Consider the following 56,344-nt stretch of genomic DNA (forward strand, 5'->3'; position numbering starts at 1 on the left):
TAGCTACATCCTTTCAGCTTAAAAAGATGCGGCATCAAACCTGGGACGCTTCACTATGCCTGTCGCGCCTTTTACTTCTACGTGCCTTTCTTCGTCGTTCAGGATGACACGCAGATCGTACGGCTTGCCTAGCTCCTCGATTTGATCTGCTCCCAGTCTGGTGTAGTGGTCACGGGCGAGCTTCACGGCATATTGTTCTATCGCTGCTCGGCGTGCAGCATCCGATATATATCCCTGCCCAGAATTGGGCGGAACTGGGGTTGGCTCTTTGTGAGCCTTAGCCAAGTCTGGTGTTTGATGAGTGATGCCGAGCAGTACCGGGACGAGTGCTGCCGGAAACTTCGCCAAGTACCCCTGCTGGGCTCGTAGCTCCTTGCCCCCGTAATTTTGAAACGGTGCGTAGACGGGGCCATCTGCTCGCTTCTCGAGGTCTGCAAGGATATCCAGGATTTGCTGGCGCCTATCCTGGAGCGCGGTTCGGGTGAGTGGAGTCGCGAACTCCGTGTAGTTCTGCAGGGGAACGAGCCAGCCCGGGCCTGTGATCGGGGCCCTGCGGGCACGGCCCGCGGCACCTTTGGCCTGCCAGGTAATAGGCTTCTCTAGAAGTGGACCCACAACTTCTGACCAGCCCACCAGAGCAGGTTCACCCGCGAAGTGCTTGTGCCAATGGAAGACAACGTCACCCGGCTGAGCGTAAGAGACGAGGGTGTAAGACCAGGTCTCTTTGTTTCTGGAGTCGCGCTGCGGGGCCTTCAGGTCAGCGCCAAGGTCTTGGCGGTCGGTGATCTCCATCCAGTACCGCTCCGAGTCATCTGACTCCCACCAGTTGTTGATTGGCATGTTCGAAATCCTAGTCGCCGTCCCACCGGACGAGAGGAATATGGACCCCGGGCCTATCGGCCCCGCGGCGGCACGCCTCTCCGTTGCAGGTTGTGGTGGACGGTCTTGCGGTGGATGTTGAATTTGTCAGCGATCTGCTGGAGGGGAAGACCTGCCTGGTAGTCGCGGACAATGATGTCCACCTGCTTGCTAGTTAGCTTGGCGCGGCGTCGGGTGCGACTGGCGGCCTGCTGCGGTTCGCGGTCCAGGGCTCCGCTTGCCCTGTGCTCGAGCACCGGACCGTGGGCTTGACGAACGCGAGCTTTTGTTTCGTAATTGGTCCACGAGAGTCCCGTCATCCCAGGCTCGAACCGGGGACCAGGTGACTTCCTAGAGCACCCGCCGCCAGGTGGGGTGGCGGAGGCGGTGGTCGCGGGTGATGCCCGAGTGCTTCACCTCGGCCTGCAGCTTCGGAGTCACCCACGTGGCGTCGCCGGCGTCCTCAGGCGGGACATCATCAACCGGCGGCGTCTTACGCACCAGCTTCTCCAGCTGAGCCCGTAACTCCGTTAACTCCGCATCACTGAAACCAGTGCCCACACGCCCGGCATAAGTGAGGTTGCCGTCGTCGTCGGTGATACCCAGCAGCAATGAACCGAACGTCTTCGCGCGACCGCCCTTGCCCTGCCGCCAACCGATCACTGTCACATCAGCATGGTTCTCATGCTTGATCTTGATCCACGCATCCGAACGCTTACCGGGCCGGTACTTGCCCTCAGCGCGCTTGGCCATAATGCCCTCAAGCTTCAGCTCCTCGCTGACCTCCATCGCGTGATCCAGAATCTCACCGAGATCATCAGGCACCTGCACCTGCTTACCCGACTCCACCAGTTCCATCAGCAGCTCGCGACGCTCGGTATACGGCAGATCCGTCACATCACCGTGCTCCGGCGTATGCAGCACATCAAAGAGCATGTAATGCACCGGGATCTTTCCCGCAGCACGTTCGATCTCACGCTTCTTCGTCAGGCGTCCGCGCCGCTGCAGCAGCCCGAAGTCAGGACGGTTCGATGAATTCAGCGCCACCACCTCGCCGTCCAGCACTGTGCCCACCGGCGCCAACTGAGCCAACTCCACCAGTTCAGGAAACGTCCCGGTCAGGTCCTTCCCATTACGGCTGCGCAGCTCCACGCGCTTAGCATCGTCGCTGTCCTCATGTACCGCGGAGATGATCCGGTAGCCGTCCCATTTGGCCTCAAAGATCCAGTCATCACCGCGGATATCCTTCGGTGCCCCCATAGTCGCGAGCATGGGGGAGGGGAGCGGGGCCGGCATCGGCGCAGGCTTCTTCGGCTTCGTGGTGCTGGAACCGGCGCTGGCTTCGTCGCTCTTCGGCTTCGTGCTCTTGGCTGAGGCCGCAGATTCTGAAGCGCGCGGCTGATCCTTGGTCATACGGATCAGCCAGTCCTTGCCCTCGTCATCAGTTTGTACGAGCGCATACTTACGAGGTTTGCCGCCGAGGCCGCCGTCGGGCTTGCCGTGCAGCACAAAGACGACCTTCTTCTCCTCCCACTTCTCAATATCCACGGTCCCGGTGTCCCAAATAGTTACCTTCCCGCCGCCATACTCGCCCTTAGGGATAGTGCCCTCGAACTGCGCATACTCAATCGGGTGATCCTCGGTCATCACCGCCAGACGCTGCTGCCCGGCCTTCAACGGAGGGCCCTTCGGCACCGCCCAAGACACCAGCACACCGTTGCGTTCTAACCGAGTGTCGTAGTGCAGGCGGGTGGCGTGGTGCTCCTGCACCACGAAGATCGGGTCACCATCGCGGGCCGCCGGTGACTCCTCAGGAACCGGCTCCGGGGTCTTCGCGGCATCACGCATGGACCGGTACTTGGTCAATGCGTCCTCGATGTCCTTTGCCGGAGCAGACTTCCCCCCTGACCCCTTCTTCTTTCCGGAGTCCTTAGACGAAGACTTCGCCGTGGCGGGAACGTCGGCGTCGTCGTCGTTGTACCGCCCGAACCTCCGCATCGGGTCCAGGCCATCGGCCAGACGCTCCATCACCTCGCGGAAATCCAGCTGACGCAGATCCTTGTCATCCAGCTCATCCCACTCTCGCGGGACGGCCACCCAGGGCTGGGGCCGCCCGCGCAGCGAATACGGCGCCACCGTGGTCTTATTCGCATTATTCTGCGACCAGTCGATGAACACCTTGCCCTTGCGCGCGGTCTTCTTCATCTGGCTCACCACCTGCTTCGGGTGATCAGCCTCCAGAGCCCGCGCCAGCTCCTTGGCCACCTGCGAGACCTGGTCCGAGGTGTAAGTTCCCTCCAACTCCGCATAAAGGTGGATGCCCTTCGACCCCGAGGTCAGCGGCACGCTCGGTAACCCCATGTCATCGAGGATCTCCCGGCACCAGCGCGCCACCTGGGCACAATCGGCCAGATCAGTCCCCGGCCCCGGATCCAGGTCAAGCACCAGCCGGTCAGGGTTGCGGCGCTCCGCCACCGGAGGCTCACCGCTGTCATCTGCCGGGATAAAAGGGGCGACGTCGGCGTCGAACCTCCACTGAGGCACGTGCAGTTCCAGCGCAGCCATTTGCCCGAACCAGGCGAGCACGGCTTCATTTTCAGCCAGGGGGTAGACGTTGACATGGTCGGAGTGCTGCAGTCCCAGTCGCGGCACCCAGGCCGGTGCCGAGTCCTCCAGGTTCTTGCGGAAGAACGCGTCCTTGGGCGCATCCTCGGTACCGGGTCCGTCCGGCCAGCGCTTACGGGTGACCGCGCGGCGGCGCATGTGGGGGAGCATCGCCGGGGCCGCCGTCTGGAAGTACTCGATCACCTCGGCCTTGGTGGTCTCCGTCTCGGGATAGAGGACCTTATCGAGGCTGGTCAGCTTCAGCTTGCGGCCGGCCACGGTGACGGTCTGCTGCTTGGACGCCATGGAGGCACCATGGCGCATCGGCCTTAGTGTTGGCTGAATTCTGTGGAGATCAGACGCCAGCCCAGGCGAAAAACTCTTCGGCGGCAAAGACGGGTTTGCCGTACTCCAGGGCTTTCTTCGCCTTGCCTGACTGAGTACCGAGCTCTGCTACCACCAGCACCTCGCACTTCGTCTTGGTCACCGTCTTCACCGGTTCCAACCCCCGCTCGGCGGCTAGGTCATGCATGGCGTCTCGATCCCATTGGCAGCCCTGGGAATCCACGGCGGTGCCGGTGAAGCAGATCCGCGCTCCGGGGTGAAGGACCTCAGTGATGTAGCTGGTGCTGGAATCGTCCTCGTCTGAGACTAGCGTGACGCCTAGCATGCCACCGACGTTGCGGAGCCGGCGCGAGGCTTCCGGTGATAGTAGTGACCGCTCGGCAACCACCTGGAGCTGCTCGGCTAGTGCTTGACGGGCTGCGGAGTGCCATGAGTCCTCAGCAGCAGGAGGGGGAGAATCGGGAGAGGGAGCTTGGCCCAGCATAGCGGGGCCAAGCTCGCGGGAGACATCCAGCAGGGCACCGAGGCCGGGCAGATGCCCGAAGTCAGGAGTTCCCAGCGTGCTGTCACGGGTCAGGAGAAACCCGATCTGGCTGGTAGATCCACCAACTTCGTCGAAGGGCGTGCCATTGAGCGCACCGTGCTGACCGGAAGTAAAGCTGTTCCAGGCGCTTTGAGCTGCCTCGGTCGCCGAGGTGAAGCCTTCGATTCCTGGGCCAAGGCGTGTCTCTACGCCCATGGGGAGTGGAACCACGGTCTCTTGACGCTTCAGCTCGAAGTCAATCAGCCCCAACGCGTGGTCGATGTGCTGGCCCACCGGAGTGTATCCCGCCACCGCTGGTCCGATGAGGGACCAGGCTTCGGCCAGTGTGGGGGAGAGAAGCACGTCGTCGTTCGTAATGCCGTATAGAGTTCTGGCCTCGGCCAAATCTCGCTGCGGGTTGATCAGGCTCGAGATAGCGGTGCCATCGTCGAATACTACAGCGATTTCCACCGGCCGCGGTCTGGACATGCGACCTTCATCCCCAACGGTGAGCAGTCCGATGGCACAATAGCGGCTCCTCTGATGTGTGGGGGCCGCGGACTCCCTCAGAAAGCGCAGTACCCGGCGGTCCGTCTTCATATCCTTGGGCAGTACCGGACGTTTCAGTACGAGACCATGCAGGGAAGTCACTCGGCTGAGCGCCACGTAGAGTTGACCGAAGGCGAAGGTCCCGCCGGAGAGGTCCACAAACAGCCGGTCCAGGGTCTGCCCCTGACTCTTATGGACGGTGATGGCCCAGGCCAGTTTGAATGGCAGTTGAGTGAAGGTGCCTACCGTGCGGTGAGAGATGGAGCCGCCCTCTGACACCGGTCGTGTGATCTCTCAGGTGTGCGGGGACGCCCACACCAGGTCATTGTCCTGAAGGCGGATTGCCACACACGTCTCATCAAACCGGGTGCGGCCGATCTGCTCGACCTGCCCGAGGGTACCGTTGGCCCATTGGTCTCCAGGATGGTTCGTTAGCATCATCACTTGGGCACCGATTTTGAACTCCAGCGCCTCATCTGTGGGAGGCTCGAAGCCCTCCAACTCACCGGTGCTGTGGGCATGATGCACGTGCAACTCGGTGCTGAGCCGCTCCAGCCGCTGGCGGTTCCGGGCGGAGGCGATTCTATTAGTGGTAGTCAGCGTCAGCCAGAACTCATCCTGGAGCGGCTCAAAATTGGCGTCTACATGGGCGTTCAGATCCTGCTGCGCCGTCTCGAGCAGCAACCCTTCGCGGATCGAGTTCAGGATGGAGGTCATTTGGGTGTCTCCGAGTTGGCGGAAGACCTTGGTCAGGGAGATGGACGGGAAGAGTTCCCGGGAGTAGTTGTGGGCTGAGAAGAAGTAGGGCGTGTGGTACTCGGTCTCGAAGTAAGTCTGCTCATGCTCTGTGACCACCGGCGGCAGTTGCAGGAGATCCCCGACCAGCACCACCTGGACACCGCCAAAGGGCTGCCCGGGCTTCGGGCCGAAACGCTCCAGGGCCGCGGCGACCTGGTCAAAGAGATCTGCCCGCACCATGGAGACCTCGTCAACGATCAAGGTCTCCAGAGCTTTGAGAGTCTCAGCGAACCGAGCCGGGTAGTAGCGCCCCGACTGAACCTCGGAGAGGCTGATGCTCGGGTGCAGACCAAAGAGACGGTGCAGGGTATAACCATCCACATTCAGTGCGGCAATCCCGGTGGGAGCTGTCACGACGACGTTGCGCTCCGTGCGCGAGATAAATTCGCGAATCAGCGTGGACTTACCCGTGCCGGCCTTGCCGGTGAGGAACACATTGCTGCCCGCTTCGAGCAGATCCAGCGCTCGCCGGAACTCGTCAGTGAGATCGATACTCGCGGCCATCCGGAACCCCTCAGTTCTCTGGTGCGTGTGGTGGTACAGCGTCTCGCACTCTACCGACCGGGGGATCGCGGGACGGAGTATTACTTTTCTTGGCCGGTCAGGAAGCGCTTGAGCACCTCGCTGAAGACCTGCGGCTGCTCAGAGTGCACCCAGTGGCCGGCGTTCTTGATGGTGGTCTGGAAGACCCGGGGGAACAGGGCGCGCATGGCTGGCGCGTACTCCTCTTGTACGTAGTCGGAATTGGCCCCGGCAACCCACAGCACCGGCCCCTCATAGGGAGTGCCCTCACCCTCGGGCCATCCGCCGATGGCGGCCAGATTCTCGTGCAGCAGCGTGAGGTTGGACTTCCAGCGGAAACCTTCGGAATCTTTAGTCAGGCTCTGCAGCAGAAAACCGCGCACCATCGAGGAACGAATGGGTTCCTTCAGCTGTTCGTCGGCCGCACTACGGGACTCCAGCGACTCGAGGTCCAGTCCGCGCAGACTGCTGAGCAGGTGGTCGAACTCGCTCATGTCCTCACGCACCACCGGAGACATATCCACCACCACCAGGCTGCGGACCAGCTCCGGATGCCGCAGCGCCAGCAGCATGGCGATCTTGCCGCCCATGGAATGCCCCACCAGATGAACCGGCTGCGAGCTCGCCGCCCCGGCCCGCAGATGATCGGCCACCAGGTCGGCATGCTCCACGTAGTCGAAGCTCTCCGTCCAGTCGGAGGCACCGTGATTTGGCAGATCCATCAGCACGGAGCGGAACTCGGGCTGCAGCGACTTAGCAATCTGGGTGAAGTTCTTCCCTTGCCCGAAGAGCCCGTGGAGAAAGACCACCGGAGCGCCGTCGTCGTCGCCCACCTGCTGGGTGTTGAGCGTGAACGATTCCGCCGACATCGGGCCTCCTGCGGTTGGGGTCAAAGGTGCAGTCGTGGACACTATAGGCGCTTCACGTCCAGGTCGGGCTCGTTCAGGGTTCTCCCAAGTCAAGGATGTTTAGATGGCCGCATGCGAGCGATTTGGTCAGGCGAAGTCTCCTTCGGTCTTGTCAGTGTGCCCATCAAGCTCTACTCGGCCACCAAGAGCCATGATGTGAGCCTGCATCAGGTCCACGATGCCGACGGCGGGCGCATCCGGTACCAGCGGCGTTGCGAGGTCTGCGACAAGGTCATTGACTACAAGAACATTGACCGCGCCTACGACGACGGCGAGAAGTCGGTGATCCTGACCAAGGAGGAGCTCGAGGACCTTCCTGCGGATGAGTCCAAAGAGATCGCCGTCGAACAGTTTGTGCCCGAGGATCAGATCGACTCCATGGTGCTGGATAAGTCCTACTACCTGGAGCCCGCCGGAAAATCCGCTAAGGCGTATGTGCTGCTGCGCAAGACGCTGGAGGAGGCCGAGCGCGTGGCGATTGTGACGTTCACCCTGCGCTCCAAGACCCGGCTGGGCGTCCTACGCGTACGGGACAACGTCATCGTTCTGCAAGGACTGCGCTGGGCCGATGAGCTGCGCGAACCCGAGTTCGACATCCCCAACTCCCGGGTATCGAAGAAGGAGCAGGAGATGGCCGCTTCGCTGGTGGAGTCCTACAGCGAAGACTTTGAGCCCAAACGCTTCAACGATGAATACCAGGAACAGCTGCAGGTGCTCATCGAGGAGAAGCTGGAGCACGGTGAGGAAATCGACACCGACGCGACCTTCGGAGAGGTCGATGAGGACGACGACGGCGCCGGCAACGTGGTGGACCTCATGGAGGCCCTGAAGAAGTCGGTGGACAGTCGCCGCAAGAAGAGCGGAAGCAAGAGCGACAATAAGGGCGGCAGCGGCAAGAAGAAGGCCAGCTGACGATCCGCTCCGTCCTCGGGGAACGGGGGAGTGCACGCCCTCCGGTACCGTAGAGCCCTATGCGCGTGACCATTGAGCCTCAGACTGAAGGTGTTCTCAACAGCGATGCCGGCTCCACCGTCCGGCGCACCGTGCTCCCCTCGGGAGTTCGTGTCCTCACCGAGGAGATGCCCGGGCAGCGCTCGGTGACCATCGGCTACTGGATCGCCGTGGGCTCCCGCGACGAGGCCGAGCACCAGCACGGTTCCACCCACTTCCTGGAGCACCTGCTCTTCAAGGGCACCAAGACCCGCTCCGCGCTGGATATTGCTGCGGCATTTGACGGCGTGGGCGGGGAGTCCAACGCGCTCACCGGCAAGGAGCACACCTGCTACTACGCCCGGGTCCTGGACGCGGACCTGCCGATGGCCGTCGATGTCCTCACTGACATGGTGACCTCCGCGGTGATCGATCCCGCCGAGATGGAGACCGAGCGCGGGGTCATCCTGGAGGAGCTCGCGATGGCCGAGGATGACCCCACCGACGTGGTCCACGAGCGCTTCTCCGAGCAGGTCCTGGACGGCCACGCCCTCGGACGTCCGATCGGCGGAACCCCGGAGGAGATCCAGGCCGCCACGCGCGAGGATGTCTACGACCACTTCCAGCGCTGGTACCGGCCCGAGGAGCTCGTCATCACCGCCGCCGGCGGACTGGACCACGAGGCGCTGTGCCAGATTGTGGCCCAGGCCCTGGAGGCTTCCTCCTGGGACGTGACGGTCCCCGGAGAGCCGGCACCCCGGAGGCTCGCCGACGGCGTGGAGATTCCCGTGCAGGAAGGCACCCGGCACATCAGAAAGGCCGTGGAGCAGTCTCAAGTCATCCTCGGCGGACGCGGCCTGGCGGCTTCCGATGAGGACCGGTTTGCGCTCTCACTCATGCACGCCGTACTCGGCGGAAGCATGTCCTCACGGCTATTCCAGGAGATCCGCGAGCGCCGCGGCCTGGCCTACTCCACCTACTCCTTCTCATCGGCGTTCACCGACGCCGGCTACTTTGGCCTCTACGCCGGCTGCCTGCCGAGCAAGGTCGAGAAGGTCATTGACGTGATGAGCGCCGAACTGGAGCGCATCGCCAGCGAGCCGGTCACGCAGGAGGAACTCACCCGTGCCAAGGGCCAGCTGCGCGGTGGCACCGTGCTGGGCATGGAGGAGACCTCCTCCCGCATGTCACGACTGGGCCGTGCGGAACTAGTGCGCGGAGAGTTCGTCGACATCTCAGAGACCCTCGGACAGCTCGACGCCGTCACCGCCGCAGACATCACCCGCGTGGCGGCCCGCTTGGCCGCCTCCCCGCGGGCCATCACCGTGGTCGGGCCCTAACCGCGCCACATTCCGGGCGGCCAGACCCTGAGCGGTCTCATCGCGAGAACCTGCCTAGCCCCCGGCGAAGGGCGGGAGCACGTCCAGCTGATCCCCGGCGCGGAGCAGCGCGGAGTCAGGCTTGGCCTGAGTGCCGTTGATCAGGAAGCTGCTGCGGGAGCAGACCCGCGCGAGGTCCGGGCCGGCGTCGTCCTGCTGAGCAGTCTCTGCGCCGGAAGCTTCCCTGGCGCGCGCGGGCAGGGACTCCAGGAACTGCGCCAGCGATTGCGGATCCTGAACCAGGGAGAGCCGGAGCTCCTGAGCGCCGGCAGCCTCTGCGGCGCCGGCGTAGAAGCGCACCAGCACCGTGGCCGCCTCAGCGGCTGGCCCGGCAGTGGGGGTGGGGACGGGCGTGCTCATCATCCTCCGATCGCAGACATGGAACGCTCCGGGCGGGTGAACCCGGCGGCTTCAAAGCCGGGACGGTCGGTGCCGTGGGCCTTGGGTTTGGCCCACATGGCCGCAGCCCAGCGCTGGGCCACCGCCTCATCATCGGCCCCGGCGCGCAGCAGCTCTAGCAGGTCCGTCTCCTCGGAGGAGAACAGGCAGCTCATCACCCGGCCCTCGGCAGTGATGCGGGTGCGGGTGCAGGCAGAGCAGAATGGCTCGGTCACCGAGGCGATCACCCCCACCGTGCCCAGGTGCCGGCCAGTGCCGGGATCCAGCACGTCGAACCGTTCGGCCGGAGCGCCTCCGCGCTCCTCCTCGGTGGGGCGCAGTCGGTAGCGCGTGCCCAGCAGCTCCCGGGTCTCTGCGGCGCTCACGGTGCCCTCGCGCTTCCAGGTCTGATCCGCATCCAGGGGCATTTGCTCGATGAACCGCAGTTCATAGCCGTGCTGAAGCGACCAGGTCAGCAAGTCGGGAGCTTCGGCGTCGTTGATGCCTCGCATCAGGACGGCGTTGATCTTGAGGGGCGTCAGCCCGGCCCGGGCCGCTGCCTCGATCCCGACCAGCACCTTCTCCAGTGCGTCACGCCGGGTCAGCTGCGCAAAGGTCTCGCGGTGCACCGAGTCCAGTGAGATGTTCACACGGCTCAGGCCGGCCTCGGCCAGGGCCTGAGCTTTCTTCTCCAGGCCGATGGCATTGGTGGTCATGGCAATCGGCAGGTCCGGGTGGTCTGCCCGCAGGGAGGAGATGATCTCCGGCAGGTCTGCGCGCACCAGGGGCTCGCCTCCGGTCAGGCGCAGCTCCCTCACCCCGAAGATCTCGACCCCGATGCGCACCAGTCGGCGAATCTCGGCGGCGGTGAGCAGCTGGTTCCGGTTCAGCCAGGGGAGTCCGTTCTCCGGCATGCAGTAGGTGCAGCGCAGATTGCACTTATCGATCAGGGAGATCCGCAGGTCGGTGGCTCGGCGCCCAAACCGGTCCACCAGTCCGGCGCTGAGGTCCCTCGGCTGCTGGTGCTCCGAGTCGGCCCCGGGGGTGCCGTCAGCGCGCGTGAGCCCCGGGGGACGGCGCTGAATGGATACCCTGGTGGCCATGGGCAACGATTCTACGGGTGCAGGCCGGACGCGCGTCGAGCATCACATCGCTCGGCTGACCGAGATTCTCGCGATTGCCCTGTCAGGGCGAGGTACCGAACGGCTCTCACTCACCGGGACCGGGCCCCTCGGCGCGGGCCTTGCCGGCCGCGTGAGCGCCCACCGGATCACCGCAGATGCCCCGCTGCCGGGCTTCGACAACTCCCAGATGGACGGGTTCGCCGTGCGTTCGGCGGATCTTCCCGCAGCCGCTGTGCGCAGGAACGGGCACGACGAGGAGTTTGTGCTCCCGGTCGCCAGCGTTGCTGCCGCCGGCTCCGCGCCGCAGCGCCTTCCAGCGGGCGCCGCACTGGCCATCATGACGGGGGCGCCCATCCCTGAGGGCGCCGACCTGGTCATCCCCGTGGAGAAGAGCCGGGAGGGATTCGGCAGCGAGAGCGTCACCTTCACCGAACTCTCCGAGGCTGATACGCGTCCGGGACGGTTCATCCGCCGGGCCGGATCTGATGTGAGCACCCACGACGTCATCCTTGAGCAGCACCAGCTGCTGACCCCGGCACGACTGGGACTGCTGGCCGCCTGCGGCATTGATGAGGTGGAGGTCCTGCAGCGCCCCCGGACGGTGGTCATCTCCACGGGCGAGGAGATCCGCGCGCCGGGCCAGCCGCTGGGGCCGGGGGAGCTCTATGACGCCAATGGTGCGCTGCTGAGCGCCTCGGTGGAGGGATTCGGCCACGAGGTCTCCTCCGCGCACCTGGCCACCGATTCCCCAGAGGTCTTCGCCGAGGCCTTTGACGCGCTGCTGGCGGCGCACAGCCCGCAGCTGGTCATCACCGCCGGGGGCATCAGCGCCGGAGCTTACGAGGTGGTCCGGCAGGTCCTGAGCGCCCGGGGTATTACCTTCGGGACGGTGGCTCAGCAGCCCGGCGGGCCGCAGGGCTGGGGCATTCTTGATCCTGAGATGCCCGTGCGCCGCGCGGAGGACCCGCCGGTAGCCGTCGTCGCGCTGCCGGGTAATCCCGTCAGTACCGCGGTCAGCTTGGAGACGCTTGTGCGGCCCGCACTTGCTGCGGTGGATCCTGCCTGTCCCGCTCCGCGTCGGCTCAGCGTTCGGCTGGGACAGGATCTGGAATCCCCCCGAGGGCTTCGGCAGTTCCGGCGCGTAGAGTTGATGACCAACAACGACGGCCCGCTGACGGCAGTGCCGGTGGGCGGCCCCAGCTCACACTTGCTGGGGCACCTGGCCCGCGCCGATGCTCTGCTGGAGCTCGCCGAGACTGACGAGCTGATCTCTGCAGGCTCTGTCCGCGAGGCGATCGTGCTGCCCGGGTGGGGACCGCAACAGGGCTGGTCCGGTGCCAGTGGCAGAGGCGCCGCCGACACAGAGGCCGGAGACAGCGAGACAGGAGAGGCATGACAGACCGCGAAAAGGCCCAGGGGCTGACCCACGTGCGTGAGGACGGCAGTGCGCACATGGTGGACGTCTCCGCCAAGCCGGTTACTGCCCGGACTGCCCGGGCCCAGGCGGTGGTGCACACGACCGCCGAAGTCACCGCCCTGCTGGCCGAGGGGGGCCTGCCCAAGGGCGACGCGCTGGCTACCGCTCGCATCGCAGGCGTCATGGCCGCCAAGAAGACCCCCGAACTGGTGCCTTTGTGTCACCCCCTGCCGATCTCCAAGGTCACCGTGGACCTTGCCGTGGGCGAGCCGGCACCGGAGGCCGTGCTCATCACCGCCGAGGTGAGGACCACCTCCCAGACCGGGGTGGAGATGGAAGCCCTCACCGCCGCCTCGGTGGCCGCCCTGACCCTGTACGACATGATCAAGGCCGTGGACCGCGCCGCGGTGATCGGCGAGCAGAAGGTTCTCTACAAAGCCGGTGGGAAGACCGGAGAATGGACGCGCCGTGTCTGAGAAAGAGCTGGCTGAGAATGAGCTGTCTGAACAGGTCCACCACCACACCCGCACCTGCGACGACGGCGAGATGCGGGACCGGGTGATTGCCCCGGTGATCGTCTCCACGCGTGCCGCCACGGGCGTGACCGAGGATCTGTCGGCACCGATCATCGCTGAGTTCGCGGACCGCATCGGCTTCGGTTGCCGGCCCCCGGTGATCATTCCCGATGGGGAGGGGGTGCTGGCGGCGCTCTCGGAGCTTCTCGTCCAAGTGGCGCCGGCCGTGATCATCACTTCCGGCGGCACCGGGCTGACTCCCGATGACCTCACCCCGGAGTACACCAAGCCACTTCTGGACAAGGAGATCCCCGGGATCATGGAGGCCGTGCGCGCTCACGGCCGCGCCCACAACCCCCTGGCCGCGCTGAGCCGCGGCATGGCCGGGGTCACGGACGGCACGGTGATCGTGAACCTCCCCGGTTCGCCCAAAGCAGTCCGTGAGGGGATGGAGGTGTTGGTGGAGCTGCTGCCGCACCTGTGCGATCAAGTCGCCGACATCCGCCAGCACGATGGCTGGGGCACCGCCGCCAGTGCGGGCGACCAGCAGGAGCAGCAATGACAGTCGTCCACACCGGGATCTCTGAGACGCCCCTGGACCCGGCGCGTGCTGAGGCTGAGGCCTGGGATGAGGCGGCGGGCGCCGTCGTCGTCTTCTCCGGCATTGTGCGCAACCACGACGGCGGCCATGACGTGGACCGTCTTAGCTACACCGCCCACCCCAGCGCCGCCGAGACGCTGCAGAAGGTCGCGGAGCAGACGGCGTCGTCCCATCCGGGGGTGCGGATCTGGGCGGAGCACCGTGTGGGTCCGCTGAAAATCGGTGACCACGCGCTGGTGGCGGCCGTGGCCTCCGCCCACCGCGCCGAGGCCTTCGCCGCGTGTGCCGACCTGGTGGAGACCATCAAGGCTCAGGTGCCGATCTGGAAGGAACAGTTCTTCGCCGACGGCTCCAAGGAGTGGGTGGGCCTGCCCTAGCTCAGCAGCGCCGTGCCGAGCACAAGGTGCACGGCCAGGGCAAGCATCATGAGGCCGATCAGTACGTCCAGCACGCGCCAGGTCCGTGGGCTGTTCAGGATCCGGGACAGGGCATGGGCCCCGAAGCCCAGGCCGGCGAACCACAGGGCGGAGCCCACCACGGCTCCGGAGGCGAAGACCCAGCGGGCCTCGCCGTGCTGGTTGGCCAGACTTCCCAGCAGCACCACCGTGTCCAGATAGACGTGGGGGTTCAGGAACGTCAGGGCCGCAGCGGTCAGCAGCACCGACCCGCGGGAGCGTGGGGCCTCGGGTTCGAGAGCTGCGGGCTGCAGGGCAGAGCGGAAGGAACGCAGTGCCCACCACAGGAGGTAGAGGGCGCCCGCCCACCTCAGTGCCTCCAGGGCGCTGGGGAATGCCGCCACGAGCATGCCGATGCCGGCTGTGCCGGCGAAGATCAGTACCACGTCAGCCGTGAGGCAGAGTGCGACGACGGCGCCCACATGCTCGCGCCGGATTCCCTGACGTAGGACGAAGGCGTTCTGCGCGCCGATCGCGACGATCAGGGCCAAGCCGGTCATGAGACCGACGCTGAAGATGCTCACCATGGCTGACACGCTATGAACAGGTCCCTCTTAAGACAAATGAATGACCCTCATTCAGCATTAGCATTGCTTCATGAACCTGGAGCACTTGCGAACTCTGGCGGCTATCGTCGACGAGGGCTCGTTCGAGGGTGCCGGCTTCCAGCTGGGCGTCAGTCCTTCGGCGGTCAGCCAGCGCATCAAGGCGCTGGAGACTTCCGTGGGTCAGCTGCTGGTGCGGCGGGAGACGCCGTGCATCCCCACACCGGCCGGGGCTGCGGTGGTGCGACTGGCGCGGCAGGTGCAGCTCTTAGAGGCCGAGACCTGGCAGCAGCTCGGGCAGACTCCGGGCCGCCGGAGTCGGATTCCTGTGGCCGTCAACGCTGACTCCCTAGCCACGTGGTTCATCCCTGTCTTCACCGAGATGGCCGAGTGGGAGGACACAGTCCTGGACCTGCACGTGGAAGATCAGGACCACTCCAGCGCGCTGCTGCGCTCCGGTGACGTCATCGGAGCCATCACCTCGGACCCGCGTCCCATCCCGGGCTGCAGCATCGAAACGCTCGGCTCCATGCGGTACGTAGCTGCGGCCACGCCGGCTCTGGCGCACCGTTACACGGACTCCGAGGGCACCCCGGACTGGCGGCGGATGCCGGTGATCCGCTTCAACGATAAGGATGATCTCCAGCACGAAGTGCTGCGCTCCCACGGAGTGGATATGCCCGAGACAATCCACACCGTGCCCTCCTCCCAGGGTTTTCACGAGGCGGTGCGGGCGGGACTGGGATGGGGGATGCTGCCGGAACTGCAGATGGGTTCGGACATGCAGGTCGGCGCCGATGTGGCGCAGGGGCGTCTGCAGACCCTTCACGCTGCCGTCCGCCCTGGTTCAGCGGATGGTGGTCTGGTCGCCCAGGAACCAGTGCATCGTGACGTGGCGCTCTACTGGCAGACCTGGGGCCTGGAGTCGGCCCGGCTGCACCGGATCACTGCCGCTATCCGCAAGGCGGCGGAGGGACTGCGCTAGGAGCGTGCGCGGGAGGCCCTCTCCATGGCGATGGCCTTGGCCATAGTCTTGCGTGCCCTGGCCCGGTCTCCCGCCACGTCGTAGGCGTAGGCCAGCCGGAACCAGGAGCGCCAGTCCTCCGGCGAGGCTTCCGTCTCAGCCTTGTACCGCTCGAACTGCGCGTCGGCCTGCTCACGGTTGGGCCGGCCGCCGGGGGAGCGCTCCACCGTGTCCTCGGGCAGGGAGCCCTCGGCGTCGAGGATCCGGCCCAGCCGTTCGGTGCGCAGGCCGAAGGCGATGGCGTGATACAGGAACCAGACTCCTAGCAGCACGAGCACGAGCGTGCCCAGTCCCAGCAGGCGGGCTGTGAGATCGTCCACGCGCATGAACCGAATGGCGCTGGTGAGCGCGCCGGCCATGACGATCGCCACGAGGACGATCATCAGCCATGTCCAGAATTTGTCCTTCATCGCGGCGCCCTAGAATCCCAGGTCCAGATAGCCGTCGAGCCCGTGGGTCAGCCCCGGACGGGATCCTACGGTGCGCAGACCCAGCAGCACGCCGGGCATGAAGCTGGCGCGGTCGAAGGAGTCGTGACGGATGGTCAGCTGCTCACCGGCCGATCCCAGCAGTACCTCCTGGTGGGCGACGAGTCCGCGCAGCCGCACCGCGTGGACGTGGATGTCCTCCACGACGGCACCGCGAGCGCCCTCGATCTGCTTCTCGGTGGCATCGGGGGAGGGGGCCACACCGTGCTCCCGGCGGCTGGCGGCCATCAGCTCAGCGGTGCGCACCGCGGTGCCCGAGGGAGCGTCCACCTTGTTGGGGTGGTGCAGCTCCACAATCTCGGCGGATTCGAAGTACCGGGCGGCTGTGGCGGCAAACGCACTGGCCAGCACCGAGCCGAGGGCAAAGTTGGGAGCGATCAGCACGCCGACCTCAGGCTGCTGCGCCAGTTCCTGTTCCAGGCGCTGCAGGCGCTCGCCGTCCCAGCCGGTGGTGCCCACCACGGCGTGCAGCCCGTGCTGCACGGCAAAGCGGACGTTCTCCTCCGTGGAGTCCGGCACCGTGAGGTCCACGACGTGCGTGGCCCCAGCCTCGGTGATCCGATCCAGAGAGTCCCCGCGGCGCAGGGCCGCCACCAGCTCCATATCCTCGGCCGCCTGGACGGCCTTCACGGCCTCCGATCCCATGCGTCCGCCGGCGCCCAGCACCGCTACTCGAATCTCAGCATTGCTCATATGTTCCAGCCTACTGCGAGGTGCTGCTTCCTCGGGCGGGGAAGCCTCGCGCCACTACTGCGCGATCTTCAACCAGTGTTGCTGTTGTCGTCGGAACTTCCGGCTATTCCGACGACAACAGCAGCACTAGATGCCTGTTCCGCAGGTACAGAGCGCCGGCTCCGGGTCCCAATCACCGGCCCGGGGCCGGACCCGCCACGGCGACGCCGGCAGCATGGGTGAGGGCCTCCAAGGGACCTCGTCTGCCCAGCATGGACTTGACCAGACCCAGGACCAGGAAGCTCAGCAGGAAGATCCAGACCAGGGTGGCGGGGTCGACGTCGTGCAGGGGCGCCCCCTCGGGCCGCCAGTAGTGCAGCACCACCAAATGCCCCACATACAGCGTCAGGGGCATGGCCCCCGCGTCCGCCAAGGGGGCCAGCGGCCACTTCAGCGGGCCTTTGAGCAGCGAGGCGAGCAGCAAGCAGAACCCCAGCACCGCCACGGCAACGCTGAGGGTGTGCAGCAGGTCCAAGGTGCTGCCCTGATGCGGAGTGATCAGCAGGAACCACACCGGGTCAGTGATGAGAGGCAGATGATGCGTGCCCGTCTGCAGCTCACCGAGCACCGCCTCCTCCGTCCAGCCGGAAGTCGACATCATGTGGAAGCGGACATCCGAGAGCCACATGGTCAGGCGTCCCACGATGGAGGTGAGGACCGCCCCGATGAGTCCGAGACCCGCTAGCCGCATCGCCGTCGTGGTCCGCTTCAGATCCAGGCGGCCCAGGGCCATGCCGGCAAAGAGATAGGCGGGCCACAGCAGCAACGGGTAATAGCCGGTAAGTGCCAGATCCGTGCCGAGCAACCCCGGGGTCAGCACATCCTCCACACCGGGGGAGTGCCACAGTCGCCAGTCGGAGGGAAAGCGCTCCACAGACTCCCGCAGGGTGTTGTGCAGCCACCAGTACAGCGCCGGTGCCGCGAGGACCCAGGCGCCCGCCAGAGCGAAGAGGGCGCGCGCCCCCAGGCGCAGAAACGGCAGGGCCAGCAGAAACAGCACGCCGTAGTTGACCAGAATGACCGCCACGCCGTGGTCCAGGGCGGCTATGCCCAGGCCGATGAGAATGATGAGCACCGCTCGCACCGCGATGACCTTCCGGGACCAGACCAGGCGCGCATCAGCCCCAGCGCTCAGCAGCGCAAGCCCGACGCCGGCAAGCACGGCGAAGAGAGCCGCGGACTTTCCCGCGAAGGCCAGCCCCGCCCACGTCGCCTCGCCGGTGCTGGGATCGGTGGTGGGTAGCACGTGCACCACCATCATGCCGATCAGGGCTAGGCCGCGGGCTGCGTCAACGCCGAAGAGCCGGCGGCGGGTTGATCTGGTGATGCGGGGACTCACAAGCGATAGGCTACTCCCATGGCAAGCGACAACGAGTCCGCACGAGACGTCTCCCGGGAGTTTGACCCCTACCTCGCCGAGGGGCAGGTCAAGCACCCCGATCAGACCGACCCCTACTTCGGGCATCTCATCACCGCGATGGTCACCCCCTTCACCAAGGATGACCGCATCGACTTCAAGGCGTTTGAGGCGCTCGCTGCCAAGCTTGTCGACGAGGGCAACGATGCTCTCGTCGTCTCCGGCACCACCGGGGAGACCTCCACCCTGGAGGACTACGAGAAGGCCGACCTCGTGCGTGCCGCGAAGTCCGCCGTGGGCGACCGTGCCAAGATCATCGCCGGCACCTCCACCAACCACACCAGCCACGACCTGGAGATGGCAGCGAAGGCCGAGCGCGCCGGCGCCGATGGCCAGCTTGTGGTCACCCCCTACTACAACAAGCCCTCGCAGGACGGCGTGCTGGCGCACTACACCGCCGTGGCCGACGCCGCTGACCTGCCCCTGATGATCTACGACATCCCCGGGCGCACCGGCATTCCGATCGCCACGGAGACCATCCTTAAGCTGGCCGAGCACCCGCGGATCATGTCCCTGAAGGACGCCAAGAACGACATCACCGCCACCACCGAGGTGCTCACCAAGACCGAGCTGGAGGTCTACTCCGGTGACGATCAGAACGTGCTGGCCTGGATGGCCATGGGCGCAGCCGGCGTGGTCTCCGTGACATCCCACGTGGCAGGCCCCACCTTCCGCCGCATGATCGACGCCGTGCTGAACTATGACCTCAAAGAGGCCCGCATCGCTCACAGTGAGCTCGGCCCCGTCATCCGTGCGCTGATGACCCGCGTACAGGGAGCCGTGTCCTCCAAGCTGGTGCTGAACTGGATGGGATTCCCCGTCCGCACAGACGTTCGCCTGCCCCTGGTGCAGGCCAATGAGGCTGAGCAGGAGCTCATTCTCGCCGACCTGCGAGAGGCAGGCTGGCAGCTCTAATACCCCACCGAAAGGACAATGACACACGTGTCACCTGACAAGCTCGTCACCCCGCCCAAGCTCAAGAACGGCACCCTGAGGATTGTGCCGCTGGGCGGCCTCGGGGAGGTCGGGCGCAACATGGCCGTCTTCGAGATCGACGGCAAGCTGCTGATCGTCGACTGCGGCGTGCTCTTCCCCGAGGAAGAGCAGCCCGGCGTCGACCTGATCCTGCCTGACTTCAGCTACATCGAGGACCGTCTCGACGACGTCGTCGGCATCGTGCTCACCCACGGGCACGAGGACCACATCGGCGCCGTGCCCTACCTGCTGCGCAAGAAGCAGGACATCCCTGTCATCGGCTCCAAGCTGACCCTGGCGCTGGTCGAGGCCAAGCTCGCCGAACACCGCATCAACGCCTACACCCTCACCGTCGCGGAGGGAGAGGTGGAGAACTTCGGGCCCTTCGAATGCGAGTTCGTGGCCGTGAACCACTCCATCCCCGACGCCCTGGCGGTCTTCATCCGCACCGAGGCAGGCACCGTGCTGCACACCGGTGACTTCAAGATGGACCAGCTGCCCCTGGACGGGCGCATCACCGATCTGCGGCACTTCGCCCGGCTAGGGGAGGAGGGCGTGGACCTGTACATGTCCGACTCCACCAACGCCCACATTCCCGGGTTCACCACGCCCGAGAAGGAGATCGGCCCGGTCATCGAGCAGGTCTTCGCCCGCGCCCAGCGACGGATCATCGTGGCCAGCTTCTCCAGCCACATCCACCGCGTGCAGCAGGTGCTCGACGCCGCAGCAAAGCACGGTCGCAAAGTGGCCTTCGTGGGGCGCTCGATGGTGCGCAACATGTCGATCGCGGCCAAGTTGGGCTACCTCACCGTGCCCGAGAACATCCTGGTCGACATCAAGAAGATCGAGAACCTGCCCGACCACAAGATCGTGCTGATGTCCACGGGATCCCAGGGCGAGCCCATGGCCGCGCTGTCCCGCATGGCCAACGGTGATCACCAGGTGCAGGTGGGCGAGGGTGACACGATCATCCTGGCCTCCTCGCTCATCCCCGGCAACGAGAACTCGGTCTACCGGGTCATCAACGGACTGATGAAGCTCGGCGCCGACGTGATCCACAAGGACAACGCCAAGGTCCACGTCTCGGGGCACGCCTCGGCAGGAGAGCTGCTCTACAGCTACAACATCCTCAAGCCCAAGAACGCGATGCCCGTCCACGGCGAGACCCGTCACCTCATCGCCAACGGCAAGCTGGCCGAGGAGACCGGCGTGCCCGCAGAGAACGTGCTGCTGTGCGAAGACGGTTCCGTGGTGGACATGCGAGACGGCCGTGCCCGGATCACCGGCCAGATCGAAGCAGGCTACGTGTACGTGGACGGCTCCTCGATCGGTGAGATCACGGATAATGACCTCAAGGACCGTCGCGTCCTCGGTGAGGAGGGCTTCATCTCCGTCATCACCGTGGTCAACCGTCAGACCGGAAAGATCATCTCGGGACCGGACATCCATGCCCGCGGCGTGGCCGAGGAGGACGAGGTCTTCCGAAACATCAAGCCTAAGATCGCCGCCGCCCTGACAGAGGCGATTCAGGACAACAAGGAGCACACCACCCACCAGCTCCAGCAGATTGTGCGTCGGACCATTGGCTCCTGGGTCAACCGCAAGCTGCGTCGCAAGCCGATGATCGTGCCCGTGGTGGTCGAGACCTGAGCCTCTCGGGCCTGGCGTCTGACGCCCGGTCCTGACGTACTCGACAGAGCACGTCAGGACCGCCAAGGTGTGCCGATCCGGGCCCATGTGCTGAACTGCCGGTAAGTTAGCGCCTATGGCGACACGTACTTCCCCCTCGCGAGCCGCCGGGAGCAAGAAGTCCACTTCCTCTTCCAAGGCACGCGCGACGACGTCGAAGAAAGCAGCAGAGCCCGAACGCGGGAACCTGCTGCTCACCGCGCTGCGCGGACTCTGGATGGCTCTGGCCACTCCGGTCGCGAGCGCAGTGCGCAGCATCGGCCGGCAGGCGGTCATCCACCCGGATGATCGGCGCGACTCGGCCGGTATGGTCTTCTTCCTGCTGGCGATCATCACCGCCGTCGTCGACTGGTGGGGTGCCGCCAACTGGGACCACTGGGTGACCGCGGTGCTGCACCGCTCCACCGCTGGCACCTTCGGTTGGGCCTCGGTGATTCTGCCCCTGGTGCTGTTCATCACCGCCGTCCGCTACTTCCGCACCCCGCAGGAACATGAGGCCAACGGCCGGGTCGCCACCGGTCTGGCCATCATCCTCGCCTCCTCCTCGGGGCTGGCGCAGCTGGCCGCAGACCTGCCCACCATCAACGAGATGTTCGAGGCGGGGGAGACCGGCGGCTTCGAGTCCATGCTGACCTCGGGGGGCATCGTGGGATACCTCGTGGCTGTGCCCCTGGCCTCACTGGTGACTCCGTACCCCGTGTGGATCATCCTCTCGGCCGTGCTGATCATCGGCATCCTGGTGCTCACCGACACCCCGGTCCGCCGCATCCCGCAGCGCATTGCGGTCGCCCGCAGCTACATCATCGGCGAGGCCCCCGAGCCCCGCTACCGGGAGGATCCGCACCTGCCGGAGGGCGGTCACTCCCAGCAGCGCGATTACGACGTCAGCGGTGCCGCCGGGGACCACGACGATGCCGCTGCACCCCGCCCGAAGGCCTCCAAGCCGAAGCGGGGCCGCAAGAAAAACGACGCCGGCAGCGAGCGTCCCGGATTCTTTGCCCGGCTTTCCGAGTCCGCCGGCCTGAGCGGACGGGACCACGACGACTACGACCACGAGGCCTACGACGACGAGCAGTTCGGAGACGTCTCGGAAGGCCCCGCGCATACCCAGCCCACCCGCGCCTTCGCGCAGGAGGACAGCACCGAGGGCGCCTACGAGACCCCCGTCTTCCAGGAGGAGGAGCCCACCCCTCCGCCGGGCGTGAAGCGCCTCACCGCCCAGGAGAAGGCCATCAAGGCCGCCAAGGCCAAGGCCGGCGTCTTCGATGCCGAGGAGGCCGAGCAGCGCGCCGGTGCCCAGGCGGTGTCCAAGCCCAAGCCCACTGCGCGGCCCGAGGCCCCTGCTCCTGCCACCGATTTCCCCACCCGCAGCGAGCAGCTGGAGCTCTCCGGCGACGTCACCTACACGCTGCCGGATCAGTCGCTGTTGCCCGCGGGTCCTCCGCCCAAGGAGCACTCCGAGGCCAATAATGAGATCGTCGCTGCCCTCGACGCGACCTTCCAGCAGTTCAAGGTCGACGCCGAGGTCACCGGCTTCTCCCGCGGCCCTACGGTCACCCGCTACGAGATCGAACTGGCTCCGGGCACCAAGGTCGAGAAGGTCACCAACCTGGAGAAGAACATCGCCTACGCGGTGGCCTCCAACGAGGTGCGCATCCTCAGTCCCATCCCCGGCAAGTCGGCGATCGGCATTGAGATCCCCAACCGGGACAAGGAAGTGGTCTCTCTCGGAGACGTGCTGCGCTCCAACGCCGCGCGCAAGACCGAGCATCCTATGGTCATGGGCGTCGGCAAGGACGTCGAGGGCGGTTATGTGGTGGCCAACCTCGCCAAGATGCCGCACCTGCTCGTTGCCGGTGCCACCGGCGCTGGTAAGTCCGCGTTCATCAACTCCATGGTGACCTCGGTGCTCATGCGCTCCACCCCCGACGAGGTGCGCATGGTCATGGTGGATCCCAAGCGCGTGGAGCTGACGGCCTATGAGGGCATTCCCCACCTGATCACCCCCATCATCACCGATCCCAAGAAGGCCGCCGAGGCCCTGGAGTGGGTGGTGAAGGAGATGGACAACCGCTACGACGACCTCGCCCACTTCGGCTACAAGCACGTGGACGACTTCAACAAAGCCGTGCGCGCCGGCAAGGTGACGCTGCCGCCGGACTCCAAGCGAGTCCTGCGTCCCTACCCCTACCTGCTGGTCATCGTCGACGAGCTTGCCGACCTCATGATGGTCGCCCCTCGGGATGTCGAGGACTCCATCGTGCGCATCACCCAGCTGGCCCGTGCGGCCGGCATTCACCTGGTGCTGGCCACCCAGCGCCCCTCGGTCAACGTGGTCACCGGCCTCATCAAGGCCAACGTGCCTTCCCGCATGGCCTTCGCCACGTCCTCGGCCACCGACTCCCGCGTGGTGCTGGACTCGGTGGGCGCGGAGAAGCTGCTGGGCCAGGGCGACGCGCTCTTCCTGCCCATGGGCATGTCCAAGCCCATGCGTGTCCAGGGCGCCTGGGTCAACGAGTCCGAGGTGCACGCCGTCGTCGACCATGTGAAGTCCCAGCTGAAGGCGCAGTACCGTGATGACGTGGTGCCCAAGGAGAGCGCCAAGAAGAAGGAGATCGACGAGGACATCGGAGACGATCTCGAGCTGCTGCTGGCCGCCACCGAGCTGGTGGTCACCACCCAGTTCGGCTCGACCTCCATGCTTCAGCGCAAACTGCGTGTGGGCTTCGCCAAGGCCGGACGCCTGATGGACCTCATGGAGTCCCGCGGTGTGGTGGGTCCCTCTGAAGGCTCCAAAGCTCGCGACGTCCTCGTTCAGCCCGAGGATCTCGCCGAGGTGCTGTCCATGATCAAGGGGGAGACCCCTGGGCCCTCCGAGGATGCGCCGGAGGCCTATCAGCAGGAGGTCGTGGAGTACGAGCCCGGCCAGTCCGTGCCGCTGGCAGAGCAGCACGACGACGCCGGCGCAGGCAGCGAGGAGCCCTCCCCGCAGGATCTCATTGCGCGGGACCTCGCGGAGCGGACGGCGGCACTGCCGCAGGCCACCGAGTACTACGACGGTCATGACGATTCCACATCCAGCGAAGACGCCTGGCAGCTCACCGGACGATGAGCAGGCGGTAAGGTCACCCGTATGACAACCCAGGACCAAGCGCCGCTGCTGAACATCGCCAACGTGCTCACCATGCTGCGCATTGCGCTGGTGCCGGTCTTCGTGTGGTTCCTGCTGCTGGACGCCGACGCGTTCAGCGGTGGAGTCACCCTCGGCGGGCTTGAGGCGGAGCATGGGGGCTGGCGCTGGGCCGCCGCCGGCGTGTTCGCGGCCGCGATGATCACCGACAAGATCGACGGCGATCTGGCACGATCGCGCAATCTGGTCACCGACTTCGGCAAGATCGCCGACCCGATCGCGGACAAGATGCTCATCGGCGCCGGGCTCATCATGCTCTCCCTGCTGGGCGAGCTGTGGTGGTGGGTGACGATCGTCATCCTCGTGCGCGAGCTGGGCATCACTGTACTCCGCATGGTCATGCTCCGGACTCAGGTCATGCCCGCCTCCCGAGGCGGCAAGCTCAAGACGGTCCTTCAGTCAGCCGGATTGCAGCTGATGCTGCTGCCGCTGTTGGGCTTCGGCGGAGCTCTCGGGGCGACCATGGCTTCCGTCGTCTACCCGGCCGCGCTGGCGATCATGCTCGCGGCCGCGGCGGTGACCCTTATCTCGGGTGTGGACTACGTCATCAACGCGGTGCGCATCCGCCGCGCGGCTCGCGGCTGAAGGATTCCGCTCAAGGGAACATCAGGGTTTCAGGGCTACCCTGGGGCCTATGCCCGTTGAAGGAGACGCCGAAAACGTTGCCGAGCACGCAGAACGCACCACAGACCCGGTGGAGATCGTCCAGCGGTGCGCCCATCGCGGGATCACCCTCGTCACCGCGGAATCCCTAACCGCCGGTTCCCTGGCAGCCCGCATCGCCGACGTCCCCGGCGCCAGCGCGGTGCTGCTCGGGGGAGTGGTGGCCTACTGTAACGAGGTGAAGCAGAATCAGCTGTCGGTCTCACCTGAGCTGCTGGAGGAGAAGGGCGCGGTGGATCCCGTCGTCGCCGCCTCAATGGCCCAGGGCGCGGCTGAGCACCTCGGCGCGGACCTAGGGATCGCGACCACCGGAGTGGCCGGTCCGGCCCCGCACCAGGGCAAGGACGTGGGCACCGTGTATCTGGGACTGGCGTGCCGGGGCGAGGTCGCTGAACGCCTGAGCCTTTCCCTGCCGGAGCATGCTGAGCCCCACAGTGACGACGGGACTCAGGGCTGGCTCACAGGTTCCCTCCTGCTGGACCTCAGCCCCTCCACGGAGGATGTGGACAACATGAGGGCTGCAATACGCCAGGCCAGTGTTGAAGGGGCCCTGAAGCTGATTGAAGATTTCCTCCTCACCGAGCCCGCGGGACTGCCCGAGGCAGTAGAGTGAGGAACAAACTACGGGTCTGGGCAGTTGATCAAGGGTAAGACAAGCATTAGCTCGAGGAGTATGAGTCCATGGTGAGACAACCTGTCACCGTCAACGGCGTCACCCGCTGGAAGGACATCGAGGCAGAGGGTGCAGCCGGTGCCGAGACCAAAGAGTCCAAGGGCGTGATCCTGCGCCAGGAGATCGGCGACGTGCTGCGCAGCATCCGCCAGTCCGAGGGGCGTACCCTGCGTGACGTCTCCCACGACGCCCGCGTCTCCCTGGGATACCTCTCCGAGGTGGAGCGCGGCCAGAAGGAAGCCTCTTCGGAGCTGCTGGCCTCCATCTGTACGGCGCTGAACGTTCCCCTCGCCGCCATGCTGTTCCAGGTGGCCGAACGCATTGCTTCTGCCGAGGGGCTGACCGTCCCCGACACCGTGCCCACCGAATTCCAGGTGCAGTACGGCCAGGCCGAGTTCGGCCAGGAGGAACTGGTCAACTTCTAATGGCCCGCCGCCGGCGGGTCTGTGCCTGACGTCTAGACTGGCGTGCATGGAAAATCCGGAGCGGCGCGACAGGGTCCGAGAGCTGGAGCAGGAGTTCAACCGCCTCTTTGTGCGGCGGCGATTCACTGCCCTGCAGCTGGCCCGTGAGATCGATCCGGAGATTGAGCCGGCGTCCTACTCCGTGCTGGCCACCCTGCAGCACACGGGCCCTTCCCGCATGACCTTCATTGCCCGACACCTCGGCATCGGCAAGCCCACCCTCTCGCGGCAGCTCAACACGCTGGCCGCCCGGGGTTTCGTCACCAAGACCACAGACCCCGAGGACGGGAGGGCCCAAGTGGTCTCGCTGACGGTCGAGGGGAGGCACCGTCTGGAGACCGCGCAGGCGGACCGGGCCGAGCGCTATCTGCAGATGCTGGCGCCCTGGAGCGAAGAGGAGATCACCACGCTCTCGGGTCTGCTGGCAAAGCTGAACCGCACCTACGCGGCCTACGACGACGAGACGGGATTCGCCTGCCACGCGCGCAGCGAGGACGGATCCCAGGAGCTTGCCGAAGAATCCGCGGCAGGACAGGAAAGGCGGAGCGCATCATGAGGGAATCGCGTTTCTGGACCCTGATGGAGGACGAGTTCGGCGCCACTTATGCGCACGTGCTGGCGGGGGAGCTGGTCATCAGCCGATTCCAGCTCACGGCACGGCAGGCCCTGGCGGCAGGAATCTCTCCCCGGGAGATCTGGGAAGCCCTGTGCATCCAGCAGAACGTCCCGGAGGAGCGGCGGTTCGGCCGCGACCGGCCCATCAAGCGCGGTTAGAGCCCCGGGAACCCGCCGGGGGAGAGGACGACACACCCCCGCCGGTCGAATCTGTGTTCGATTCCTCGGGTAAAGTCTTCCCCAGAGCAGGATCGCGGCGTGCAGCACGCCCGGATGTGCCCACTGCGGGTGAGGCACAGGGTCATGTCCGAGGCAGGTTCTAGTCTCGATCATGCAGCCGGAACGACGGCCGCGACAACCGTGACGACAACGTGAGGTGAAACATGGCAAGCAGCCCGGATCGGCAGAAGGCCCTCGAGGCAGCCCTGGCCCAGATCGATAAGCAGTACGGCAAAGGCTCCGTCATGCGGCTTGGGGACGAAACCCGGGCTCCCATCGAAGCCATCCCCACCTCCTCCATCGCCATGGATGTGGCGCTCGGCATCGGAGGCTTCCCGCGGGGCCGCGTGGTGGAGATCTACGGTCCCGAATCCTCCGGTAAGACCACCGTGGCCCTGCATGCGGTCGCCAACGCTCAGCGCAACGGCGGCATTGCCGCGTTCATCGACGCCGAGCATGCCCTGGACCCCAGCTACGCAGAGAAGCTCGGTGTTGACACTGACGCCCTACTGGTCTCTCAGCCGGACACGGGTGAGCAGGCCCTGGAGATCATGGACATGCTGGTCTCCTCGGGGTCGCTGGACATCGTGGTCATTGACTCCGTGGCGGCCCTGGTGCCTCGTGCGGAGATCGAGGGTGAGATGGGTGACAGCCACGTGGGCCTCCAGGCCCGCCTGATGTCCCAGGCCCTGCGAAAGATCACCGGACGCCTGGCACAGACCAAGACCACCGCGATCTTCATCAACCAGCTGCGTGAAAAGGTGGGCGTCTTCTTCGGCTCCCCCGAGACCACCTCCGGCGGTAAGGCCCTGAAGTTCTACGCCTCTGTGCGTGTGGATGTGCGGCGCATCGAAACCCTCAAGGAGGGCACCAACGCCGTCGGCAACCGCACGCGCGCCAAGATCGTGAAGAACAAGATGGCACCTCCGTTCAAGCAGGCCGAGTTCGACATCCTCTATGGCGAAGGCATCTCTCGCGAGGGCGGCCTCATCGACATGGGTGTGGAGAACGGACTCGTGAAGAAGTCCGGTGCATGGTTCACCTACGAGGGGGACCAGCTGGGGCAGGGCAAGGAAAAGGCCCGCCAGTTCCTCAAAGACAACCCGGACCTTGCCGACGAGATTGAGCGCCGCATCAAGGAAAAGCTGGGCATCATCAAGCCCGCCGAGGATGAGGGCCCGGCGCTCAAAGCCGTCGACTCCTGATCTGTTGGCACCATGAACGACCAGCAGAAGACCCTGGAGCAGCTGCGGGAGTCCCTGGCTCAGCTGGAAGCCGGCGAGCTGGAATCCGACCTCTTCGCCCCCGGCGACGGAGGTGAAGAGCCAGGGCCCCGGGCGGACCAGCGCCACGAGTCTGACGCCAACACTGCCCAGGCGTCGGAGGACCAGTACGCCAAGGCGCGGGCCGTGGTGCTGCGCAAGCTCACCGGCTCCGCCAAATCCAGGCACCAGCTGGCTGAGGCACTGCGCGAGAAGGAGTTCAGCGAGACGGTCATCGCGCAGGTCTTGGACCGGATGGAGGAGGTCCATCTGGTCAATGACGCCGAGTTTGCCCGAACCTGGGTCCGCACGCGGCACGAGATCAAGGGGCTGGGTGCGGCGGCTCTGCGCCGGGAGCTGCAGGACAAGGGGGTCAGCGCCGAGCACGCAGACGCTGCCCTGGAGCAGATCAGCCCCGCGGATGAGCATGCCGCCGCGCGCGAGATGGTTCAGACCAAACTGCGCGGAGTGACGGTGCCCGTGGGAAACGGTGCCGAGGATCGCAAAGAGCGCGACAAGATCACCCGACGGTTGGTGGGCATGCTGGCTCGTCGCGGGCACAGTCCCGGTATGGCCTTCCAGCTGGTGCGTGAGGAGCTCGAGGCCCGCAGCGGCTAGAATTGCAGGGCATTGTTGCCCCTGTCTTTCTGCGAAGTTGAGTGATGACTGAGACCGTTCTGGACCGCCCTGAGGCTGCCGCAGGCAGCCGCACCTACGAAGTGCGCACCTTCGGCTGCCAGATGAATGTGCATGACTCAGAGAGGATCTCCGGTCTCCTGGAGGAAGCCGGCTATGCCCCGGCTGAGGAAGGAACTACCCCGGATCTGGTGGTGTTCAACACCTGCGCGGTGCGTGAAAACGCCGACAATCGCCTCTACGGACACCTCGGCCAGCTCAAGCCGGTCAAGGAGCAGCACGGCATGCAGATTGCCGTGGGCGGCTGCCTGGCGCAGAAGGACCAGAACACCGTGCTGGAGCGCGCACCGTGGGTGGACGTGGTCTTCGGCACGCACAATATCGGCTCCCTCCCCACCCTGCTTGAGCGTTCCCGCCACAACGCCGAGGCCTCCATCGAGATCCTGGAGGCCCTAGAGACCTTCCCCTCCACCCTCCCCACCAAGCGGGAGTCGGTGCATTCGGGATGGGTGTCGATCTCCGTAGGATGCAACAACACGTGCACCTTCTGCATCGTCCCCTCCTTGCGAGGCAAGGAGCGAGACCGCCGTCCGGGGGAGATCCTGGCCGAGGTCCAGGCCCTCGTGGACGACGGTGCAGTCGAGGTGACGCTTCTGGGACAGAACGTCAACACCTACGGTGTGGAGTTCGGTGACCGCCAGGCATTCGCCAAGCTGCTGCGCGCCTGTGGGCAGATCCAGGGACTCGAGCGCGTGCGCTTCACCAGCCCGCACCCTGCAAGCTTCACCGATGACGTCATCGACGCGATGGCCGAGACCCCCAACGTGATGCCCCAGCTGCATATGCCCCTGCAATCGGGCTCGGATGCCATCCTCAAAGCCATGCGGCGCTCCTACCGGGGACGAAAGTTCCTGGGCATTCTGGACAAGGTCCGCGAGCGTATACCGCACTCCGCGGTGACCACCGACATCATTGTGGGCTTCCCCGGGGAGACGGAGGCCGATTTCGAGGACACAATGCGCGTGGTCGAGGAGTCCCGTTTCGCCAGCGCCTATACGTTCCAGTACTCCCCGCGTCCGGGAACACCTGCCGCCACGATGGAGAATCAGATTCCCAAGGCCGTGGTCCAGGAACGCTTCGAGCGGCTCATCGCTCTGCAGAACCGGATCACCGCGGAGGAGAACAAGAAGCTCGTCGGCACGATCCAGGAGCTCCTGGTCACGGCGGACGCCGGCGCCAAAGGTGCGGAGACCGGACGCCTCTCCGGGCGTGCCCCGGATAACCGGCTGGTGCACTTCTCCGTGCCGGACGGTGTGGAGACGCCGCGTCCCGGTGACTTTGTCACCGTCCCCATCACTCAGGCCGGCAGTTACCATCTGCTCTCCGATCCGGCCTCTGCCGAGGAGTACCGCCTGCGGCGCTCCCGTGCCGGAGACGCCTGGGACCGGTGGCAGGCAGACTCCTGCGGGGTCGGCACCACACAGGTCACCGGAGAGAAGCCGGGCGCCGTATCGCTCGGTATGCCCACCCTGCGCCGATGAGCCCGGACGCGCAGGAGGAGCGCCCACTCGTTGTCGTCGTCGGCCCCACGGCCTCGGGCAAGAGCGGACTTGCCGTGGAACTGGCCGAGCAGCTCCACGGGGAGGTCATCAACGCCGACTCCATGCAGCTCTACCGCGGCATGGATATCGGCACCGCAAAAGTCACGCCCGAGGAGATGCGGGGAGTGCCCCATCACCTGCTGGACGTCCTCGACCCCACGGAAGAGGCCTCTGTCGCGGCCTACCAGCAGCAGGCGCGAGAGGCCGTGGCGGCGATTCGCGCCAGGGGGCGCACACCCATCCTGGTGGGAGGCTCCGGGTTGTACGTGCGCGCCGCGATCGACGTGATCGACTTTCCCCCGACTGACCCGAAAATTCGGAACGAGCTGAGCAACAGACTGGCCGAGCAGGGCCCGGGCGTTCTGCGGGAGGAGCTGCGCGAACGCGATCCTGAATCAGCCGCGGTGATTAAGGACGACCGGCGATTGATCCGCGCGCTGGAGGTCATCCGCCTGACTGGCCGCACGTTCAGCTCCTTCATGCCGACCCGCACCTATGAGGAGAGCGTGGGGCCCGTGGTCCAGCTAGGGCTTATGGTGCCGCGTCCGGTGCTGCACGAGCGGATCGCCCAACGCGTGGCGCGTATGCGGGAGTTGGGCCTCCTTGAGGAGGTCCGGATGCTGGAGCGCCGCGGCCTGCGGGAGGGGCGGACGGCGTCGCGCGCGATCGGCTATCAGCAGTTCCTCCGCGTGCTTGACGGTGCTCTGAGCGAGGATCAGGCGGCAGAGGAGACGACCGTGGCCACCCGCCAGTTCGCGCGCCGACAGGACACGTGGTTCCGCGCCGACCCGCGCGTACGCTGGCTGGAGGCACCTAGTGAGAACCTTGCTGAGCGGGCCGGGGAAGTCCTGCGCCGAAAACATGGTTGAGTAGGGACATGCAGTTCACCAAAGCTCACGCCACCGGCAACGACTTCGTGATGATCACCGATGCCGCTGGCCAGCAGGACCTTGACGCAGAGTTCGTCGCGGCGGTCTGTGACCGGCGCATGGGCGTAGGCGCAGACGGCCTGATCCGCGCCGTCCCCGCTCACCACGTGAGTGAAGGCGCCGCTCTGCTGCGCGAGCGTGGGCTCAGCAGCACCGACGATCAGCCCCTGTGGTTCATGGACTACCGCAACTCCGATGGTTCGATCGCTGAGATGTGCGGAAACGGAGTGCGGGCCTTCGCCCACTACCTGCTCGCCGAGGGCCTGACGGAGCTTGGTGACGGCGCGCAGCTGACCATCGGCACCCGCGCAGGCGTCAAAACGGTGCGTACAGTCCAAGAGGGCTACGCCATCGGCATGGGGGTATGGTCCTTCATCGATCCGGAGCTTGCCCAGGCCAATGCCAGCGACTCCCTTGTTCAGGCCCGGGGCCTGACAGATCCGCGTCCTGCACTCAGCATCTCCATGGGCAACCCCCACACCGTCGTCGCACTCCCGGACGAGGCGACCCTTCAGGCCCTGGATCTGCATCAGGCGCCTCAGGTTGACCCGCAGCCGCCCTACGGGACGAACGTCGAGTTCGTGGTGCCCTCCGAGCCGCTGGTCGAGAACGGCGTCGGCAGGGTACGGATGCGCGTGCACGAGCGCGGAGTGGGAGAAACACTCTCCTGCGGAACCGGCGCCTGCGCCGCTGCTGCTGCCGTGCGTGTATGGGCCGCCGGAGACGGCGTGAACACGTGGCGGGTGGGGGTGCCCGGCGGCGAGGTCACCGTCCGATTCACGCCCCGGGAAGACGGCGCCGAAGAGGTGGAGCTGGCGGGCCCGGCGGTGCTGGTCTACACCGGCACGCTGGTCTGAGGATCAGGCCGTGGCGGTGCCCCGGCGCTGTACGCGCAGGAGCCGAAAGCCCTTCTCCGTCTCGGGCCGATCCACCGTGAAGCTCTCACTGACTGAGGCAAGCATCGACCGCAACCAGGTCTGAAGCGAGTCCGCGCCCAGATTCTTCTGGACCACAAGCCAGGCATCGGCGTCGTCGGCAAGGCGGGGCAGCCACAGCTGCAGCAGTTCATGCAGAACGGCCTTGCCGACGCGGATGGGCGGGTTCGACCAGATCGTGGTGAAGCGCACATCGTCCGGGACATCTTCGGGCGCCCTGACCATCACGTTGTCCAGACCCAGCGCGCTGGCGTTCTCAGCACATAGAACGCGAGCGCGCTCATTGACGTCGACGGCCCAGACCCGGGCCCGGGGCGAGCGCATCGCCATGGTGAGCGCCATGGGCCCCCACCCGCAACCGATGTCGAGCAGATCGCCGGTCTCGGCGGGATCAGGCACGTGCCGCAGCAGCACCGCGGTGCCCTTGTCCACGCCGTCGGGGGAGAAGATACCGCCCGCGGTGGTCACGTCCACGTTCCTGCCAGCCAGTTCCACGCGCAGGCGCCGGCGATCCAGCGGAGCATCCGGATCGGGAGAGAAATAATGCGTTGCTGCCACCCGTTGATCGTATAACGGGGCGCTGCAACGCCCCTTCCGGTCCACCCCACCACTCTGTACACACCCCTGCCGCCAGAGACCTCGATATGCGATAATGGACTCCATGTGGATTCGCAGTATCGATCGTCGCCCCGTCCGTCTGCGCGGCTGACTCTTTGAAGACCCCCGCTCCCGGTGAGATCTCACGCGCCGGTTGAGCACCTGCCCGAATCCCGTTGAACTACCCGAACCCCTGACGTCTGTCCTGGGGCTCATGAGGCTTTATGACTGAACAGAACAACACCCCGCACACCGAGAACACCCCCGAGCAGGGGACCTCATCCATTGATGCAACCATCCAGCGCATCCTGGCGGCCGACAAGGCCAACAAGTCCTCCAACGGTCGCACCACCAGGTTCGTTGCCGATGACGCGCACCTGACCAGTACTGAGCAGCGTCGCCGCTCGGTACTGGACGACCGTGCTCGTGAGCTGGCCGAGACGGAGGAGCACACCGAGCACGACGGCGAGCAGTACGACCTCTTCGAACGCCGCTCTCTGCGCCGCGTCGAGGGGCTTTCCACCGAGCTCGAAGACGTCACCGAGGTGGAGTACCGGCAGCTGCGCCTGGAGCGCGTGGTGCTGGCCGGACTGTGGACCGAGGGCACCATCGCGGAGGCCGAGTACTCCCTACGCGAGCTTGCTGCACTGGCCGAGACCGCCGGCTCCACGGTGCTCGACGGCTTCATCCAGCGCCGCTCCAAACCCGATCCGGGAACATTCTTCGGTTCGGGAAAGGCGGTCGAGATCAAAGAGGCCGTCGCTGAGCTGGGCGCCGATACCGTCGTCGTCGATTCGGAGCTGGCCCCTTCCCAGCGTCGTGGACTCGAAGACATCGTCAAGGTCAAGGTCATCGACCGCACCGGCCTCATCCTCGACATCTTCGCCCAGCACGCCAAGTCCCGTGAGGGTAAAGCCCAGGTGGAGCTGGCCCAGATGGAGTACATGCTTCCGCGACTGCGCGGCTGGGGTGAGTCCCTGTCTCGACAGGCCGGTGGCCGTGTCGGCGCCGCCGGCGGAGGCATCGGATCCCGCGGACCTGGGGAGACCAAGATCGAGCTGGACCGTCGTCGCATCAACCAGCGAATGGCCAAACTGCGCCGGGACATCGCCAACATGAAGCCCGCGCGCGAGGCGAAGCGGGCTAACCGCAAGCGCAACGCGGTGCCCTCGGTAGCCATTGGCGGCTACACCAACGCGGGCAAGTCCTCGCTGCTGAACCGGCTCACCGACGCCGGAGTGCTGGTGGAGAACGCCCTGTTTGCCACGCTGGACCCCACCACCCGCAAGGCGGTGACCCCCGACGGAATCGGCTACACCCTCTCCGACACAGTGGGCTTCGTCCGCCAGCTGCCGACCCAGCTGGTGGAGGCATTCCGCTCGACCCTGGAGGAGGTCGCCGAGGCCGATCTCATTCTGCACGTGGTGGATGCCTCCCATCCCGAGCCTGAGGGACAGATCGCCGCGGTGCGCCAGGTGCTCACCGAAGTCGACGCCCACCAGGTGGACGAGATCATCGTGCTGAACAAGGCAGACGCCGCCGAATCTCACGTGATCGAGCGCATCCGGCGTCGCGAGCCCCACGTCGCCGTAGTCTCGGCACGCACGGGCGAGGGCATCGAGGAGCTGAAGGAGCTCATCAGCAGCTCGATCCCGCGGCCGTCCGTTCCCCTGGAGCTGATGGTGCCCTACGCCGATGGTGAGGTGGTCTCCCGACTGCATGCCGCCGATGCCGAGATCCTCAGCACCACCTATGAGGAGGAGGGGACGCGGCTGTCGGTGAAGGTGCGTCCGTCTTTGGCCGCGGAGCTTGCTCAGTACCAGGTGGAGAGCTGAACGCGTGTCCGCTGTCGCCGAGTCGAATGCTGTGCACCTGACCAACCCTGCGGCCCAGCGTGCTGAGAAGCTTCTCGGCACCGCCGTGGAGGCCTTCGGGGGCTCGCGCCGGGACGGGCAGGTCGAGATGACCCGCCGTGTTGCCGCGGCGCTGAGTCTGCGCAAGCATCTGCTCGTCCAGGCGGGGACCGGTACCGGTAAGTCCATGGCGTACCTGGTGCCGGCGGTCGCTCACGCCGTGCAGGCTGACCGGCCCGTCGTCGTCTCGACCGCCACCTTGGCCCTGCAGGCCCAGATCATGGGACGGGACCTTCCCCGCCTCCTGGAGTCCCTGGAACCGGAGCTGGAGCGTCCCGTCGAGGTGGCCCTCGTGAAGGGCCGGGCCAACTACCTGTGCAAGCAGAAGTTGGCCGGCGGCTTCCCGGAGGATGATCACGACCAGGAAGTGCTCTTCGCGGCCGCGGTGGAGCCCAGCGGCGGAGTCACCACCTTCGAGCCGACCTCGCGGTTGGGCAAGGAAGTGGTCATGCTGCGCGAATGGGCCGACGAGACGGAGACGGGCGACCGGGATGATCTGCCCGAGGGCGTGACCGACCAGGCCTGGCGCCAGGTCTCGGTCAACGCTGTGGACTGCCTGGGCGCGCGGAAGTGCCCCATGGCTGAGGAGTGTTTCTCGGAGCTTGCCCGCCAGCAGGCGGGGGACGCTGACGTGGTGGTCACTAACCACGCCATGCTCGCCATTGACGCCTTCGAAGGGCTGGACGTGCTTCCCGAGCACGACGCCGTCATCATCGATGAGGCCCACGAACTCGCTGAGCGGGTGACCTCTGCGGTCACCGCCCAGCTTTCGGCGCAGATGATCCGTGCCGCCGCTGCTTCGGCGCACCGGCACACCGCTATCAATACGGAGCGGCTGCAGACGGCTGCCAATGCCGTGGAGGCCGCATTCGCCGGCGTCGAGTCGGGACTGCTTCCGCGGGGCATGAACGCTCAACAGACGAGTGCCGTGGAGATGGCTCGCGATGCCGCGCGCACCGCACTGTCGGATTCCAAGCCTTCCGGGGACGGTGAATCAGACCCCGGCCGAACGACTGCCCGCTCCCGCCTGCAGGCAGTGTTAGACGTAACCAACCGCATGGTGGAGTCCCCGCAGACCCCTGACGTGATCTGGCTGAGCCGACCGGGTACGTTCACTCCGGGGCAGGGATACCGTGAAGCAGATCCGAGCGAGCCGCCGCTCATCTATGTGGCGCCCACGAGCGTGGCCGGAAGACTCCGTGAGGGTCTCTTCGGCGACAGGACCGTGGTGCTGACGTCCGCCACCCTGACGGTGGGGGACAGTTTTGACCCGGTGGCTGGTTCGCTGGGCCTGCTGGGGGAGAAGGCCCCTGCGTGGGATGCCGCCGACGTCGGCAGCCCGTTCAACTACCCGTCGCAGGGCATGCTGTACGTGGCTGCGCATCTGCCTCCGCCCTCCTTGAAGAACCAGCAGGCGCAGTTCGACGAGCTTGCCGGCCTGATCGAGGCCTCCGGAGGAGCCACTCTGTCGCTGTTCTCCTCACGCCGGGCCGCTGAAGCCGCCGCCGAGGCACTTCGGGATCGTGTGGAGGTGCCGATCCTGTGCCAGGGGGATGCGACCATGTCCGCGCTCATCCGTGAGTTTGCTGAGGACGAGGAGACGTGCCTCTTCGGCACCATGAGCCTCTGGCAGGGTGTGGATGTGCCGGGACAGTCCTGCCGTTTGGTCACGATCGACCGGATCCCGTTCCCGCGTCCTGATGATCCGCTGACGAACGCCCGTAGCCAGGAGATTGCGCGCTCGGGCGGCAACGGCTTCATGCAGGTCTCGGCGGCGCATGCAGCCGTTCGTCTGGCACAGGGGGCCGGCCGTCTCATCCGCACCGCCGAGGACCGTGGTGTTCTCGCGGTCCTGGACTCGCGCCTGGCCACGGCGCGCTACGGAAGCTTCTTGAAGAAGTCGATGCCCGACTTCTGGGCGACCACCAAGGGCGATGTCGCCCGGGGCGCTCTCGCCCGTCTGGCTCAGGTCTGAGCTTGCCGAGAGCATGGCGGGGTTTCCCCGCCCGCGGAACTTACTCTTCAGGCGTGATGGCGAGCGTGAGCTTGCCGAGAGCATGGCGGGGTTTCCCCGCCCGCGGAACTAACTCAGTGACCGCAGAACGGTGACGACCTTGCCCATGATGGTGGCGTCATCGCCAAGAATCGGCTCGTACATACGGTTCTGGGGGAGCAGCCACTGGTGGCCGTCCCGACGCTTGAGGGTCTTGACGGTGGCCTCCTCGTCGAGAAGCGCTGCCACGATGTCCCCGTTGTCGGCGTCCATCTGGCGGCGCACTACCACCCAGTCGTCTTCGAAGATTCCAGCTTCGATCATGGAATCACCGCGCACCTGAAGCATGAACAGCTCACCTTCACCGGTGAGCTGCCGCGGCAGGGCCATGACATCTTCCACGTTCTGCTCGGCAAGGATCGGGCCGCCGGCGGCGATGCGGCCCACCACCGGAATCTCGGCGACGCGGGAATCGGCATCGGCCCGGTAGGCCTGCAAGTCCACCACCGGGGACTCCTCTACCGGCGAGGGCTGAGGAGTGGAGACTTCTTCGGGCTGAGGAGCGAGGAGTCGGCCGCTGGAGTCCCTGATGACCTCCATGGCTCGGGGCTTGCCGGGAACGCGGCTGAGGTATCCCAGCTGCTGAAGGCGCGCCAGCTGGTGCGTGACGGAAGACAGCGAAGCCAAGCCGCAGGCGTCACCGATCTCGCGCATGGAGGGCGGATAGCTGCGCTCGGAAAGGGACTTCTGAATGATGTCCACGATCTGCCGCTGTCTGTCCGTCAGCGGTGGGGCCGTCTGGGCGGGCGCTGCCTTCTCTCCACGTGCTGCCGTGTCAGATGCCATGTCAGACCCTCTCGATTAACTGGTGGAGCAACATCGAAGCTCACTTCGAACACTGAGCTCAGGCTACTCGAAATCGTAGACGTCTTCCATAGATATGTACGAGTGTCGTTGAAGTGATTCGAACATGTGTGCTAAAAATAGAACAAGAGTTCGAATGCTTGGAGGAAACACCATGAACACCATCGCGCTCACCCGCCGGGGCCGCCTTCTTCTGCTCGGCGTGCCCACCGTCCTCGCAGTCCTGACCCTGCTGGCCGGTGCCATGTTTCTTGCGACCGCCATGGTGAACCAGGTCGAAGCCTCCGCCGATCCTGTTGGGGGTGTCGAGGCCCAGCAGGTGACCGTTGTGCCTGGTGACACGCTGTGGTCCATCGCCGCCTCGGCAGAGTCCCAGGAGGACATCCAGACCCTGATGACTCACATCGCCGAACTCAATGACCTCGACTCATCCACCCTCCAGCCGGGACAGGTCATCCACGTTCCTGTTGACTGATGTCTCACGCTCTGAGCACCTCAGCCAAGACCAGCCGAGCGCTGTTGAGTGCCGCGTAGACTGGCTGAGTGACAGATCAGGATTCCGCCAGCACCGACACGACGACGGCAGAAGAAGACGCAGCCAAGCGACTGGCAGCGTTGCCGCTGCGGGACGAGCTTCGAGGCCAGCATCCCTATGGAGCACCGCAGCTGAACGTTAAGGCGATGCTCAACGTCAACGAGACCACGTATGACGTCCCCGAAGACGTGGTGGACGCGATCACCAAGGAGGTCAGGCGTGCCTCGGCAACCCTGAACCGGTACCCCGATCGAGAATTCACTCTCCTGCGTCAGAAACTGGCTGAGTACCTGAACCGTGATCTTGTTTCCGACGGGGCGAGCGCGGACCTGACCGCTGATCACATATGGGCCGGGAATGGCTCCAACGAAGTCATGCAGCACATTCTGCAGGCCTTCGCCGGCCCCGGGCGCACCGTCATGTCCTTCCCTCCGACATACTCCATGTATCCGCTCTATGCACGCGGGATCTACAGCGAGTACATCGCCGGCACACGCAGCCCTGACTTCACCCAGGACCCCCAGGATGTGGCGGACCAGATCCGCCAGCACCGCCCGCATGTGGTGATCCTGTGTTCGCCCAACAATCCCACGGGAACCGCGTTGGGGCTCGACGTCGTCGAAGCGGCCTATGAGGCTGCCCGTGAAAGTCAGACCATGGTGATCGTCGACGAGGCCTATGGCGAGTTCCGCCAGCCGGGCACTCCGTCCGCACTGCAGATGCTGCCGGGCCGACCGCGTCTGATCGTCACCCGTACTATGAGCAAGGCCTTCGCGTTGGCGGGCGGCCGACTGGGGTACCTTGCCGCTGCTCCTGAGGTCACCGATGCGCTGCGTCTGGTGCGTCTGCCGTACCATCTCTCTGCTGTCACGCAGGCCACCGCCTGTGCCGCACTGGATCACTCCGAGACGCTGATGGCCAACGTCGAGAAGATCAAGCTCCAACGGGATCGGATTGTCACCGAGCTGCGCCGGCTGGGTCTGACCCCGGCGCCCTCAGACGCCAACTTTGTCTTCTTCGGAGGGTTAGTGGACAAGAAAGCTGCGTGGGAGCACCTGCTGGCTGACGGCATTCTTATCCGCGACGTCGGCATCGAGGGCCACCTGCGAGTCACCGCGGGGACAGAGGAAGAGACAACCGCATTTCTCGAATCCCTGCGCCGTCACCTTCAGACACAGCGCGCCGGGGCGCAGAATCACAAGGGATAGACTGGAGAATCTATGGGAGCAGAACTGATTTCCGGGCGCATCGCGCAGATGGAGAGAGCCACCAGCGAGTCCCGAGTGAAAGTCCGCATGGACCTCGACGGCACTGGTGCCTCCACCATCAGCACCACAGTGCCCTTCTTCGACCACATGCTCACGGCCCTGTCCAAGCACTCGCTGATCGACCTCGATATTCAGGCCCAGGGCGACACCCACATCGATGTGCACCACACCGTCGAGGACACCGCGATCGTCATCGGCGAGGTCCTGCGGACCGCCCTGGGCGATAAGCGCGGCATCCGCCGTTTCGGAGAGGCCACCGTGCCCCTGGACGAGGCGCTGGCTCACGCCGTCGTCGACGTCTCGGGCCGACCCTACCTAGTCCACAGCGGCGAGCCCGAGGGACAGCAGTACCACCTCATCGGCGGCCACTTCACCGGGTCCATGACCCGCCACGTCTTCGAAGCCATCACCTACCACTCCGGCATCTGTCTGCACATGCGAGTGCTGGGCGGTCGCGACCCCCACCACATCGTCGAAGCCCAGTTCAAGGCCTTTGCCAGAGCACTGCGTGAAGCCGTCGAATCTGATCCGCGCACTGACGACATCCCGTCCACGAAGGGAGCCCTGTGAGCGCAGCATCCGGGAGCAAGCCCACCGTCGCAGTCCTCGACTACGGGTCCGGAAACGTTCACTCGGCGGTTCGTGCCATCGAACGCGCCGGCGCCGAGGTGGAGCTGACCTCAGACACGGAGACCATCCTCAACGCCGACGGTCTTGTGGTGCCCGGAGTGGGCGCCTTCGCCGCGGTGATGGAGGCCCTCAAAGCCAATGACGCCCCCCGATGGATCGGCCGTCGCATAGCCGGTGGACGTCCCGTGCTGGGCATCTGCGTGGGCCACCAGATTCTCTTCGAGCGTGGCGTGGAGCACGGTATCGCCGCCGACGGCATGGGGGAGTGGCCCGGCGAGGTCACCGCGCTACCGGAAAACGTCACGGTCCCTCATATGGGATGGAACACGGTGCGAGCTCCACAGGACAGCGTGCTGTTCCAGGGCCTACACGATGAGCGCTTCTACTTTGTGCACTCCTACGCCGTGCAGTCCTGGGATTTTGACCAGACCATCGACTCCATGGCCGCGCCCAAGGTCACGTGGGCCCACCACGGTGCTGACTTCATCGCTGCCGTGGAGAACGGTCCGCTGTCGGCCACTCAGTTCCACCCAGAAAAGTCCGGCGACGCCGGCATGCAGCTGCTGCGCAACTGGATCACCAGCCTGTAATCGACGAAAGAGAACACCGTACCTATGAGCACCCCCACTGTCCCTGCCCTCGAGCTGCTGCCCGCCGTCGACGTGGCCGACGGACAGGCCGTCCGACTCGTCCAGGGCGAGGCTGGTTCTGAGACCGGCTACGGCGATCCCCTGGAAGCGGCACTGACATGGCAGGAGCAGGGCGCCGAGTGGATCCACCTGGTGGACCTCGATGCCGCGTTCGGCCGCGGCCACAACAGGGACGTGCTGGCCCGAGTGGTCAAGGAGATCGGCATCAAGATCGAGCTCTCCGGGGGGATTCGCGACGACGAGTCCCTCGAACGAGCGCTGGAGTTCGGAGCGACCCGCGTGAATCTGGGCACCGCGGCGCTTGAGGATCCGGAATGGACCGCTCGTGCCATCGAACGTCACGGTGAGGCCATCGCGGTTGGTCTGGACGTGCGCGGGGAGACCCTGGCTGCTCGCGGCTGGACCCAGGAGGGTGGCAACCTCTGGGAGGTGCTGCAGCGCCTGGAGGACGCCGGCTGCCCCCGCTACGTGGTGACGGATGTGACCAAGGACGGCACCCTGCGCGGCCCCAACACCGAGCTGCTGGCCCAGGTCTGCGCCAAAACGCAGAAGCCCGTGGTGGCTTCCGGCGGAATCTCGTCCCTGGACGACGTCGCGGCCCTGGCTCAGATGGTCTCCACCGGGGTGGAAGGCGCCATCATGGGCAAGGCGCTCTACGCTGAGAAGTTCACTCTGCCTGAGGCCCTGAAAGTCGCGGCGCAGTCCGCCTGAACACGTCACGAGCATCAGTTCGGTGAGCAAGGAACTTCCCGCACACATCACGGCTCTGCTACAGAGTCAGCAGCGTAGCCCCGACGGGCAGCCGGCTGACTCTGCCGGTGTGCCCTGGGAGGGGCGGGACCTTTCCGGTGAGGGCAACCCGCTGCACACCTTCGACGGCGACGACGGCCTCGCGCCGCCCGCGCTGCAGGGGATTCTGGCGCAGCTGAGGGCGGGAGAAGCCGACGAGACTGCGGTGGTCAACACCCTGCCCGGGCTGCGGCTCTTCGCTCCGGTGATCGCCAGTCTGGGCGGCGGGCAGACCCATGAGGATCACGCCGAGGTAGGCGATAAGGAAGCCGATATCTCCCTGGTGAGTCTCGCCGCCTCCGACGGCCGCCGGGCCATGCCGGTGTTCTCCTCGGTGGAGGCGCTGACTGCCTGGCATCCGGAGGCGCGTCCGGTGGCCGCCGAAGCTGAGCGCATTATGCTCGCCGCTTTGGCCGAAGGCGCGGAGCTGGCGGTGCTTGATCCCGGCGCTGAGTTCACCTTCGTCATTCGCCGCCCGGCGGTAGAGGCACTCGCTCAGGGGCGCACCTGGACTCCTGCCTACGCGGATCATGAGGTGGCCCGGGCGCTTTCAGAGGTTCCCGAACAGTGCCCCGGGGTGGCGCAGCTGCTGCTGCAGCCCAGCCGCGGAATCGTCACCGCGGATGCCCACGGCGCGCGAGTGGTGGGCGGCGGCAGCGGTCCTGAAGTAGCGCTGGGTGTGGTTTTCGACGATGGCCTGGAGGACGTGGACCAGCGTCTAGCACTGGCTGCGGTGCAGGCGTCCCTGGCCGATGTGCCGGTGCTGCGCGAACGCGCGGATTCCGTGGAGATCATTCGCGCCGCGTGACGCGGCGCGGCTCAGCAGGGCTCGTCGGCGGTGGTGACAGTGTGGTAGATCGCCTCGCAGATCTGGCGCAGCTGCACGGCCTGTGCGTCGTCCAGGGCGGGATGGAACAGCTGACGGATGTGCTGAGCGTGGACTTTGGAGGCTGCGGCGAAGACGGTGGAACCCTCCTCCGTGAGGCATGCGGTCATGCCGCGTTTGTCGTGGGGGTCCATGCACCGTTCCAGAAGTCCGCGGCCGGCTAGGGACTTCACCTGGTAGGAGAGCCGTGAGGGAGAGAAGACCATCCGCTCGGCGAGTTCACCCATGCGCAGCTGCTTGCCGGGCGCCTCGGCCAGAATGAGCAAAAGGTTGTAGTCGCTGAGCTTCAGCCCGGTAGTCGCCTGAAGGCGTTTCTCCATACGGTCGCTGATGATGGCGCTGGTCTCGAAGAAGGAGCGCCACGCTTTAGCCTTGGGGGAGAAGCCAGTGAGGTCACGGCTGCGCTGCTGGGAAGAAGTGCTGCTGTCCTCCGCGGTCACGCCGATCCCGCTCCTCTCGTGTGCTTCTACAGGTCTGCAGTGCCCACTCGGGCTGCGCGTCACACGCAACAGGGCCCGCGGGGACTGAACTGATTCAGTCTATCCCGCGGACCCTGTGCTGGTGATATATCGTCCCGGTCAGAGGACCGAAAGGGGAGGCTCCCTTAGGAGTCGACCTTGACGACGTCGCCGGTGGCCACGTCAACGTAGACCTCGGTGCCGTTGGTCAGCTCGATCTCCCAGACCACGGTGCCGTCTTCGGTGTCCAGCTCGCCCTGGTAGGGCTCGGCGCCGGCCTCATCCTCGGCCGTCTGGATGGCTTCAGCAATCTCGATCTCCACGGCCTCGGCCTTCTCGCGGTCGTCATCGTCGATGCCGTCGTCTTCAGTGTCGATGATCTGGAAGGACTCGGAGTCCACCTCCAGCTCCCACTCGGTCTCGCCGTCGTAGACGAAGATCTCGACGTAACCGTCGTCGTCGGTGTTGTCCTGGAACTCAGTGATCACACCGTCGGGGTACTCCTCGAGGGCGGCCTCGATGGCCTGGTAAACGTGGTGCTCACCGCCAGCCTGGGGGTCATCGGTGGCGTCGTCGGTAGCCTCATCCGTGGGCTCGTCGGTGGTTGCCTCGTCAGTCTGGTCATCGGCCGGAGTCTCATCAGCGGCGCCCGGGGTGTCTTCCGCAGCGTCGTCGGTGGGGGTGGTGTCGGTACCAGTCTCCGTCTGGGCGTCGGTGTCGTTGGCCTGGTCGTTCTGGTCCTGATCGGTGGTGTTCTCCGGTGCGCAGGCGCTCAGGGCCAGCGCGGCGGCAGCAGTGACGGACAGCAGAGCGGGTGCAGTGCGCTTTGTAGTGGTCATAGTCTCTAGGTGTACGCACCGAGTCTCAGACAGTGCCTGGCATTTGCTGGACACCGGCTGAAACTCCATGAATTTGGTCTCCGGTGAGTGGGTTTCTGAGCTCTGGAGTTCTAGATCGTGGGGTCCGCGAGTTGCACGATCCGTGGTCCTTCGGGGCGCAAATGGACAGCGCGACCCGGTACGGGACGCTGGAGCACAGGGATCACCGCGGCGAAGGCATCGGCATGGCTGCGCTGAGTGGGGCTGAGAATTAAGTGCTCGCCCGCAGTGCGGGCCGGATGTGCCCAGGTGAGATGGCTGAACAGGGCCGCGTTAGGCTGGGCCGTTGCCACGACGGAGGCCCCGGTGGCGATCGCCTGCTGGATCATCTGCTGCTGGTCAGTCCCGCAGCGGTCTGCGTCATCGACAAGGACGACGACGTCGCTGCTCATGTGCTCCTGATCCAGCGGCGCGAGGCTGGCGAGCTGGGACTGGGTGCCGCGGCCGAAGATGCCGGCGGTAGCGACCCCGGCACGCTGCAGCTGAGTGGCGAGGAGCATTAAGGCTGTGGTCTTGCCGGTACCTGAAGTGCCCAGTATGAGACAAACCCGCCCGAGTCGCAGCTGCGCAGGAGCACCGGTGAGCTGCTGCACACCGATGGTCAGCGTCTCGGGGCCCACGGGTTCCGGTTTCAGCAATCCCGTGAGGCCCAGTCGTTCAGGCAGCGTCCGAACTGTCAGCTCTGGAGGAGGGCCTTGCCCCTGGGGGCGGGCTGTCCCTTGCGCTGTGGAGTGACGGTTTACCAGTTGCACGCAGAGCCCGGGAGAGGGCGTACGGGGTGAGAGCAGAACGCCGCGGCTTGGGACCATCTCAGTACTGCGCAAAGGCGGCCACAGGTACCTGGTGTCTTCGTCCGCTCCGAACGGCAGATAGATCCGTTGGGGAATACGGGCCGCGAGTTTCCCCAGGGCGAGCTCCCGCCCGCCGGCGAGGAGAACAGAAAGTCCGGCCGCCGGTCCTTCAGCAACCAGCGTGCTCAGGTCCTGCTCAAAGGTCCTCAGCGACTGTGCCAACGTGTGCCAGTGAGAGTTCCCTGACACCACGAGCACCCGGGGCACCGTCACATCCGCCCCCTGAAGTGAGCTCCGGAGGATGTCTTCACGGAGTCGCGCCAGGAGGTATTCGGCCTCGCGGTCGTCGTCGGGGGTCAGCCAGGCGCCTACGCGCGGGTGGGCGCTCAGGGAAGCAAGTGACCTGCTGCCGTCCAGGAGATAGAGGTCGACACGATCGGGGGATTCAGCCAACTGTTGGGCCCAACCGAGCAGAGCTTCCTCGCCACCGGCCGTCGGCTCCCCGATGAGGGCAATCGAACGAGGCGTGCTCCGAGGCTCGAGGACCACATCACGCTGTTCCTGCTGAGAGGGGTCGTCTACGCGTCCAAGCAAAATGCCGGACAGCGTCTCCGAAGTGAGGCGGTCGCCCGGTGTCAGGTGCTGCGGAAGGGGAGGAAGCAGAGGAGTCTGATTTCGGAAAAGCTGCCGCGCAGTCAGTTCCTGTCGCAGGAGGTCCACCACCTCTGACTCAGAAGGGCCGGGACTTTGCAGATGTGTCCACGGCAGAACCGCGGGGATGAGGCGGACGCTCCGAGCGCCGACGGCCGCCAGCTGTGCTGCCTGGAACTCCATTGCGGCTTCGCCGGGACGGCGCAGAAAGGCCCGCCCGGGCTGGCGGCGGGAGAGGAGAGCAGCACTGGGCGTTCCCAGCAGCTCCCTGGACTCGTCTTCGCTGCGAAGGCGCAGCGCGATGATACTTCCGATATTGGCCTTCATATCGGCAGTGACTACCCCCTGAGGGCGCTGGGTCGCGAGGACCAGGTGAATGCCCAAGGAGCGTCCCAGCGTGGCCAGCCGCATCAGCTCGTCCATGGTCTCTGGGAGCTCGTGGGAGAAGATGCGAAACTCGTCCAGCGCCACAACGATACGGGCCAGAGGGAAGTCGGGGCAGCGGAGGCGATACTCGCTGTAGTCTCCGGCATCGGCCTCCAGGAAGAGCCTTTCCCTCCTCATCAGTTCGCTGCGCAGCCCTTCCAAGGTGCGCTCGACCTGGGCTTGGGAGAGGTCAGTCACCAGCCCGAGTGAGTGCTCCAGAGTTGCGATATTGCGAAAAGTCGCGCCTCCCTTGAAATCGAATAGCAACAGATTAACCTCGCGCGGACCGTAACGAGACGCTAAAGAGAGCAGCAGCGTTTTGAGTAGCTCGGACTTCCCCGCGCCCGTGGTTCCAGCCACGAGGATGTGCGGCCCATCCTCCACGAGATCAAGGACAACGGGTCCCCGCTCGTCGCGGCCGAGTCCGGAAATGAGCTGCAGGTGAGCGCTTTCGCTGAATTCTGCGCGCACGGTTTCTATGCACTGATCGGGCATGGTGCCGGGCGTGCCTGATATCCCCTGCAGGCTTCTTCGCGCGAGCGCTGCGAGAGTCTTTTGAGAGATGCCGTCAGGACGCAGATGCGAAGCGTGTTCCATGGATGAGGACACCACGGACCGGGGAGCAGCAGAGCCTGAAGAGGGGTGCTCCGAGGACAAGTGGACGTTCCACCCGGGAACGTCGATGTCGTGATGGGAGCGCTCAGGGCTGACGACGTGCCAGCCGGAAGCGGTGAGACGCTCCGCCACGTGGCATGGGAGGGGTTCGGCACTGAGCAGTATCCCGAGGGGAGTGCTGCTGACGGCAGCCGACGCTCCGAGCTCCCTACCGGAGACTACTTCAGCGGCCCACGCTTCCAATCGTTCTGGCGAAACGAACTCGACGGAGGGGTGATCACGCACTGCAGTCGCCGTCGCGGCGTCGGGGGTAATGATTCTCACGGGATGCTGATTGGCAACCATCTGAAGCACGATCCACCGCACCAATCCCTGAAGGGAGGACAGAGGTCCAGTGATGACGGTGTGTTCACCCGCCCGTAGCTCGCAGGCCAGGGGCACAGTCACTCGCTGTTCGTCCTGAGGTGGAGGGCTTGCTTCAGTGGGGTGCGCAAGCTCAGCGGGAACCAGGGCGGTCCCTATCCGCACCGTGGGATGTCGAGGTTCCCTACTGTGGTCTCCTCTGGGCACCAGCGGGGTCCCGGTTCTCTGCTGGATCCAACGTGCCAGAGCGCCGGGGGATGGCAGAGCTGCGTCAACCACGGCGGCCCACTGTTGGGCCGCCGATCTGAGAGCTTGCCGATAGCGACGTCGCTGGAGTCGGCCATGTATGGCGAACGCGGTAGCCATCAGGGCTCCTGCTGCGCTGAAGAGGAGGAAGAACCACATGCCTGTCACAGCGACCAGTACGATTCCTACCGCAAGCGGAAGGAGCGCCATCATCAACATGCTCCTGTGACGTGTCTCAGGCGGTCTCTCCTCGACCTGTGCGGGCGGCACTGGCCATGAGATCTCAGCGGCACGGCGGAGTGTGCTCCGCACAAGGTCCACACGAGTGTTACCCATGGACTGAGGGGCCCCGAGGCTGAAGGTCCGGCTGCCTTGAGTGTCGTGGAGGAGAACTCGCTCGCGTTCCACGTCTATCCGGGCATGCCGGCGTGACAGTGCGGGATCGGCGATCCGTACATCGGCCTGCCCTCGTCCCAGGACGTATCGTCCGCGGCTCAGCGACAGGAGTCGTCCGGCGTCAGGACCAGAATCTATGCAGAGCCGAAGGCCGGAGGTTTGCCGGCGCGTGGGTGGCCCCGGTTTCGCTTCGGAAATGCGGGGTTTGAGCACAACGGTCATACCCGTGCTGAGAAGGTCGGTTCCCGCTTCGATTTGTGCCAACGGGGTATCTCCCACCCAAGCGCGCCACAGATCACCATCGCCGACGACTTCACGCAGAGCCTCTTCCAGTGCGGCGCCGGTGACAGCCGGACTGGCCGTCGCTGCGGTGCGCAGGCGCACTTCATGAGCCCAGTCGCCTGGTGCTCGCTGACGAAGCTTCGCCCAGCGGTCAGGGGCAACCGCACCGGGGGCGTGCACCACCGTGAGGGTTATCGTCATGCTCCAGAGCCTAGAACGGTGGCCGTCTACCGCGGCTAGGCCTGTGGATAAACGATCCAATCGCGAAGTTATCCACAGATCCACTGAAAGGGTCTAGTCGTCGTCGACCCTCAGGGCTATCGTGTTGCGCGACGGGGTAGAGAACTGGGGTGGATTGCAGGAGGGGCGTGTCGATGGACGCCTTCACTATCGTCGAAGACGAGGTGCGCGACATGATTCGGTCGCAGGGACTCGACCCTGCGACCGATCCGTTAAGTGTCAGGCGCCTGATTGACAGTGCCATAGCTGATTACGACCGGCGTTCACTGGTGACCTCTCTTCCGGTGCTCGACGAGATCGACACCGCGGGACAACGACTCTTCGACTCGCTCGCGGGGTTCGGGGAGCTGCAGCCCCTGCTGGATGACGACTCGGTGGAGGAAATCTGGCTGAACTCCCCGCACCAGGTCTTCGTCGCGCGCGGGGGACGAAGCGAACTGACCTCCATCACACTGAGCGAGACCCGCATTCGGGATCTTGTCGAGAGGATGCTGAAGACCTCTGGTAGGCGCCTGGACCTGAGTAGCCCATTTGTCGATGCATCCTTGCCGGACGGGTCCCGTTTGCATGTGGTGATTCCGGACATCACCCGCAGGCACTGGGCGGTGAATATTCGTAAGTTCATCTCCCGAGCGTCCTCGTTGGAAGACCTTGTGAGACTGGGCAGCCTGACTCAGGCTGCTGCGTCATTCCTTGCTGACGCCGTTGCCTCAGGGATGAACATCCTGGTGTCGGGTCCTACAGGATCCGGAAAAACGACCATGCTCAACTGCCTGGCTTCAGCTGTCCCTCCAAGGGAACGGGTGGTTACGGTGGAGGAGATCTTCGAGTTGGAGATTCCTCTGCGCGACGTCGTGGCTCTGCAGTGTCGCCAGCCGAACCTCGAAGGGGAAGGCGAAATCCCACTGCGACGCTTGGTGAAGGAAGCGCTGCGCATGCGTCCCGATAGGCTGATCGTCGGAGAGGTACGAGAAGCCGAGAGCCTAGACATGCTGATCGCGCTAAACAGCGGTCAACCGGGCATGGCCACAGTCCATGCAAACTCTGCCAGTGACGCGCTCATGAAAATCTGCACGCTGCCCCTCTTGGCGGGGGAGAACATCACGCGCAGCTTCATCATCCCCACGGTGGCCTCGTGTATCGACCTCGTGGTCCACTGTGTGCGCGATGCCTCTGGACAGCGGTACGTTCAACAGGTTCTAGGAATCGGCGGACGCGTTGAAGACGAGACGATCGAAACCTCTGTGCTGTTCCTTCACGACGGCAGCACGCTTCAGCCCTCAGCAACAGGGGTGTTCGATCACCCCAAGCTCAGCGTGGCCGCCCGGAGAATCCTCGTCGGGGGAGGGGCCGCATGAGTCTCCTCCTCGGGTTCAGCCTTGCCGTAGGTTTGCTGCTGATCCTGTCATCTTTCAGTCCGCGTCAGGGGCGCGGCGCCAGGCGGCGTTCACGAAGCAGGGTGCGTCGACTTCTTGATGAGGCCGGGCATCAGAGGCTCCCAGTGTCGGCTTTGGTGATCGCCGTCGCGGCATGTGCGCTGCTGGCTTTCCTTGTGGTGCTTGCGATGACCCGCGCTGTTCCCATCGCTGTGTGCTTCGCGCTGTTCGCCGCCGCGCTACCCTGGTCGGCCGTGCAGTGGCAGGCAGGACGCCGGCGAGCAGTTCTTATGGAGGTCTGGCCAGACGCGGTGGACCATCTACGTTCTGCCGTCCGCTCTGGCCTGTCCCTCCCCGAAGCGATCATTCAGTTGGGTACCAGCGGACCGTCTGAGCTGCGGGAGCCCTTCTCCGAGTTCGGCCGCGATTATCGAGCCGGTCTTTCCCAGCAGCAGGCTTTGAGCCGGCTGAAGGAGCGGCTGGCAGATCCCGTGGGAGATCGTCTGGTCGTGGCACTGCAGATCACACGCGAGGTAGGAGGCAGCGAACTCGGGAAGATGCTCACCACGCTGTCGGAGTTCCTCCGTCAGAACTCACGAATGCGCAGTGAGCTCAAAGCAAGGCAGTCCTGGACCGTCAACGGTGCCAAACTCGCGGTGGCGGCCCCCTGGATCGTGGTTCTCCTGCTAGGGACTCAGCCAGCAGCAGCTGAGGCATATCAGAATGCCCGGGGCATGATGGTCCTAGCTATGGGGCTGGTGATCTCCGTGGTCTGCTACCGCCTGATGCTGCGGATCGGCCGGCTGCCCCAGGAAGTCCGGGTGCTCGCGTGAATCAGGAGCTCATCTGGGCAGTGGTGACAGGACTTGGAACAGGCGCAGGCGTTTCGTTGGCCGTGCTGGCCTTGCCAGTGTTCAATCAGCCAAGTTTCGCCGAGAGAGTCGCCCCCTATATTCCCTCCGCGCGGGCCGAACGGACGCAGCGTGCACCCGTGACAGGGCTAGGGGCAGTGCTCAGTATCTTTCAACCCCTGCTCGATGTTGCGCTCTCCCAGCTGGACCGCTTGAGCACCGATTCCTTCCAACTGAAGAGACGTCTGCTTCAGGCCGACCTCTCCCTCAGCGTGACCGAGTATCGACTGCAGCAGCTCGTGGGAGCCGGAGTCGGCGCCGGCGCCGCCGCCATGCTCAACGCTGCTGCGGCACTTGCTGGCCAGTTCCACGGACTCTTTGCGGTGCTCAGTACTGCAGCAGCGGTCTTTCTGGGGGCTGCGGGACGTGACAACTTGCTCAGTGCACGTATCCGCCGTCGTCAGCGACGGATGCTTGCGGAGTTTCCCACCATTGCAGAAATGATCGCATTGTCCGTGAGCGCCGGAGAAAGTGCTCCTTCGGCCTTTGAACGGGTGGGACGTGTGGCCACAGGAGAACTGGCCGCGGAGCTGCACCGAACCCTGGCAGAGACGCGGTCGGGCACACCATTCACCAGCGCGGTGAAAGACATGGACACCCGTATCGGGAGCCCACCGATCAGCAGATTCCTAGACGGGATGCTGGTGGCCATTGAACGAGGGACACCGTTGGCCGACGTCATGCGGTCTCAGGCCGCCGATGTCCGCGAACTGGGCAAGCGAGACCTCATGGAAGCCGCGGGGAAGAAGGAAATCGGCATGTTGGTGCCTCTGGTCTTCGGGATTCTTCCCTTGGTCGTCCTCTTTGCCGTTTACCCGGGCCTGACGCTCCTTTCTATCGACTTCTGACCCTTACCGGACCGCCCATACAACACAGCACATCCACAACACCATGGAGAGAGAAGATGAGAATCACTGACCTGACCCTGCGGCTTATTGCACTGACCCATGAGGAGGAACGGGGGGACGTGCCTGGTTGGGTCATGATCACCCTCATGTCCGCAGTCCTGGTAGCAGGACTTCTCGCGTTGGCGCAGCCCGCGCTCGCCGGCTTGTTTAACGAAGCGATTAATCAAGTCACTCCCTAACAGACGTGCGGGGGCTCGTAAGAGGCCGTGAGGCCGAACGAGGGTCAGCAGTGGCAGAGTTCGTCATGATCTCCGCGCTGCTGATGGTCCTTCTGCTGGGGATTATCCAGCTGGCGCTGATGATCCACGTCCGCAACACCCTCATCGATGCGGCGTCTACGGGGGCTCGATTCGGCGTGCTGGATGACAGAACACCCGACGACGGCGTCGCACGGACCCGCGCCCTGATCGCCTCCTCTATCGCGGACCGCTATGCCCAGGATGTCCAGTACGCCTATGTTCACGCACCCGAGGGACGATTGCTGCGGATTACGATCACCACGCAGGTTCCGGTGCTCGGTATCCTGCCGGGAACAGGGCAGCTGCAGATCAGGGGGTCAGCCTATGACTTCCACTGAACCCGTACGGCCCTCAACGGCGGAGGAGGGATCTGCAGCCGTGGAGTTCGTCATGCTGAGCTCTCTGCTGCTGATTCCATTGGTCTACTTCCTGGTTGCCCTCGCGCAGGTGCAGGCAGCGGCTTACGCGACTCTCGGTGCCGCCGACCAGGCGAGCAAGATGTACACGGCGCCCGGAGACGTTTCTGCCCAAGATCGCGCTGCGCGCAGTGACGCTGCCGCCGCACAGGCGCTTGCGGACTTCGGTATCGACTCGTCCCAGGCGAGAGTCACCCGGCAGTGTCCCGACGGTTGCGACACTGAGGGTGGGATTGTCATCTACACGGTTGAGGTCCGCGTCCCGCTGCCCCTGATACCCCAGGTCGCGGGTTGGGAGCACACCTTGGTCACCGTCAGCACCACCTCTGCTCAGGTACAGAACCCATGAGCCGGACTCCCGAGCACGCCCGGCGACTTTTTGCGCAGGACACGGGCCAGACCACTGTCCTCACTCTCGGCGTGCTGACACTGGCACTGATGCTCATCGCCGTCATCGGAGGCGCCACAGCGGTAAATCTCGAGGCTCGGAAACTCCTGGCAGCAGCCGACGGGGCGGCCAGCGCCGCGGTGGTGGAGGCTCAGATCAGCGGTGCCGGTAATCGCCATCCCGTACCAAGGCTGCAGGAGGCACAGATTCGCGCTGCGGCCGAACAGTACCTTCTCCAGACCGGCGCCGACCGCCGGTTCGACGAACTCAGGGTATCCCGAGCCTGGACCTCGGACGGCGCCCAGACCGCCCATCTTGAGCTCACCGCGGAGGTGCCGCTGCCAGTCATCCGCTGGGTTCTTCCCGCGTCTGTGCGCGTTAGCGCCGAGTCCCACGCCAGAGTGAGCCTGAACAGATAGAAGCGAGACGGCGCGAATCGAGCACGAAGTCTCCCTCCATGCCAGGCACGAGTTGCGAATCGGACACCAAAGGGAGTGATTCAGGCGTGATGTGGACTATTTGCCACCGCAGTGTGACCTGCGTCTACTGTGTAGGGGATCACACGCACCATCAGTTAAGGGGATCCACCTCGCCTCCGATGCGGCCATGGTGATCACCCCCCCCGTTGGCCGCCGTTGCCTACGTGGTGGGGCGCCACCCGCTGGCCGGCTTCGCGGCCTCCTACTGCCCCGTCATCGCCGGGTTCAGCGCCAACTTCATGATCGCCGGCACCGACGTGCTGCTGGCTGGCATCACCACCTCTGCAGACCAGATCGTGGACCCGGAGATGACCGTCACCCCCGTGGCCAACTGGTACTTCATGGCCTCATCCACCCTGATCCTGGCCATCGCCATCACCCTGAACTGCACGCTCTACCTGGAACCTCGCCTGGGCAAGTTCACCGGCGACATCGACGTGGACACCGAGGCCCCGGTCACCCGGGAGGAGAAGCGGGGCATGCTCGGAGCCGGACTGGCCATGCTGGCATTCATCATCCTCATCGCCCTCGTGGTGATCCCCGCAGACTCCCCGCTGCGCGGTGACGACGGCGGCCTGGCGCGCTCGCCGTTCATGTCCTCCGTGCCGGTGCTGATCCTGTTCTTCTTCATCATCGGCGCAGTCGCCTTCGGACTGATCTCCGGATCCCTGACCAGCGCCGCTCAGGTACCCCAGCACATGGCCGATGCGGTCAAGGACCTGGTGCCCTTCATCGTGGTGATCTTCGTAGCCGCCCAGGCCATCGCCTGGTTCGACTGGTCGGGTCTGGGCATGCTGGTGGCCACCTCCGGTGCCCAGGTGCTGGAGTCCGGAGGGCTCGACGGGATGAACGGGCTGCTGCTGTTCAGCATCTTCACGATCCTTCCGAACTTCTTCATCCTCTCCGGCTCAGCCCAGTGGGCACTGCTGGCACCGATCTTTGTGCCCATGTTCATGATGGTCGGGATCGACCCCGCCTATACCCAGGCCGCTTTCCGCATCAGCGATTCGGCATTCAACCCGCTGGTGCCGGTCAACCCGATGCTGCCGGTCATCCTGGGACTCATGCAGCGATTCGCGCCCAAGTCCGGGCTCGGCACCCTCTTCAGCATCGTGCTGCCCTTCACCGTAGTGGTCTGGGTGGTCTGGATCGCGATGTTCCTCATCTGGGGAGCTTTCGAGCTGCCCGTGGGCCCCGGACACGGCCTCTACCTGGACTGACGCGACCCTTCCACACCTCCTCTGCACAGCTGAGATAGGAATGAACCTATGACCCTGAATACCGACGTGAACGCCCTGCGCGAGGAGATCTCCGCACCCCTGCAGCAGATCCTGCCCAGACTCCAGGAGGTCGCCAAGGACCTCCACGAGCATCCCGAGATCCGATTCGAGGAGCACCACGCCGCCGCGCGCCTGACCGCCGAGGTCCGCGAGGCCGGATTCGAGCTCGAAGCCCCCTATGCCGGACTCGACACCGCCTTTATCGGGCGCTGGTCCGCGCCGGGCAGCACGGAGAACTCTCCGACCATTGCCGTCTTCTGCGAGTACGACGCCCTGGAGGGGCTCGGCCACGCCTGCGGCCACAACATCATCGCCGCCGCCGGACTCGGCGCCGGCATCCTCATCAAGGAGCGCTTGGAGGCCACCGGCACCCCGGGTCACCTAGTGCTGGTGGGCAGTCCCGCCGAAGAGGGTGGCGGGGGCAAGGTCCCCATGATCGAGGCCGGAGTGCTCAACGGCGTAGACCTGGCCATGATGGTCCACCCCGCGGGCGACGACGCCGTCTCTGCCACCATCCTTTCGAGAGTCGCCCTGGACGTCCGCTTCACCGGGCGGGCCAGTCATGCCGCCGGTGCACCCCACAAGGGCCGCAACGCCCTGGATGCAGCCACGCTGTCTCTCAGCGCGATCGGCCTGCTGCGCCAGCAGCTGCCCGACGACGCCCGAGTCCACGCCATCATCACCGACGGCGGCCAGGCCCCCAACATCATCCCCGAGCACACCGCCATGCGAGTCTTTGTGCGTTCCGAGAAGCGAGACGAGCTCCTGGACGATGTGCTGCCGCGAGTCGAGAACTGCTTCCACGGCGCAGCCCTGGCCACCGGATGCGAAGTCAGCATCACCCAGCCCACCCCGCCCTACTTCTCCATGATCACCAACCCCGTGCTGGGGGAAATCGCCGAGCAGGCGATGGCCTCTCTGGGCCGCCCCGTGGGCGAAGTCGGAACTCTGGGATCCACCGATATGGGCAACGTCTCCCGCGTGGTTCCCTCCATCCACCCACTGGTGAGCCTGGGGGCGGGGCTGGTGCCCCACACCCGAGAGTTCGCCGAGCGGGCGGGCTCGGAGGATGCCGGCCCCACCATCGCCGACGGCGCAGCGACCCTTGCCATCACGGCGCTGGCGGCCTATCGCGACCCCGCTGTGGTGGAGGCAGCCGCAGCAGCATTCGAAGCCCCCGCCCAGGACTGAGGCGTCTCGAGCACCCGCATGAGACTCTCGGAGACCGACTTCGCGCTGGTCGACGCCCTGCAGGACGAGGTGCGGCAGCCATGGTCCGAGCTAGCACGGCAGCTCGGACGCTCCGCGGTCACAGTGCGCCGGCGCTGGCAGCGTCTGGAGTCAGCCGGGGCCGCGTGGTTCTCCACCTATCCGGGGCCGCGCTCCGGTGCGGTCTTCGCCGTCGTCGAGGTGGTCTGCGAGCCCGATGAGGTGACGAACCTGGCCAAGCGCCTGGCCCAGCACCCCAAGATCATGACCATCTCCGAAGTCACCGGAGACATCGAGCTGCTCTGCTGGGTGGTCGCCGAGGACATGACGGTGCTGCGCGACATCATCCGCCACGGAATCGGCTCCGCCCCGGGAGTCCGGGCGGTGCGGGACGCTCCCGTGCTCAACCGCGCCCTGCGCGAGCGAGTGCTGACCCAACGCGTGGATCTGGCCTCCGACGGCAGCCTCTACACCCACGCCATGGCGCTGCACCTGTCGGTCCCACTGGAAGATCTCGACCGCGTGGCCCACCGCATCAGTCGGCTCTCAGCGACCCGGCTGTGCGCCGCGGTGGCCGGGGAACGCCACAACCTGCACGTGGTGATGTGGCTGCGACTCGGCCACCTCTTCGACGAGGCGGGTGTGCGCACCGGATTCATCAGCTGGACCGCACCGGCACCAGCAGGAGACCGCGGACTCGCGCCCGGTGCTAGGGCTGAACCGGAGCCCGGCCCGGTAGTGTAGTGACGTTATGGCTGATATGGATTTCCCCACCGAGCTTCAGGAGCTGCGCGGCACGCTGCGTCGCATCACCGAGGTCATCGACGTCGACGCACTGCAGCAGGAGGTCACCGACCTCGAGCAGCAGGCCGCTGATCCCAACCTCTGGGACAACCAGGAGAACGCCCAGCGTGTGAACTCCCAGCTGAGCCACAAGCAGGCCCAGCTGCAGCGGATCACCAAGCTCACCGGACGCATCGACGACGTCGAGCTCATGGTGGAGATGGGACAGGAAGAGGGCGACGACGACGTCGTTGCCGAGGCCGCCCAGGAGGTCGCCTCTATCCGCAAAGCCCTGGAGTCCCTGGAGATCGTCACCCTGATGTCCGGCGAATACGACGAGCACGACGCGGTGGTCACCATCCGCGCCGGTGCCGGTGGGGTGGATGCCGCCGACTTCGCCGAAATGCTGCTGCGCATGTACACCCGCTGGGCAGAGCGCCGGGAATGGGACATCAAAGTCCTCGACACCTCCTACGCGGAGGAGGCCGGGCTGAAATCGGCTACTTTCGAGGTCAAGGCCCCCTACGCCTTCGGCACCCTTTCGGTGGAAGCGGGCACCCATCGCCTGGTGCGCATCAGCCCCTTCGACAATCAGGGCCGCCGCCAGACCAGCTTCGCCGCCGTCGAGGTCATCCCGCTGCTGGAAGGCACCGAGAGCATCGACATCGACGAGAACGATCTGAAGATCGACGTCTTCCGCTCCTCTGGCCCCGGCGGACAGTCGGTGAACACCACCGACTCGGCGGTGCGCATCACGCACCTGCCCACCGGCATCGTGGTCTCCATGCAGAATGAGAAGTCCCAGATCCAGAACCGCGCCGCTGCGATGCGCGTGCTGGAGGCTCGGCTGCTGCTGCTGAAAAAGCAGGAGGAGGCCGCAGAGAAGAAGGAACTCGCCGGAGACATCAAGGCCTCCTGGGG

Annotated in this window: 56 protein-coding genes (1 of these 56 cut by a window edge); 39 read left to right on the forward strand and 17 right to left on the reverse strand. The window is 65.4% G+C overall.

Features of this window, described 5'->3' with window-relative positions; genetic code table 11:
• Positions 1–18 precede the first annotated feature (18 nt).
• The 6 genes from RH857_RS05525 to RH857_RS05550 all read right to left on the reverse strand — a co-directional run bounded on the left by RH857_RS05525 (position 19) and on the right by RH857_RS05550 (position 7,068).
• Positions 19–840: a protein NO VEIN domain-containing protein gene (locus RH857_RS05525; protein WP_310536974.1), complete on the reverse strand. Its 822-nt coding sequence runs from the start codon at positions 838–840 to the stop codon at positions 19–21.
• Between the two features lie 53 nt (positions 841–893).
• On the reverse strand, positions 894–1,115 hold the full coding sequence (locus tag RH857_RS05530) for a helix-turn-helix domain-containing protein (protein ID WP_310536975.1): 222 nt from the start codon (positions 1,113–1,115) through the stop codon (positions 894–896).
• Between the two features lie 94 nt (positions 1,116–1,209).
• On the reverse strand, positions 1,210–3,768 hold the full coding sequence (locus RH857_RS05535; RefSeq protein ID WP_310536976.1) for an ATP-dependent DNA ligase: 2,559 nt from the start codon (positions 3,766–3,768) through the stop codon (positions 1,210–1,212).
• Positions 3,769–3,817: 49 nt separating this feature from the next.
• The gene (locus RH857_RS05540) at positions 3,818–5,158 is read right to left on the reverse strand and encodes a hypothetical protein (RefSeq protein WP_310536977.1); all 1,341 of its coding nucleotides are present in this window, start codon (positions 5,156–5,158) and stop codon (positions 3,818–3,820) included.
• A 15-nt stretch (positions 5,159–5,173) separates the two neighbouring features.
• Positions 5,174–6,181 (reverse strand): AAA family ATPase, encoded by a 1,008-nt coding sequence (locus RH857_RS05545; protein ID WP_310536978.1) that lies wholly within the window; start codon positions 6,179–6,181, stop codon positions 5,174–5,176.
• A gap of 80 nt (positions 6,182–6,261) precedes the next feature.
• Entirely contained in the window at positions 6,262–7,068 is an 807-nt protein-coding gene (locus RH857_RS05550; RefSeq protein WP_310536979.1) for an alpha/beta fold hydrolase, read from the reverse strand.
• 111 nt (positions 7,069–7,179) lie between these two features.
• On the opposite strand from RH857_RS05550, the gene ku reads away from it, so the two are divergent.
• Together ku and RH857_RS05560 are read left to right on the forward strand one after the other, a co-directional pair.
• Complete coding sequence (gene ku / locus RH857_RS05555; RefSeq protein WP_310536980.1) at positions 7,180–8,019, forward strand: non-homologous end joining protein Ku; 840 nt, start codon at positions 7,180–7,182, stop codon at positions 8,017–8,019.
• A 59-nt stretch (positions 8,020–8,078) separates the two neighbouring features.
• Positions 8,079–9,377 (forward strand): M16 family metallopeptidase, encoded by a 1,299-nt coding sequence (locus RH857_RS05560; protein WP_310536981.1) that lies wholly within the window; start codon positions 8,079–8,081, stop codon positions 9,375–9,377.
• Positions 9,378–9,431: 54 nt separating this feature from the next.
• On the opposite strand, the gene RH857_RS05565 is transcribed toward RH857_RS05560, so the two are convergent.
• Positions 9,432–9,776, reverse strand: a complete 345-nt coding sequence (locus tag RH857_RS05565) for a MoaD/ThiS family protein (RefSeq protein ID WP_310536982.1) — start codon at positions 9,774–9,776, stop codon at positions 9,432–9,434.
• Positions 9,776–10,897, reverse strand: a complete 1,122-nt coding sequence (gene moaA, locus RH857_RS05570; RefSeq protein ID WP_310536983.1) for a GTP 3',8-cyclase MoaA — start codon at positions 10,895–10,897, stop codon at positions 9,776–9,778. The genes RH857_RS05565 and moaA overlap by 1 nt, the downstream gene beginning before the upstream one ends.
• Here moaA and RH857_RS05575 point away from each other — a divergent pair.
• From RH857_RS05575 to RH857_RS05590, 4 genes are read left to right on the forward strand one after another with little or no spacing between them, the layout of a single operon-like run.
• The gene (locus tag RH857_RS05575) at positions 10,896–12,314 is read left to right on the forward strand and encodes a molybdopterin molybdotransferase MoeA (RefSeq protein ID WP_310536984.1); all 1,419 of its coding nucleotides are present in this window, start codon (positions 10,896–10,898) and stop codon (positions 12,312–12,314) included. The genes moaA and RH857_RS05575 overlap by 2 nt on opposite strands.
• Positions 12,311–12,811, forward strand: a complete 501-nt coding sequence (gene moaC, locus RH857_RS05580) for a cyclic pyranopterin monophosphate synthase MoaC (RefSeq protein ID WP_310536985.1) — start codon at positions 12,311–12,313, stop codon at positions 12,809–12,811. The genes RH857_RS05575 and moaC overlap by 4 nt, the downstream gene beginning before the upstream one ends.
• Positions 12,804–13,412, forward strand: a complete 609-nt coding sequence (locus RH857_RS05585; RefSeq protein ID WP_310536986.1) for a MogA/MoaB family molybdenum cofactor biosynthesis protein — start codon at positions 12,804–12,806, stop codon at positions 13,410–13,412. The genes moaC and RH857_RS05585 overlap by 8 nt, the downstream gene beginning before the upstream one ends.
• Entirely contained in the window at positions 13,409–13,828 is a 420-nt protein-coding gene (locus tag RH857_RS05590) for a molybdenum cofactor biosynthesis protein MoaE (RefSeq protein WP_310536987.1), read from the forward strand. Before RH857_RS05585 ends, RH857_RS05590 begins: the two co-directional genes overlap by 4 nt.
• On the opposite strand, the gene RH857_RS05595 is transcribed toward RH857_RS05590, so the two are convergent.
• Positions 13,825–14,433, reverse strand: a complete 609-nt coding sequence (locus RH857_RS05595; RefSeq protein WP_310536988.1) for a LysE/ArgO family amino acid transporter — start codon at positions 14,431–14,433, stop codon at positions 13,825–13,827. The two genes, RH857_RS05590 and RH857_RS05595, sit on opposite strands and share 4 nt — an antisense overlap.
• A gap of 70 nt (positions 14,434–14,503) precedes the next feature.
• On the opposite strand from RH857_RS05595, the gene RH857_RS05600 reads away from it, so the two are divergent.
• Positions 14,504–15,436, forward strand: coding sequence for a LysR family transcriptional regulator ArgP (locus RH857_RS05600; protein ID WP_310536989.1), 933 nt, complete (start codon positions 14,504–14,506; stop codon positions 15,434–15,436).
• Here the strand turns inward: RH857_RS05600 and RH857_RS05605 are convergent.
• The 3 genes from RH857_RS05605 to RH857_RS05615 form a co-directional block, all read right to left on the reverse strand.
• Entirely contained in the window at positions 15,433–15,885 is a 453-nt protein-coding gene (locus tag RH857_RS05605) for a hypothetical protein (RefSeq protein WP_310536990.1), read from the reverse strand. The genes RH857_RS05600 and RH857_RS05605 overlap by 4 nt on opposite strands.
• Before the next feature lie 9 nt (positions 15,886–15,894).
• On the reverse strand, positions 15,895–16,656 hold the full coding sequence (gene dapB / locus RH857_RS05610) for a 4-hydroxy-tetrahydrodipicolinate reductase (RefSeq protein WP_310536991.1): 762 nt from the start codon (positions 16,654–16,656) through the stop codon (positions 15,895–15,897).
• A 172-nt stretch (positions 16,657–16,828) separates the two neighbouring features.
• Entirely contained in the window at positions 16,829–18,034 is a 1,206-nt protein-coding gene (locus RH857_RS05615) for a heparan-alpha-glucosaminide N-acetyltransferase domain-containing protein (protein ID WP_310536992.1), read from the reverse strand.
• Positions 18,035–18,052: 18 nt separating this feature from the next.
• Between RH857_RS05615 and dapA the strand changes: the two genes are divergently transcribed.
• From dapA to dapF, 13 genes are all read left to right on the forward strand, one after another.
• Complete coding sequence (dapA, locus tag RH857_RS05620; protein WP_310536993.1) at positions 18,053–19,027, forward strand: 4-hydroxy-tetrahydrodipicolinate synthase; 975 nt, start codon at positions 18,053–18,055, stop codon at positions 19,025–19,027.
• Positions 19,028–19,054: 27 nt separating this feature from the next.
• Positions 19,055–20,737 carry a ribonuclease J gene (locus RH857_RS05625; protein WP_344040103.1) on the forward strand — a complete coding sequence of 561 codons (1,683 nt, stop codon included), beginning with the start codon at positions 19,055–19,057 and terminating at the stop codon, positions 20,735–20,737.
• A 115-nt stretch (positions 20,738–20,852) separates the two neighbouring features.
• Entirely contained in the window at positions 20,853–23,888 is a 3,036-nt protein-coding gene (locus RH857_RS05630) for an FtsK/SpoIIIE family DNA translocase (RefSeq protein WP_310536995.1), read from the forward strand.
• Between the two features lie 21 nt (positions 23,889–23,909).
• On the forward strand, positions 23,910–24,551 hold the full coding sequence (gene pgsA, locus RH857_RS05635; RefSeq protein ID WP_310536996.1) for a CDP-diacylglycerol--glycerol-3-phosphate 3-phosphatidyltransferase: 642 nt from the start codon (positions 23,910–23,912) through the stop codon (positions 24,549–24,551).
• 49 nt (positions 24,552–24,600) lie between these two features.
• A complete protein-coding gene (locus RH857_RS05640) occupies positions 24,601–25,242 on the forward strand; it encodes a CinA family protein (protein WP_310536997.1) in 642 nt (213 codons plus the stop codon).
• A 68-nt stretch (positions 25,243–25,310) separates the two neighbouring features.
• The gene (locus RH857_RS05645; RefSeq protein ID WP_310536998.1) at positions 25,311–25,727 is read left to right on the forward strand and encodes a helix-turn-helix domain-containing protein; all 417 of its coding nucleotides are present in this window, start codon (positions 25,311–25,313) and stop codon (positions 25,725–25,727) included.
• Between the two features lie 46 nt (positions 25,728–25,773).
• On the forward strand, positions 25,774–26,322 hold the full coding sequence (locus RH857_RS05650; protein ID WP_310536999.1) for a MarR family winged helix-turn-helix transcriptional regulator: 549 nt from the start codon (positions 25,774–25,776) through the stop codon (positions 26,320–26,322).
• Entirely contained in the window at positions 26,319–26,540 is a 222-nt protein-coding gene (locus RH857_RS05655; protein WP_310537000.1) for a DUF3046 domain-containing protein, read from the forward strand. Before RH857_RS05650 ends, RH857_RS05655 begins: the two co-directional genes overlap by 4 nt.
• A gap of 224 nt (positions 26,541–26,764) precedes the next feature.
• Positions 26,765–27,805 (forward strand): recombinase RecA, encoded by a 1,041-nt coding sequence (gene recA / locus RH857_RS05660; RefSeq protein WP_310537001.1) that lies wholly within the window; start codon positions 26,765–26,767, stop codon positions 27,803–27,805.
• Positions 27,806–27,817: 12 nt separating this feature from the next.
• Entirely contained in the window at positions 27,818–28,480 is a 663-nt protein-coding gene (locus RH857_RS05665) for a regulatory protein RecX (protein ID WP_310537002.1), read from the forward strand.
• Positions 28,481–28,524: 44 nt separating this feature from the next.
• Positions 28,525–30,039, forward strand: a complete 1,515-nt coding sequence (miaB, locus tag RH857_RS05670; RefSeq protein WP_310537003.1) for a tRNA (N6-isopentenyl adenosine(37)-C2)-methylthiotransferase MiaB — start codon at positions 28,525–28,527, stop codon at positions 30,037–30,039.
• Complete coding sequence (miaA, locus tag RH857_RS05675; protein ID WP_310537004.1) at positions 30,036–30,968, forward strand: tRNA (adenosine(37)-N6)-dimethylallyltransferase MiaA; 933 nt, start codon at positions 30,036–30,038, stop codon at positions 30,966–30,968. The genes miaB and miaA overlap by 4 nt, the downstream gene beginning before the upstream one ends.
• An 8-nt stretch (positions 30,969–30,976) precedes the next feature.
• A complete protein-coding gene (gene dapF, locus RH857_RS05680) occupies positions 30,977–31,885 on the forward strand; it encodes a diaminopimelate epimerase (RefSeq protein WP_310537005.1) in 909 nt (302 codons plus the stop codon).
• 3 nt (positions 31,886–31,888) lie between these two features.
• Here dapF and RH857_RS05685 read toward each other — a convergent pair whose 3' ends face one another.
• Positions 31,889–32,521 carry a class I SAM-dependent methyltransferase gene (locus RH857_RS05685; RefSeq protein ID WP_310537006.1) on the reverse strand — a complete coding sequence of 211 codons (633 nt, stop codon included), beginning with the start codon at positions 32,519–32,521 and terminating at the stop codon, positions 31,889–31,891.
• Positions 32,522–32,784: 263 nt separating this feature from the next.
• Here RH857_RS05685 and hflX point away from each other — a divergent pair, with 263 nt between their 5' ends.
• On the forward strand, positions 32,785–34,395 hold the full coding sequence (hflX, locus tag RH857_RS05690) for a GTPase HflX (protein ID WP_310537007.1): 1,611 nt from the start codon (positions 32,785–32,787) through the stop codon (positions 34,393–34,395).
• 31 nt (positions 34,396–34,426) lie between these two features.
• Positions 34,427–36,448: an ATP-dependent DNA helicase gene (locus RH857_RS05695; RefSeq protein WP_310537053.1), complete on the forward strand. Its 2,022-nt coding sequence runs from the start codon at positions 34,427–34,429 to the stop codon at positions 36,446–36,448.
• Between the two features lie 108 nt (positions 36,449–36,556).
• Here RH857_RS05695 and lexA read toward each other — a convergent pair whose 3' ends face one another.
• A complete protein-coding gene (lexA, locus tag RH857_RS05700; protein ID WP_310537008.1) occupies positions 36,557–37,312 on the reverse strand; it encodes a transcriptional repressor LexA in 756 nt (251 codons plus the stop codon).
• A 172-nt stretch (positions 37,313–37,484) separates the two neighbouring features.
• Between lexA and RH857_RS05705 the strand changes: the two genes are divergently transcribed.
• The 6 genes from RH857_RS05705 to RH857_RS05730 all read left to right on the forward strand — a co-directional run bounded on the left by RH857_RS05705 (position 37,485) and on the right by RH857_RS05730 (position 42,010).
• Complete coding sequence (locus tag RH857_RS05705; RefSeq protein WP_310537009.1) at positions 37,485–37,805, forward strand: LysM peptidoglycan-binding domain-containing protein; 321 nt, start codon at positions 37,485–37,487, stop codon at positions 37,803–37,805.
• Positions 37,806–37,873: 68 nt separating this feature from the next.
• Positions 37,874–39,073: a histidinol-phosphate transaminase gene (locus tag RH857_RS05710; protein WP_310537010.1), complete on the forward strand. Its 1,200-nt coding sequence runs from the start codon at positions 37,874–37,876 to the stop codon at positions 39,071–39,073.
• 12 nt (positions 39,074–39,085) lie between these two features.
• On the forward strand, positions 39,086–39,703 hold the full coding sequence (gene hisB, locus RH857_RS05715) for an imidazoleglycerol-phosphate dehydratase HisB (RefSeq protein WP_310537011.1): 618 nt from the start codon (positions 39,086–39,088) through the stop codon (positions 39,701–39,703).
• Positions 39,700–40,353 (forward strand): imidazole glycerol phosphate synthase subunit HisH, encoded by a 654-nt coding sequence (gene hisH, locus RH857_RS05720; RefSeq protein ID WP_310537012.1) that lies wholly within the window; start codon positions 39,700–39,702, stop codon positions 40,351–40,353. Before hisB ends, hisH begins: the two co-directional genes overlap by 4 nt.
• A gap of 24 nt (positions 40,354–40,377) precedes the next feature.
• A complete protein-coding gene (gene priA, locus RH857_RS05725; RefSeq protein ID WP_310537013.1) occupies positions 40,378–41,124 on the forward strand; it encodes a bifunctional 1-(5-phosphoribosyl)-5-((5-phosphoribosylamino)methylideneamino)imidazole-4-carboxamide isomerase/phosphoribosylanthranilate isomerase PriA in 747 nt (248 codons plus the stop codon).
• A 22-nt stretch (positions 41,125–41,146) separates the two neighbouring features.
• The gene (locus tag RH857_RS05730) at positions 41,147–42,010 is read left to right on the forward strand and encodes an SseB family protein (protein WP_310537014.1); all 864 of its coding nucleotides are present in this window, start codon (positions 41,147–41,149) and stop codon (positions 42,008–42,010) included.
• Positions 42,011–42,021: 11 nt separating this feature from the next.
• Here RH857_RS05730 and RH857_RS05735 read toward each other — a convergent pair whose 3' ends face one another.
• The 3 genes from RH857_RS05735 to RH857_RS05745 form a co-directional block, all read right to left on the reverse strand.
• Complete coding sequence (locus RH857_RS05735; protein WP_310537015.1) at positions 42,022–42,528, reverse strand: MarR family winged helix-turn-helix transcriptional regulator; 507 nt, start codon at positions 42,526–42,528, stop codon at positions 42,022–42,024.
• Positions 42,529–42,692: 164 nt separating this feature from the next.
• Positions 42,693–43,385 carry a PepSY domain-containing protein gene (locus RH857_RS05740; protein ID WP_310537016.1) on the reverse strand — a complete coding sequence of 231 codons (693 nt, stop codon included), beginning with the start codon at positions 43,383–43,385 and terminating at the stop codon, positions 42,693–42,695.
• Positions 43,386–43,495: 110 nt separating this feature from the next.
• The gene (locus RH857_RS05745; protein WP_310537017.1) at positions 43,496–47,395 is read right to left on the reverse strand and encodes an FtsK/SpoIIIE domain-containing protein; all 3,900 of its coding nucleotides are present in this window, start codon (positions 47,393–47,395) and stop codon (positions 43,496–43,498) included.
• Between the two features lie 173 nt (positions 47,396–47,568).
• Here RH857_RS05745 and RH857_RS05750 point away from each other — a divergent pair, with 173 nt between their 5' ends.
• From RH857_RS05750 to prfB, 11 genes are all read left to right on the forward strand, one after another.
• The gene (locus RH857_RS05750) at positions 47,569–48,792 is read left to right on the forward strand and encodes a TadA family conjugal transfer-associated ATPase (protein WP_310537018.1); all 1,224 of its coding nucleotides are present in this window, start codon (positions 47,569–47,571) and stop codon (positions 48,790–48,792) included.
• Positions 48,789–49,643: a type II secretion system F family protein gene (locus RH857_RS05755; RefSeq protein ID WP_310537019.1), complete on the forward strand. Its 855-nt coding sequence runs from the start codon at positions 48,789–48,791 to the stop codon at positions 49,641–49,643. Before RH857_RS05750 ends, RH857_RS05755 begins: the two co-directional genes overlap by 4 nt.
• A gap of 176 nt (positions 49,644–49,819) precedes the next feature.
• Positions 49,820–50,569, forward strand: a complete 750-nt coding sequence (locus tag RH857_RS05760; RefSeq protein ID WP_310537020.1) for a type II secretion system F family protein — start codon at positions 49,820–49,822, stop codon at positions 50,567–50,569.
• A 56-nt stretch (positions 50,570–50,625) separates the two neighbouring features.
• Positions 50,626–50,808, forward strand: a complete 183-nt coding sequence (locus RH857_RS05765) for a hypothetical protein (RefSeq protein ID WP_310537021.1) — start codon at positions 50,626–50,628, stop codon at positions 50,806–50,808.
• A 50-nt stretch (positions 50,809–50,858) separates the two neighbouring features.
• Positions 50,859–51,206: a TadE family protein gene (locus RH857_RS05770; RefSeq protein ID WP_310537022.1), complete on the forward strand. Its 348-nt coding sequence runs from the start codon at positions 50,859–50,861 to the stop codon at positions 51,204–51,206.
• Entirely contained in the window at positions 51,193–51,633 is a 441-nt protein-coding gene (locus tag RH857_RS05775; RefSeq protein WP_310537023.1) for a hypothetical protein, read from the forward strand. The genes RH857_RS05770 and RH857_RS05775 overlap by 14 nt, the downstream gene beginning before the upstream one ends.
• The gene (locus tag RH857_RS05780) at positions 51,630–52,091 is read left to right on the forward strand and encodes a hypothetical protein (protein ID WP_310537024.1); all 462 of its coding nucleotides are present in this window, start codon (positions 51,630–51,632) and stop codon (positions 52,089–52,091) included. Before RH857_RS05775 ends, RH857_RS05780 begins: the two co-directional genes overlap by 4 nt.
• Positions 52,092–52,297: 206 nt before the next feature.
• Positions 52,298–53,371: an AbgT family transporter gene (locus RH857_RS05785; protein WP_310537025.1), complete on the forward strand. Its 1,074-nt coding sequence runs from the start codon at positions 52,298–52,300 to the stop codon at positions 53,369–53,371.
• Positions 53,372–53,419: 48 nt separating this feature from the next.
• A complete protein-coding gene (locus tag RH857_RS05790) occupies positions 53,420–54,622 on the forward strand; it encodes a M20 family metallopeptidase (protein ID WP_310537026.1) in 1,203 nt (400 codons plus the stop codon).
• An 18-nt stretch (positions 54,623–54,640) separates the two neighbouring features.
• A complete protein-coding gene (locus RH857_RS05795; protein WP_310537027.1) occupies positions 54,641–55,384 on the forward strand; it encodes an Lrp/AsnC family transcriptional regulator in 744 nt (247 codons plus the stop codon).
• A 7-nt stretch (positions 55,385–55,391) separates the two neighbouring features.
• Positions 55,392–56,344: the 5' portion of a peptide chain release factor 2 gene (prfB, locus tag RH857_RS05800; RefSeq protein ID WP_310537028.1), read on the forward strand. The gene runs 160 nt beyond the window's last position; the window shows 953 of its 1,113 coding nt (coding positions 1–953); it begins with the start codon at positions 55,392–55,394; its stop codon lies beyond the right edge, outside the window.

The organism is Nesterenkonia flava (assembly GCF_031432335.1).
GTDB lineage: Bacteria > Actinomycetota > Actinomycetes > Actinomycetales > Micrococcaceae > Nesterenkonia > Nesterenkonia flava.

Coding starts and splice junctions, on each gene's coding strand:
- RH857_RS05525 (WP_310536974.1), bottom strand. CDS start 840: ATGCCAATCAACAACTGGTGGGAGTCAGATGACTCGGAGCGGTACTGG.
- RH857_RS05535 (WP_310536976.1), bottom strand. CDS start 3,768: ATGGCGTCCAAGCAGCAGACCGTCACCGTGGCCGGCCGCAAGCTGAAG.
- RH857_RS05545 (WP_310536978.1), bottom strand. CDS start 6,181: ATGGCCGCGAGTATCGATCTCACTGACGAGTTCCGGCGAGCGCTGGAT.
- RH857_RS05550 (WP_310536979.1), bottom strand. CDS start 7,068: ATGTCGGCGGAATCGTTCACGCTCAACACCCAGCAGGTGGGCGACGAC.
- ku (WP_310536980.1), top strand. CDS start 7,180: ATGCGAGCGATTTGGTCAGGCGAAGTCTCCTTCGGTCTTGTCAGTGTG.
- RH857_RS05560 (WP_310536981.1), top strand. CDS start 8,079: ATGCGCGTGACCATTGAGCCTCAGACTGAAGGTGTTCTCAACAGCGAT.
- RH857_RS05565 (WP_310536982.1), bottom strand. CDS start 9,776: ATGAGCACGCCCGTCCCCACCCCCACTGCCGGGCCAGCCGCTGAGGCG.
- RH857_RS05575 (WP_310536984.1), top strand. CDS start 10,896: ATGGGCAACGATTCTACGGGTGCAGGCCGGACGCGCGTCGAGCATCAC.
- moaA (WP_310536983.1), bottom strand. CDS start 10,897: ATGGCCACCAGGGTATCCATTCAGCGCCGTCCCCCGGGGCTCACGCGC.
- moaC (WP_310536985.1), top strand. CDS start 12,311: ATGACAGACCGCGAAAAGGCCCAGGGGCTGACCCACGTGCGTGAGGAC.
- RH857_RS05590 (WP_310536987.1), top strand. CDS start 13,409: ATGACAGTCGTCCACACCGGGATCTCTGAGACGCCCCTGGACCCGGCG.
- RH857_RS05595 (WP_310536988.1), bottom strand. CDS start 14,433: ATGGTGAGCATCTTCAGCGTCGGTCTCATGACCGGCTTGGCCCTGATC.
- RH857_RS05600 (WP_310536989.1), top strand. CDS start 14,504: ATGAACCTGGAGCACTTGCGAACTCTGGCGGCTATCGTCGACGAGGGC.
- RH857_RS05605 (WP_310536990.1), bottom strand. CDS start 15,885: ATGAAGGACAAATTCTGGACATGGCTGATGATCGTCCTCGTGGCGATC.
- dapB (WP_310536991.1), bottom strand. CDS start 16,656: ATGAGCAATGCTGAGATTCGAGTAGCGGTGCTGGGCGCCGGCGGACGC.
- dapA (WP_310536993.1), top strand. CDS start 18,053: ATGGCAAGCGACAACGAGTCCGCACGAGACGTCTCCCGGGAGTTTGAC.
- RH857_RS05630 (WP_310536995.1), top strand. CDS start 20,853: ATGGCGACACGTACTTCCCCCTCGCGAGCCGCCGGGAGCAAGAAGTCC.
- pgsA (WP_310536996.1), top strand. CDS start 23,910: ATGACAACCCAGGACCAAGCGCCGCTGCTGAACATCGCCAACGTGCTC.
- RH857_RS05640 (WP_310536997.1), top strand. CDS start 24,601: ATGCCCGTTGAAGGAGACGCCGAAAACGTTGCCGAGCACGCAGAACGC.
- RH857_RS05645 (WP_310536998.1), top strand. CDS start 25,311: ATGGTGAGACAACCTGTCACCGTCAACGGCGTCACCCGCTGGAAGGAC.
- RH857_RS05650 (WP_310536999.1), top strand. CDS start 25,774: ATGGAAAATCCGGAGCGGCGCGACAGGGTCCGAGAGCTGGAGCAGGAG.
- RH857_RS05655 (WP_310537000.1), top strand. CDS start 26,319: ATGAGGGAATCGCGTTTCTGGACCCTGATGGAGGACGAGTTCGGCGCC.
- recA (WP_310537001.1), top strand. CDS start 26,765: ATGGCAAGCAGCCCGGATCGGCAGAAGGCCCTCGAGGCAGCCCTGGCC.
- RH857_RS05665 (WP_310537002.1), top strand. CDS start 27,818: ATGAACGACCAGCAGAAGACCCTGGAGCAGCTGCGGGAGTCCCTGGCT.
- miaB (WP_310537003.1), top strand. CDS start 28,525: ATGACTGAGACCGTTCTGGACCGCCCTGAGGCTGCCGCAGGCAGCCGC.
- miaA (WP_310537004.1), top strand. CDS start 30,036: ATGAGCCCGGACGCGCAGGAGGAGCGCCCACTCGTTGTCGTCGTCGGC.
- dapF (WP_310537005.1), top strand. CDS start 30,977: ATGCAGTTCACCAAAGCTCACGCCACCGGCAACGACTTCGTGATGATC.
- hflX (WP_310537007.1), top strand. CDS start 32,785: ATGACTGAACAGAACAACACCCCGCACACCGAGAACACCCCCGAGCAG.
- lexA (WP_310537008.1), bottom strand. CDS start 37,312: ATGGCATCTGACACGGCAGCACGTGGAGAGAAGGCAGCGCCCGCCCAG.
- RH857_RS05705 (WP_310537009.1), top strand. CDS start 37,485: ATGAACACCATCGCGCTCACCCGCCGGGGCCGCCTTCTTCTGCTCGGC.
- hisB (WP_310537011.1), top strand. CDS start 39,086: ATGGGAGCAGAACTGATTTCCGGGCGCATCGCGCAGATGGAGAGAGCC.
- priA (WP_310537013.1), top strand. CDS start 40,378: ATGAGCACCCCCACTGTCCCTGCCCTCGAGCTGCTGCCCGCCGTCGAC.
- RH857_RS05740 (WP_310537016.1), bottom strand. CDS start 43,385: ATGACCACTACAAAGCGCACTGCACCCGCTCTGCTGTCCGTCACTGCT.
- RH857_RS05745 (WP_310537017.1), bottom strand. CDS start 47,395: ATGACGATAACCCTCACGGTGGTGCACGCCCCCGGTGCGGTTGCCCCT.
- RH857_RS05750 (WP_310537018.1), top strand. CDS start 47,569: ATGGACGCCTTCACTATCGTCGAAGACGAGGTGCGCGACATGATTCGG.
- RH857_RS05755 (WP_310537019.1), top strand. CDS start 48,789: ATGAGTCTCCTCCTCGGGTTCAGCCTTGCCGTAGGTTTGCTGCTGATC.
- RH857_RS05765 (WP_310537021.1), top strand. CDS start 50,626: ATGAGAATCACTGACCTGACCCTGCGGCTTATTGCACTGACCCATGAG.
- RH857_RS05775 (WP_310537023.1), top strand. CDS start 51,193: ATGACTTCCACTGAACCCGTACGGCCCTCAACGGCGGAGGAGGGATCT.
- RH857_RS05780 (WP_310537024.1), top strand. CDS start 51,630: ATGAGCCGGACTCCCGAGCACGCCCGGCGACTTTTTGCGCAGGACACG.
- RH857_RS05790 (WP_310537026.1), top strand. CDS start 53,420: ATGACCCTGAATACCGACGTGAACGCCCTGCGCGAGGAGATCTCCGCA.
- RH857_RS05795 (WP_310537027.1), top strand. CDS start 54,641: ATGAGACTCTCGGAGACCGACTTCGCGCTGGTCGACGCCCTGCAGGAC.